Source organism: Acidovorax sp. (genome assembly GCF_022763525.1).
Taxonomy (GTDB): Bacteria; Pseudomonadota; Gammaproteobacteria; order Burkholderiales; family Burkholderiaceae_C; genus Acidovorax.
On sequence record NZ_JALEGG010000195.1, the window covers coordinates 1 to 40,574 of the forward strand.

The 40,574-nt window shown below is 64.3% G+C and carries 28 protein-coding genes, 1 tRNA gene and 1 pseudogene; 24 read left to right on the plus strand and 6 right to left on the minus strand.

Annotated features, from left to right (window positions below; translation table 11 throughout):
• Together MRY84_RS15225 and MRY84_RS15230 are read left to right on the plus strand one after the other, a co-directional pair.
• A partial coding sequence (locus MRY84_RS15225) for a tRNA threonylcarbamoyladenosine dehydratase (RefSeq protein ID WP_291506551.1) occupies nucleotides 1–695 on the plus strand: 695 nt, incomplete at its 5' end.
• 40 nt (nucleotides 696–735) lie between these two features.
• Nucleotides 736–811, plus strand: a tRNA-Lys gene (locus tag MRY84_RS15230).
• 48 nt (nucleotides 812–859) lie between these two features.
• Here MRY84_RS15230 and MRY84_RS15235 read toward each other — a convergent pair.
• Nucleotides 860–1,924: an AI-2E family transporter gene (locus tag MRY84_RS15235; RefSeq protein ID WP_291506552.1), complete on the minus strand. Its 1,065-nt coding sequence runs from the start codon at nucleotides 1,922–1,924 to the stop codon at nucleotides 860–862.
• Nucleotides 1,925–2,341: 417 nt separating this feature from the next.
• Here MRY84_RS15235 and MRY84_RS15240 point away from each other — a divergent pair, with 417 nt between their 5' ends.
• From MRY84_RS15240 to MRY84_RS15260, 5 genes are all read left to right on the plus strand, one after another.
• Complete coding sequence (locus MRY84_RS15240) at nucleotides 2,342–5,221, plus strand: 2-oxoglutarate dehydrogenase E1 component (RefSeq protein WP_291506553.1); 2,880 nt, start codon at nucleotides 2,342–2,344, stop codon at nucleotides 5,219–5,221.
• A gap of 51 nt (nucleotides 5,222–5,272) precedes the next feature.
• Nucleotides 5,273–6,538, plus strand: coding sequence for a 2-oxoglutarate dehydrogenase complex dihydrolipoyllysine-residue succinyltransferase (gene odhB, locus MRY84_RS15245; RefSeq protein ID WP_291506554.1), 1,266 nt, complete (start codon nucleotides 5,273–5,275; stop codon nucleotides 6,536–6,538).
• A gap of 90 nt (nucleotides 6,539–6,628) precedes the next feature.
• On the plus strand, nucleotides 6,629–8,056 hold the full coding sequence (gene lpdA, locus MRY84_RS15250; RefSeq protein ID WP_291506555.1) for a dihydrolipoyl dehydrogenase: 1,428 nt from the start codon (nucleotides 6,629–6,631) through the stop codon (nucleotides 8,054–8,056).
• A gap of 86 nt (nucleotides 8,057–8,142) precedes the next feature.
• Complete coding sequence (gene zapE, locus MRY84_RS15255) at nucleotides 8,143–9,240, plus strand: cell division protein ZapE (protein ID WP_291506556.1); 1,098 nt, start codon at nucleotides 8,143–8,145, stop codon at nucleotides 9,238–9,240.
• Nucleotides 9,237–9,947 carry a hypothetical protein gene (locus tag MRY84_RS15260; RefSeq protein ID WP_291506557.1) on the plus strand — a complete coding sequence of 237 codons (711 nt, stop codon included), beginning with the start codon at nucleotides 9,237–9,239 and terminating at the stop codon, nucleotides 9,945–9,947. The genes zapE and MRY84_RS15260 overlap by 4 nt, the downstream gene beginning before the upstream one ends.
• Nucleotides 9,948–10,082: 135 nt before the next feature.
• On the opposite strand, the gene MRY84_RS15265 is transcribed toward MRY84_RS15260, so the two are convergent.
• A complete protein-coding gene (locus MRY84_RS15265; RefSeq protein ID WP_291506558.1) occupies nucleotides 10,083–10,889 on the minus strand; it encodes a protein phosphatase 2C domain-containing protein in 807 nt (268 codons plus the stop codon).
• Nucleotides 10,890–10,976: 87 nt separating this feature from the next.
• On the opposite strand from MRY84_RS15265, the gene MRY84_RS15270 reads away from it, so the two are divergent.
• Nucleotides 10,977–11,198 (plus strand): YdcH family protein, encoded by a 222-nt coding sequence (locus MRY84_RS15270; protein ID WP_291506559.1) that lies wholly within the window; start codon nucleotides 10,977–10,979, stop codon nucleotides 11,196–11,198.
• Nucleotides 11,198–13,246, plus strand: coding sequence for an ATP-dependent DNA helicase (locus tag MRY84_RS15275; protein WP_291506560.1), 2,049 nt, complete (start codon nucleotides 11,198–11,200; stop codon nucleotides 13,244–13,246). The genes MRY84_RS15270 and MRY84_RS15275 overlap by 1 nt, the downstream gene beginning before the upstream one ends.
• Here MRY84_RS15275 and MRY84_RS15280 read toward each other — a convergent pair.
• Entirely contained in the window at nucleotides 13,209–14,006 is a 798-nt protein-coding gene (locus MRY84_RS15280; protein ID WP_291506561.1) for an outer membrane protein assembly factor BamD, read from the minus strand. The genes MRY84_RS15275 and MRY84_RS15280 overlap by 38 nt on opposite strands.
• 253 nt (nucleotides 14,007–14,259) lie before the next feature.
• Here MRY84_RS15280 and dnaE point away from each other — a divergent pair, with 253 nt between their 5' ends.
• The 7 genes from dnaE to MRY84_RS15315 all read left to right on the plus strand — a co-directional run bounded on the left by dnaE (nucleotide 14,260) and on the right by MRY84_RS15315 (nucleotide 27,287).
• Nucleotides 14,260–17,796: a DNA polymerase III subunit alpha gene (gene dnaE, locus MRY84_RS15285; protein ID WP_291506562.1), complete on the plus strand. Its 3,537-nt coding sequence runs from the start codon at nucleotides 14,260–14,262 to the stop codon at nucleotides 17,794–17,796.
• Nucleotides 17,797–17,904: 108 nt separating this feature from the next.
• Entirely contained in the window at nucleotides 17,905–18,273 is a 369-nt protein-coding gene (clpS, locus tag MRY84_RS15290; RefSeq protein ID WP_291506563.1) for an ATP-dependent Clp protease adapter ClpS, read from the plus strand.
• 57 nt (nucleotides 18,274–18,330) lie between these two features.
• The gene (gene clpA, locus MRY84_RS15295) at nucleotides 18,331–20,679 is read left to right on the plus strand and encodes an ATP-dependent Clp protease ATP-binding subunit ClpA (RefSeq protein WP_291506564.1); all 2,349 of its coding nucleotides are present in this window, start codon (nucleotides 18,331–18,333) and stop codon (nucleotides 20,677–20,679) included.
• Between the two features lie 441 nt (nucleotides 20,680–21,120).
• Nucleotides 21,121–22,428: a dicarboxylate/amino acid:cation symporter gene (locus tag MRY84_RS15300; RefSeq protein WP_291506565.1), complete on the plus strand. Its 1,308-nt coding sequence runs from the start codon at nucleotides 21,121–21,123 to the stop codon at nucleotides 22,426–22,428.
• 142 nt (nucleotides 22,429–22,570) lie between these two features.
• Nucleotides 22,571–24,529 carry an ATP-binding protein gene (locus tag MRY84_RS15305; protein ID WP_291506566.1) on the plus strand — a complete coding sequence of 653 codons (1,959 nt, stop codon included), beginning with the start codon at nucleotides 22,571–22,573 and terminating at the stop codon, nucleotides 24,527–24,529.
• Complete coding sequence (locus MRY84_RS15310) at nucleotides 24,526–25,872, plus strand: sigma-54 dependent transcriptional regulator (protein WP_291506567.1); 1,347 nt, start codon at nucleotides 24,526–24,528, stop codon at nucleotides 25,870–25,872. Before MRY84_RS15305 ends, MRY84_RS15310 begins: the two co-directional genes overlap by 4 nt.
• Nucleotides 25,873–26,147: 275 nt before the next feature.
• Nucleotides 26,148–27,287 carry a hypothetical protein gene (locus MRY84_RS15315; RefSeq protein ID WP_291506568.1) on the plus strand — a complete coding sequence of 380 codons (1,140 nt, stop codon included), beginning with the start codon at nucleotides 26,148–26,150 and terminating at the stop codon, nucleotides 27,285–27,287.
• Nucleotides 27,288–27,327: 40 nt separating this feature from the next.
• Here the strand turns inward: MRY84_RS15315 and MRY84_RS15320 are convergent, their stop codons facing one another.
• Nucleotides 27,328–28,704 carry a lytic murein transglycosylase gene (locus MRY84_RS15320; protein ID WP_291506569.1) on the minus strand — a complete coding sequence of 459 codons (1,377 nt, stop codon included), beginning with the start codon at nucleotides 28,702–28,704 and terminating at the stop codon, nucleotides 27,328–27,330.
• Between the two features lie 247 nt (nucleotides 28,705–28,951).
• On the opposite strand from MRY84_RS15320, the gene sbcB reads away from it, so the two are divergent.
• From sbcB to MRY84_RS15335, 3 genes are all read left to right on the plus strand, one after another.
• Complete coding sequence (gene sbcB, locus MRY84_RS15325) at nucleotides 28,952–30,394, plus strand: exodeoxyribonuclease I (protein ID WP_291506578.1); 1,443 nt, start codon at nucleotides 28,952–28,954, stop codon at nucleotides 30,392–30,394.
• Nucleotides 30,395–30,617: 223 nt separating this feature from the next.
• Nucleotides 30,618–31,865, plus strand: coding sequence for a cystathionine gamma-synthase family protein (locus MRY84_RS15330; RefSeq protein ID WP_291506570.1), 1,248 nt, complete (start codon nucleotides 30,618–30,620; stop codon nucleotides 31,863–31,865).
• Nucleotides 31,866–31,893: 28 nt separating this feature from the next.
• Nucleotides 31,894–33,231 (plus strand): protein kinase, encoded by a 1,338-nt coding sequence (locus MRY84_RS15335; protein ID WP_291506571.1) that lies wholly within the window; start codon nucleotides 31,894–31,896, stop codon nucleotides 33,229–33,231.
• A 57-nt stretch (nucleotides 33,232–33,288) separates the two neighbouring features.
• On the opposite strand, the gene MRY84_RS15340 is transcribed toward MRY84_RS15335, so the two are convergent.
• Nucleotides 33,289–35,571 (minus strand): EAL domain-containing protein, encoded by a 2,283-nt coding sequence (locus MRY84_RS15340; protein ID WP_291506572.1) that lies wholly within the window; start codon nucleotides 35,569–35,571, stop codon nucleotides 33,289–33,291.
• Between the two features lie 242 nt (nucleotides 35,572–35,813).
• Nucleotides 35,814–37,043 carry a spore maturation protein gene (locus MRY84_RS15345; RefSeq protein ID WP_291506573.1) on the minus strand — a complete coding sequence of 410 codons (1,230 nt, stop codon included), beginning with the start codon at nucleotides 37,041–37,043 and terminating at the stop codon, nucleotides 35,814–35,816.
• 221 nt (nucleotides 37,044–37,264) lie between these two features.
• Between MRY84_RS15345 and MRY84_RS15350 the strand changes: the two genes are divergently transcribed.
• The 5 genes and pseudogenes from MRY84_RS15350 to MRY84_RS15370 form a co-directional block, all read left to right on the plus strand.
• Complete coding sequence (locus MRY84_RS15350; protein ID WP_291506574.1) at nucleotides 37,265–37,978, plus strand: YebC/PmpR family DNA-binding transcriptional regulator; 714 nt, start codon at nucleotides 37,265–37,267, stop codon at nucleotides 37,976–37,978.
• A 72-nt stretch (nucleotides 37,979–38,050) separates the two neighbouring features.
• Nucleotides 38,051–38,347: a DnaJ domain-containing protein gene (locus MRY84_RS15355; RefSeq protein ID WP_291506575.1), complete on the plus strand. Its 297-nt coding sequence runs from the start codon at nucleotides 38,051–38,053 to the stop codon at nucleotides 38,345–38,347.
• The gene (locus MRY84_RS15360) at nucleotides 38,344–38,922 is read left to right on the plus strand and encodes a hypothetical protein (RefSeq protein ID WP_291506576.1); all 579 of its coding nucleotides are present in this window, start codon (nucleotides 38,344–38,346) and stop codon (nucleotides 38,920–38,922) included. The genes MRY84_RS15355 and MRY84_RS15360 overlap by 4 nt, the downstream gene beginning before the upstream one ends.
• A gap of 128 nt (nucleotides 38,923–39,050) precedes the next feature.
• Nucleotides 39,051–39,824, plus strand: coding sequence for a hypothetical protein (locus MRY84_RS15365; protein WP_291506577.1), 774 nt, complete (start codon nucleotides 39,051–39,053; stop codon nucleotides 39,822–39,824).
• 234 nt (nucleotides 39,825–40,058) lie between these two features.
• A pseudogene (locus MRY84_RS15370) lies at nucleotides 40,059–40,478 on the plus strand (hypothetical protein); the annotation flags it as partial.
• Nucleotides 40,479–40,574 lie beyond the last annotated feature (96 nt).

Sequence of the window (40,574 nt, forward strand, 5' to 3'; positions counted from 1 at the left end):
TGGCCGTGATTGGCATCGGAGGGGTCGGGTCCTGGGCCGCTGAGGCTCTTGCGCGAAGTGGCGTGTCCCAGTTGACACTGATCGACCTGGATCACGTGGCGGAGTCCAACATCAACCGCCAAATTCATGCGCTCACAGACACTGTGGGGCAGGCAAAAGTCCTGGCCATGCGGGATCGCATCGCGCAGATTCATCCCGGGTGCAAGGTCCACTGCATTGAGGAGTTTGTGGAGCCCGGGAACTGGCCTCAACTCCTGAGCATGCCCGTTGATGCGGTGATCGATGCGTGCGACCAAATGCGGGCCAAGGTGGCTGTGGCAGCTTGGGCGCTCTCGGCCAAAGTCCTGCACATTGCGGTGGGTGCTGCTGGTGGAAAAAAACACGCGCACAAGGTCGACGTGGACGATCTCTCGCAAACGACCCACGATCCTCTGCTGGCCCAGTTGCGCTATCAGATGCGCAAACACCACGGTGCACCGCGCGAAGGCAAGCGGATTGGCGTAGCCTGCGTTTTCAGCAGAGAGGCTGTGGCACCACCCGACGCTTCCTGCAATATCGCGGGCGATGGCTCACTCAACTGCCATGGCTATGGGTCTGTCGTTTCGGTGACTGCAACGTTCGGTCAATGCGCCGCCGGCTGGGTGCTCGACAAACTTGCAACCGATTCCAGGTTCGGTCCAAAAAAGACGCTATAATTCAAGGCTTTGCAGCAATCGGTAGATTGATGCATCGGTTGGGACGTTAGCTCAGTTGGTAGAGCAGCGGACTTTTAATCCGTTGGTCACAAGTTCGAATCTTGTACGTCCTACCATCCATTCAAGGCCCTGTAGCAATACAGGGCCTTTTTCTTTGTCCGGATTCAGGGCGGGGATGAGTGGTTGTCCACGCTTGGTGCAAACAGGTCCCAGGTCGCAATGAACAGCGCAGCGATCACCGGGCCGATGACGAAGCCGGTCAAGCCGAACAATGCCATGCCACCCAGGGTCGAGATCAGGACGACGTAGTCCGGCATTTTTGTGTCCTTGCCGACCAGGATAGGGCGCAGAACATTGTCAACGAGGCCGATGACGAAGACGCCATAGGCAATGAGGATCACGCCCTGCCACACACCGCCTGTAGCAATGAAATAGATGGCCACGGGCAGCCAGATAAGCCCTGCGCCCACGGCAGGGAGCAATGACAGGAAAGCCATCAGCACGCCCCATAGCACCGGCCCCTGAATGCCGAGGATCCAGAAGATCAGCCCGCCCAAGGCGCCCTGTGAGGCGGCCACCACGATGTTGCCTTTGACCGTGGCGCGGATGACCGTCGTGAACTTGTCAACGAGTTGACGCTTGTGGGCGTCATCCAGCGGCGTCGCTTGCCCGATGCGCAGGGCCAAGCGGTTTCCGTCGCGCAGCAGGAAGAAAAGCAGGTACAGCATGATGCCGAAGCTGACCACGAACTCCAGGGTGTTCTGCCCAATGCTCAGGGCTTGGGCGGCCACGAACTGGCTGGCCTGCACGGCAACGGACGAAAATTTTTCCTGCAGTTCGGCGACGGAGGTCAAGTTCAGGCGCTCCAGCAGATTCACAGCCCAGGCGGGCAGGGCGGCAATGACTTGTTGCAGGTAAAGGCCGAAGTTGAGTTGTCCGGAGCGCACGCGTTCGTACACCACTGTGGCTTCCTGGATCAGAGAGATCGTGATGGCCGTCATGGGCAAGATCACGATCACCAGACACAGGCCCAGAGTGCTCAGCGCTGCCAGGTTGGTACGCCGCGGCATGCGCCGCAGCAGCTTGCGATGCAGGGGGGCAAACAGGATGGCCAGGATCACGCCCCAAAAGACTGCTCCATGGAATTGCCAGAGGATGGCGCCGAAGGCGATGGTGACCAGGATCAGCAGGAGAAGGAAGGCTTTGGACTGGAGGTGGGCGGGTGTCATGTTGTGCGTAGCGATGGGATACCCGCAATGTAAGGGATGGCCTGCCTAACTCCCTGCAGTCAGTGCTCAAGGTCGGTGATGGCGTGCCTGGGCGGTTCGCTGTGTCAATTTGCTTGTCGGTAGCCGGCCGTTGGTTGCCAAAAGGCGTCTTGCGGCCTACTCTGATCGCACTATCTTCCTCGCGAAGGGATGCAAGCATCCCCTCGGCGTGGCGTGTGCCGTGCTACGGCTGTCGGGTACTTTTGTGAACCCGAAAGAACTGCCAAGTTGGGTGGGCGGCGGATCAGTGGCACAATGGCGCCCGCAACCCAGGCCCTTCCCCAGCCACAGTCGCATCCGCCAACCGGTTCAGCCGTGTCGCGGAAGGTTTTCTCAACCAGCTAATGCTTTCTCAAGGAAAGCGGAGGTCAGCGGAATATGAGCGATACGACATCCGTCTATCAAGCCTACCAAGGCAACACCTACCTCTTCGGCGGCAATGCGCCCTATGTCGAAGAGATGTACGAAAACTACCTTGCCAACCCGGGTAGCGTGCCAGACAACTGGCGCGAGTACTTTGACGCACTTCAAAATGTGCCTGCGGTGGATGGCAGCAATGCCAAGGACGTTCCCCACCTGCCCGTCATCAATGCCTTTGCCGAGCGCGCCAAGCAGGGCGGCACCAAGGTTGTCGTGGCCACCGGCGCAGATTCTGAACTGGGCCGCAAGCGCACCGCCGTTCAGCAACTGATCGCCGCTTACCGCAATGTAGGCCAGCGCTGGGCCGACCTGGACCCGCTCAAGCGCACAGAGCGCCCCGCAATCCCCGAGCTCGAGCCTTCCTTCTACGGCTTCAGCGATGCCGACCAGGAAGTGGTGTTCAACACCAGCAACACCTTCTTCGGCAAAGAGTCCATGACGCTGCGCGAGCTGATCAACGCCCTGCGCGAAACGTACTGCGGCTCCATCGGCGCCGAGTACATGTACGCCACCGAGCAGAACCAGAAGCGCTGGTGGCAGGAAAAGCTCGAAACCATTCGCAGCAAGCCCAATTTCGGCGCTGAAAAGAAGAAGCACATCCTGGACCGCCTCACGGCCGCTGAAGGCCTGGAGCGATTCCTGCACACCAAATACGTCGGCCAGAAGCGTTTCTCCCTCGAAGGGGGCGAGAGCTTCATTGCCGCCATGGACGAGCTGATCCAGTCCGCCGGCGCCAAAGGCGTGCAGGAAATCGTGATCGGCATGGCCCACCGCGGCCGCTTGAACGTGCTGGTGAACTCCCTGGGCAAAATGCCCAAGGACCTGTTTGCCGAGTTCGACCACACGGCCCCTGAAGACCTGCCCTCGGGCGACGTGAAGTACCACCAGGGCTTCAGCTCCGACGTGACGACCCCCGGCGGCCCGGTCCACCTGTCGCTGGCGTTCAACCCGTCCCACCTGGAAATCGTGAACCCCGTGGTCGAGGGCTCGGTGCGCGCCCGCATGGACCGCCGTGCCGACCCCCACGGCAAGCAAGTGCTGCCCGTGCTGGTGCACGGCGACGCTGCCTTTGCCGGCCAGGGCGTGAACCAGGAAACCCTGGCGCTGGCCCAGACGCGTGGCTACTCCACCGGCGGCACGGTGCACATCATCATCAACAACCAGATCGGCTTCACCACGTCCGATCCGCGCGATGCGCGCTCGACGCTGTATTGCACCGACATCGTCAAGATGGTCGAGTCGCCCGTGCTGCACGTGAACGGGGATGATCCCGAAGCCGTGGTCCTGGCCACCCAGCTGGCCCTGGAATTCCGCATGGAGTTCAAAAAGGACGTCGTGGTCGACATCATCTGCTTCCGCAAGCTGGGCCACAACGAGCAGGACACGCCTGCCCTGACCCAGCCGCTGATGTACAAGAAGATCGGTGCTCACCCCGGCACGCGCAAGCTGTACGCTGACAAGCTGGCCACGCAAGGCCTGGGCGAGACGCTGGGCGACGACATGGTTAAGGCCTATCGCGCCGCCATGGACGCTGGCAAGCACACGGTGGACCCTGTGCTGACCAACTTCAAGAGCAAATACGCCGTGGACTGGAGCCCGTTCCTGGGCAAGAAGTGGACGGACGCTGGCGACACGGCGATCCCTCTGGCCGAGTGGAAACGCCTGGCCGAGAAGATCACGACGATCCCCGAAAGCGTGACGCCGCACCAACTGGTCAAGAAGGTGTACGACGACCGCGCTGCCATGGGCCGTGGCGAGATTCCGGTGGACTGGGGCATGGGCGAGCACATGGCGTTCGCGTCGCTGGTGGCCAGCGGCTATCCCGTGCGCCTGTCGGGTGAAGACTGCGGCCGTGGCACGTTCACGCACCGCCACGCCGTCATCCACGACCAGAAGCGCGAAAAGTGGGATACCGGCACCTACGTGCCGCTGCAGAACGTGGCCGACAACCAGGCTCCGTTTGTGGTGATCGACTCCATCCTGTCGGAAGAGGCCGTGCTCGGCTTCGAATACGGCTATGCGTCGAACGATCCCAATACCCTGGTGATCTGGGAAGCTCAGTTCGGCGACTTCGCCAACGGCGCCCAGGTGGTGATCGACCAGTTCATCGCCTCTGGCGAAGTGAAGTGGGGCCGTGTGAACGGCATCACGCTGATGCTGCCCCACGGCTACGAAGGCCAGGGCCCTGAGCACAGCTCGGCCCGCCTGGAGCGCTTCATGCAGCTGGCGGCCGACACCAACATGCAGATCGTGCAGCCGACCACGGCCAGCCAGATCTTCCATGTGCTGCGCCGCCAGATGGTGCGCGACCTGCGCAAGCCGCTGATCATCATGACGCCGAAGTCGCTGCTGCGGAACAAGGACGCCACCTCGCCACTGTCCGAGTTCACCAAGGGCAGCTTCCAGACGGTGATCCCCGAGCAGGACGAGGCCATCGTGAAAAAGGCCGCCAAGGTCAAGCGCGTGATCGCCTGCTCTGGCAAGGTGTACTACGACCTCGTGAAGAAGCGCACAGAGCGTGAAGACGACGACGTGGCAATCATTCGCGTGGAGCAGCTCTACCCGTTCCCGCACAAGGCTTTTGCGGCCGAACTCAAGAAGTTCCCCAATGCCACCGACATCGTGTGGTGCCAGGATGAGCCGCAAAACCAGGGCGCCTGGTTCTTCATCCAGCACAACATCCACGAGAACATGCTCGAAGGGCAGAAGCTGGGCTATGCCGGCCGTGCCGCCTCTGCGTCGCCTGCCGTGGGTTATGCCCATCTGCACCAGGAGCAGCAAAAGGCGCTGGTGGATGCTGCATTCGCCAAGCTCAAGGGTTTTGTCCTGACCAAGTAAGGCCAGCTACCCGAACGAACACAGAACAGAACCCTACTGAAAGAATTCAAAATGGCTATCGTAGAAGTCAAAGTCCCCCAGCTGTCCGAATCCGTGGCCGAAGCCACCATGCTGACCTGGAAGAAGAAGGCCGGTGAAGCCGTGGCCGTGGACGAGATCCTGATCGAAATCGAGACCGACAAGGTCGTGCTGGAAGTGCCCGCGCCCGCCGCTGGCGTGCTGTCCGAAATCGTGCAAGGCGACGGCGCCACCGTGGTGGCGGACCAGCTCATCGCCAAGATCGACACCGAAGGCAAGGCCGGTGCAGCCGCTCCCGCTGCAGCACCTGCTGCTGCACCCGCCACGGCGCCTGCTGCCGCTGCGGCTCCTGCCGCTGCCGGCGGTTCCAAGGGCGATGTGGCCATGCCTGCCGCCGCCAAGCTCCTGGCTGAGAACAACCTGTCCGCATCGGCCGTGGCCGGCACGGGCAAGGACGGCCGGGTGACCAAGGGCGACGTGCTGTCCGCCGTGGCCGGTGGCGCCAAGCCTTCTGCGGCTCCGAGCGTGATCCCCACCGGCGTGCCGACCAAGGCGCTGCCCCAGGTGGCAGCACCGGCTGGCAAGGAAGACCTGAGCGGTCGCCCCGAGCAGCGCGTGCCGATGAGCCGCCTGCGCGCGCGCGTGGCAGAGCGTCTGCTGCAGTCGCAAGCCACCAACGCCATCCTGACCACGTTCAACGAAGTGAACATGGCGCCGGTGATGGACCTGCGCAAGAAGTTCCAGGACAGCTTCACCAAGGAACATGGCACCAAGCTGGGCTTCATGTCCTTCTTTGTGAAGGCTGCCGTGCACGCTCTCAAGAAGTACCCTGTGCTGAACGCTTCGGTGGATGGCAACGACATCGTCTACCACGGCTACTTCGACATCGGTATCGCCGTGGGTTCGCCCCGCGGCCTGGTGGTGCCCATCCTGCGCAATGCAGACCAGATGAGCTTCGCCGACATCGAGAAGAAGATTGCCGAGTTCGGCAAGAAGGCTGCCGAAGGCAAGCTGGGCATTGAAGAAATGACCGGCGGCACGTTCTCGATCTCGAACGGCGGCACGTTCGGCTCCATGCTGTCCACCCCCATCATCAACCCGCCCCAGTCGGCCATCCTGGGCGTGCACGCCACCAAGGACCGTGCCGTGGTGGAGAACGGCCAGATCGTGATCCGCCCGATGAACTACCTGGCCATGTCCTACGACCACCGCATCATCGACGGCCGCGAAGCCGTGCTGGGCCTGGTGGCGATGAAGGACGCGCTGGAAGATCCGTCGCGCCTGCTGTTCGACATCTGATCCCCTGACTGCATCGACCCACCCGCGTGGCCCGGCCTCTGGTCCTGCCCGCCGGTGGGTCTTTCTCCAACAGACTGAACGAGATTTCCCATGAGCAAACAATTTGATGTGATCGTCATCGGTGGCGGCCCCGGCGGCTACATCGCCGCCATCCGCGCAGCCCAGCTGGGCTTCAATGTGGCCTGTATCGACGAGTGGAAGAACGAGAAGGGTGGCCCCGCTCCTGGAGGCACCTGCACGAACGTGGGCTGCATTCCTTCCAAGGCCCTGCTGCAGTCGTCCGAGCATTTCGAGCACGCCAACAAGCACTTCGCCGACCACGGCATCACCGCCAGCGACGTCAAGATCGACGTGGCCAAGATGATCGCCCGCAAGGACACGGTCGTGAAGCAGAACAACGACGGCATCCTTTACCTGTTCAAGAAGAACAAGGTCAGTTTCTTCCACGGCCGCGGTTCTTTCGTGAAGGCCGCTGAAGGCGCGTACGAGATCAAGGTGACCGGCGCCGCCGAAGAAACGCTTTCGGCCAAGCAGATCATCATCGCCACGGGTTCCAACGCCCGTGCGCTGCCTGGCGTGCCCTTCGACGAAGAGAATGTCCTCTCCAATGACGGCGCTCTGCGCGTGGGCGCGGTGCCCAAGAAGCTCGGCCTGATCGGCTCGGGCGTGATCGGCCTGGAAATGGGTTCCGTTTGGCGCCGCCTGGGTGCGGACGTCACCATCCTTGAAGGTCTGCCCACGTTCCTGGGTGCGGTGGACGAGCAGATCGCCAAGGAAGCCAAGAAGGCCTTCGACAAGCAGGGCCTGAAGATCGAGCTGGGCGTGAAGGTCGGCGAGATCAAGACCGGCAAGAAGGGCGTTTCCATCGCCTACACCAATGCCAAGGGCGAAGCCCAGTCGCTGGACGTGGACAAGCTCATCGTCTCCATCGGCCGCGTGCCCAACACCATCGGCCTGAACACTGAAGCCGTGGGCCTGCAGCTCGACGAGCGCGGCGCCATCGTGGTGGACGGCGATTGCAAGACCAACCTGCCTGGCGTGTGGGCCGTTGGCGATGTGGTGCGCGGCCCGATGCTGGCGCACAAGGCCGAGGAAGAGGGCGTTGCCGTGGCCGAGCGCATTGCCGGCCAGCACGGTCACGTGAACTTCAACACCATCCCCTGGGTGATCTACACCAGCCCCGAGATCGCCTGGGTGGGTCGCACCGAGCAGCAACTCAAGGCCGATGGCGTCAAATACAAGGCCGGCAGCTTCCCGTTCCTGGCCAACGGCCGCGCGCGCGCGCTGGGCGACACCACCGGCATGGTCAAGATGCTGGCCGATGCCGAGACCGACGAGATCCTGGGCGTGCACATCGTGGGCCCCATGGCCAGCGAGCTGATCTCCGAAGCCGTGGTGGCCATGGAGTTCAAGGCCAGCAGCGAAGACATCGCGCGCATCTGCCACGCGCACCCCAGCTTGAGCGAAGCCACCAAGGAAGCCGCCCTGGCCGTGGACAAGCGTACGCTGAACTTCTGATAACTTTTGAATAAAAATGGGCTTCAGCGCTTGATGGTCAAGCGCTGATAGCTATTTAATTCATAGCATCAGATGGGCGTCCTTCAGTGACTGTCAAACAGGCTTACCTGGCCGAACTGGCCGCCAAAGGCTTTCAAAGCGATCCCGCCCAACTGCGCGCGGTCGACGCCCTGCAGCGTTGTGCCGATGACTGGGCTGCCTACAAGGCCCAGCGCTCCAACGCGATCAAGAAGCTGATCAACCGGCCAGACGTTCCCCGCGGCGTGTACATGTACGGCGGCGTGGGGCGCGGCAAGAGCTTCCTCATGGAGTGCTTCTTCAACGCCGTGCCCCTGAAGCGCAAGGTGCGGCTGCACTTCCATGAGTTCATGCGCGAGGTGCACCGCGAGCTGGCGTCATTGCAGGGCACGGTGAACCCGCTGGACGTGCTTGGCGCGCGCATTGCCAAGCGCTACAAGCTCATCTGCTTTGATGAGTTCCATGTCGCCGACATCACCGACGCCATGATCCTGCACCGCTTGCTGGCGGCGCTGTTCGACAACGGTGTGGGTTTCGTGACGACTTCGAACTTCAAGCCGGACGAACTGTACCCCGATGGGCTGCACCGCGATCGCATTCTGCCCGCGATTGCACTGCTCAACGAAAAGCTGGAAGTGGTGAACGTGGACAACGGCACGGACTACCGCCGCCGCACGCTGGAGCATGTCAAGCTCTACCACACGCCGCTCGGCCCTGAGGCCGATGCGGAGATGGCCGAGGCCTTTGATCAGTTGGCGGAGGTGCACGACGAAGACCCGGTGCTGCACATTGAGGCGCGCGAAATTCGTGCCCGCCGAAAGGCCGGCGGCGTGGTTTGGTTCGATTTCAAGACGCTGTGCGGCGGTCCGCGCTCGCAGAACGACTACCTTGAAATCGCCACGCAGTTCCACACCGTGCTGCTGTCGGATGTGCCGTACCTGCCCGTGAGCATGGCTTCGCCGGCCCGGCGTTTTACCTGGTTGGTGGATGTATTGTATGACCGCAGGGTCAAGCTGATTCTCTCGGCCGCCGTGCCGCCTGAGCAACTCTACACCGAAGGGCCGCTGGCGCACGAGTTCCCGCGCACAATTTCGCGGCTCAATGAAATGCAGTCCCAGGAGTTCCTGGCACTGGAGCGTCGCACCGTCGACACGGGACTGACATGACCCCCAAGCCCTTCATCGTCCGCGCAGCGGCAGCCCTCTGTACGTGGCTCGTGGCCGCGCCTGCTTTTTCGCAGGCGGCCCCCTCCAGCAAGGAGCCGCACGAGCCGCCAGCCGCCACTGCGGCTGCCGCCGCTGCGCAGCAGCGTACGGCGGAGCATGAACGCATCCGGCGCGAGCGTGAGGCTCTTCGGGTCCAGCGGCAGCAGGACGAGTCGGCTTGTTACCAGCGCTTCGCTGTGGAAGACTGCTTGCGCCGCGTTCGCGCAGGGGTGCGTGATGCCGAGGCGCGGTTGCGGATGCAGGAGATCGAACTCAACGACGCTGAGCGCAAGGAAAAAGCGGCAGAGCGGCTGAAGATCATCGAAGAGAGGCAGCGGGCGGCCCCTGCACCGCTGCCAGCCTCCAGTGACGCTGCAGTCTTGCGCAGCAACCCACGGTCGACAAAGGGCGACATGGGGACGCAGCGAGAGCGGGACGCGGCCCAGCGTGCGCAAGAGCAGCGCAGCCGTGTCCAAAAGCAAACCCAGGAGCAGGCTGCGCACACGACCGAGAATGCGCGGCGTGCGGCCGAGGCGCGCGAGCGGCATGCTCGCACGCTCCAGGCGGCCCAGGAACGCAGGGCGCGTGTAGAGAAGTCTCGGGCGGAAGCGCAAGCGCAGGGCCGGGTGCCCGCCGCACCTCTGCCTTCAGCCTCCGCTACGCGCTGAGTAGCTTGACTTGGTGGGGGGCGCAGCCAGCGCCTTGCCTGCCGTGGGTGCCTCGTAGGCGAGTTGCAGTGGGGTAGGGCGAGGCTCCGCGCTTCCCGTTTCCGGGGCGGATTCATTCGTCCCCTGCTTGCAAGTTCAGGGCCGTCCGGCGTCCTGCCCAATGAGGCTTGCGACCTTTTTTTCTTCGATCAGCGCTTCCATCTTGACGATGACCAGCGACAAGTTATCGCCGCCGCCGCGGGCCCGGGAGCGCGCCTTCTCGATCAGGAATTCCGTAGCCTCCCGGGGGGAAAGGGCGTCCACCACCGACCCCAGTTCGGTGGGGGAGAAGTAATGCCACACGCCGTCGCTGCAGGCCATCAGCACGTCGCCGGGCTGTAGTTGCGGGATCACGTGCGTGGTGACGGGCGGATCGCTTTCGGTGCCCAGGCAACCCACCAGAATGTTGGAATGCGGATGGTTGTTGGCTTCCGCCTCGGTGAGCTCGCCGCGGTCCACCAGCGCTTGAACATACGAGTGGTCGCTGGTGCGGAACACCATCCGGGCACCGTGGAAATGGTAGATGCGCGAGTCGCCCGCGTGCACCCAATGGCAGTCGCCACGCGGATTGATGAGGAACGCCGCAATCGTGCTGTGGGGCTCCTGCTCGGCAGAGATGGCTGTCAAGCGGATCACGATGTGGGCCTCTTCGACCATGCTCTTGAGCATTGCGACCGGGTCGTCGGTGTCGGGGGAGTAGCGCTCGAACAGCTGGCGCGCAGTCATCATGACCTGATCAGAAGCTTTGCGTCCCCCGCTTCGCCCCCCCATGCCATCGGCAATGACGCCCAGCACGCACCCGTTGTGCCGGGGATGCGAGATCAAGGTCACCTGGTCTTGCTGGTACTCCCGGTCACCTTTGTGGATGCCGGTGGACGCGATGAGGCGAAAGGCTTTGGTCATGCTGGTGATTGTGGGGCGCACGCGCACGCGGCTGTCGCGCAATATGGGATGAACGCGTATTATCAGGCCGCCTGTGGCATTTTTGCCATGGCCGCCCCTGCCTTGACCACCCCCAGCCTTCACCATCCGCTCCGGCAACTTATCGCGCTGCGCATCGAGCATGCCGAGCTGGACGCGTTGATCGACCTGCGTGCGCCTGAAGGCGCGGCCCATGACCTTGCCTTGCGCCGACTGAAGAAGCGGCGCCTGGTCCTGCGCGATGCCATGGACCGGCTGGAGCGTGATCTGCAACCTCCCGAGTCCGCCTGATGTCGCTGGTGGAGAGCGTACAGGAGGTGTTCGCGCCGGGCGGGATGCTGGCCCGGGCGGATGCCCGTTTTGTGCCCCGTGAGGGCCAGACGCAAATGGCCATGGCCGTGGCGCAGACCATCGAAGCCGGTGGCGCCCTGGTGGTGGAGGCGGGGACCGGCGTTGGCAAGACCTTTGCCTATCTCGTACCGGCCCTCCTGAGCGGCGAGCGGGTGCTGCTGTCGACAGCCACCAAGGCGCTGCAGGACCAGTTGTTTTCACGGGATCTGCCGCTGCTGGCTGAGGTGCTCGGCCTGCCCGTGCGCATGGCGCTTCTCAAGGGCCGCGCAAGCTATCTTTGTCTGCACCGGATGGAGCTCGCGCGCCAGGACATTTCGGCCCGCGAGCCAGGTGTTGCCCGCGTGCTGTCCAAGGTCGAGGAGTGGTCGCGCCGCACACAAGCGGGCGATCTGGCCGAGCTGACGGGACTGGATGAACGCTCGCCCGTGCTGCCGCTGGTCACTTCCACCCGTGAAAACTGCCTCGGCTCTGCCTGCCCGAAATTCCGTGAATGCCATGTCCACCAGGCGCGGCGGGAAGCCCTGGCGGCGGACATTGTGGTCATCAACCACCATCTTTTTTTTGCCGATGTGGCGGTCCGCGAGTCCGGCATGGCCGAGCTTTTGCCGACCGTGCGGGTGGTGGTGTTCGACGAGGCGCACCAGATCAGCGAAACGGGCGTGCAGTTTCTGGGCCTGTCACTTTCCACGGGCCAACTGATGGACTTCGGCAAGGACATGCTGGCGGCTGGTCTGCAGCGGGCTAGGGGCATGGCGGATTGGGTGGGTCTGGCCAACAACGTGGACCTGGCTGCCCGCGACCTGCGCCTGGTGGTCGGCGAGTTGCGGGCGGGTACCAAGCTGCGCTGGACGGATGAAGCGCCCGAAGGTACCCAGCCCGAAGCGTGGCGGGCTGCTATTCGCCGCTTGGCGCTCGCCTGTGCACAGGGGCAGGCGGCACTCGACGCGGTCAGCGAAACGGCCCCCGAACTGGAGCGCCTGTACGAACGCGGGAGTGAGTTGCTGGCGCGCCTGGCCCATTTTGATGGGGCGGGGAGCCCGGACGCTGTGCGGTGGCTCGACGTGGGCTCGCAATTGCGCCTGGTTGAGTCCCCGCTCGACATCGCCGAGGCCATGCGCACCCGGCTGATGGCCGCGCCACCGCAAGCCGTGGGCGAAGACGGCTGGCCTCAGGCGCCTGCCGCAGGCCCGGGCAGATCCTGGATCTTCACCTCAGCCACCTTGGGCGATGATGAAAAACTGAGCTGGTTCACCGAGCGCGCCGGGTTGCAGGATGCAAAGATATTGCGGGTTGCCAGCCCTTTTGACTATGCGTCCCAGGCGGCCCTGTACGTGCCGCGGCACTTGCCGCCGCCGGTTGACCCTTCGCACAGTGGCGCTCTGGCCCAATGGATTTCCCAAGCCGCGGCGCAACTAGGGGGGCGTACCCTTGTCTTGACGACCACCCTCAAGGCCCTGCGAGGGATTGGCGATGCGCTGCACGCCCAGTTTGCGGCTTCGGGTGAGCTGGAAGTGCTTGTGCAGGGCGAGTGGCCCAAGCGCCGGCTGATGCAACGCTTTCGCGAAGGCAGTGCGCATGGTCAGCCAGGCTGCATCCTGGTGGCGTCGGCGACGTTCTGGGAGGGCTTCGACGTGCCGGGCGACGCCTTGCAATTGGTGATCATCGACAAGCTCCCTTTTCCGCCGCCTGGGGACCCGCTGGTAGAGGCGTACACGCAGCGCATTGAAAAGTCGGGTGGAAAAGCGTTCACTTCTTACGCATTGCCCGAGGCGGCCGTTGCGCTCAAGCAGGGGGCCGGGCGGCTGATACGGCGGGAATCCGATCAGGGGATCCTGGTGGTGGGAGACACCCGCCTGGTCACCATGGGCTATGGCAAGCGCTTGCTCGCGGCGTTACCGCCGATGCGGCGGCTGGAGTCACCACAGGAGTTTGATAGGGCTCTTCAGGCGCTTACCAGAACTTCCACCACGGATCTGCCTTGCCCTTGAAACCTTCGCGCAGGTAGGCGCTTTGGGGGTAGGAGGTATCCATGACGCGACGCGCATCGTCTCGCAGCTGGGTCATGCCGAGGGCGTCGTAGGACTGGATCAGGATGTACAGCGCCTCTTCCAGTGCAGGCACACCCTGGTAGTCGGCCAACGCCACCTGGGCGCGGCTGATGGCGGCGACATAGGCACCCCGCTGGAAGTAGTAGCGGGCCACGTGGACCTCGTACTGGGCCAGCGAGTTCACGATGTAGGTCATGCGCTGGCGCGCATCCTGTGCATAGCGGGACTCGGGGAACCGGGTCGCCAGTTCGCTGAAGGCCTCGAACGAATCCTTGGCGGCTTTCTGGTCGCGCTCGGACAAATCCTGGCGCGAGATGAACGAGAACAGGCCCAGGTTGTCGTTGAAGTTCACCAGGCCCTTCAGATAAAGCGCGTAGTCCAGTGCAGGGCTGGCGGGATGCAGCTTCATGAAACGGTCCAGGGTGGCGACGGCCTGTGCCTTTTCGCCGGCCTTGTAGTGCGCGTAAGCCTTGTCGATCTGCGCTTGCTGGGCCAGGGGGGTGCCGGCGGCGCGGCCTTCCAGCTTCTCCAGCAGGGGGACTGCCTTGTCGTACGCACCGCTGTTGATCTCGTCCTTCGCTTCTGAATGGATGCGGTTGGGGCTCCAATTCGCCGTTTTGTCTTCACTGGTGGTGGAGCAGCCCGCCAGCAGACCGGCAGCCAGCAAGGCAGTAACGAAGGGCAGGGGGGCACGCAGCATCGCAAGCAGCTTTCAGCAAAAGAGGAACAAAGGTGCGGGACATCGGCGGGTCCGAGGCGCCAGGCGCGCCGCCAGGTTCCGGGGCGCAAAGGGCATTGTACTGGCGGCGGTGATGCTCTTCGGAGCCCCTTTAGGGGCGTTGCGAACCCGGCGGAGGTGAGGCTGAGGCGTGCCGGCGGAGCCCCCTCTGCCCCCGCAGCGAAGTGATGGTCGGAGGCAGGGAGGGTGACCCAGGGTTTCTACAATGCCAGCCATGTTTGTTCACTTGCGCCTGCACACCGAATTTTCCGTCGTCGACGGTACCAATCGCATCGATGAGGTGGCCAAGGCGGCCGCCAAGGATGGACAGCCAGCGCTGGCCATCACCGATCTCAACAATCTTTTTGGGGCGATCAAGTTTTACAAGGAAGCGCGGGGCAAAGGGGTCAAGCCTGTCCTGGGGGCGGAGATATTCCTGGAAGGCGAGGGCGGCGCTGCGCCGTCTCGGATGATTCTGCTGGTGCAGAACCGTCAGGGCTACCTTCACCTGTCCGAGCTGCTGGCGCGGGCGTGGACGCGCAATGTGGTCAAGAACCTGGCCCTGTGCAAGTGGGAATGGTTGCAGGAGCTCTCCGATGGGCTGATCGCGCTGGCTGGAGCACAGGTGGGGCCGGTAGGGCAGGCCCTCCTGAAGGGCGACGAGGCGGGCGCCGCCGACGTGGCGCTGCGCTTGGCTGGGCTGTTTCCTCACCGGTTTTACATCGAGTTGCAACGCGCAGGACGCGTGGACGACGAGAGCCATGTGATTGCCGCCGCGCAGCTGGCCGCGCGCTTGAACCTGCCGGTGGTAGCCACCCATCCGGTGCAGTTTGCAACGCCGGATGACTACGAGGCGCACGAGGCGCGCATCTGCATCGCAGAGGGTGAGATCCTGGCCAATCCCCGCCGTGTGCGCAAGTTCACGCGGGACCAGTACTTCAAATCCTCTGCCGAGATGCAGGCACTGTTCGCCGATGTGCCTTCAGCCATCGAGAACACGCTGGAGATTGCGCAGCGCTGCAACCTCACCCTGGTGCTGGGCAAGCCCCAGTTGCCGGATTTCCCCACGCCCAACGGCATGCCCATTGACGAGTATTTCCGGTTTGCGTCGTTCGAGGGGCTGGAGGAGCGCCTGAAGCACCTCTTTCCTGACGAGGCCGAGCGGGAGAAGCAGCGTCCGCGTTACGTGGAGCGGCTGGAGTTCGAACTGGGCACCATCCTGAAGATGGGTTTCCCGGGGTACTTCCTGATCGTGGGCGACTTCATCCAGTGGGCCAAGAACAACGGCTGTCCGGTGGGGCCGGGCCGCGGCTCCGGCGCTGGATCGCTCGTGGCCTATGCACTCAAGATCACTGACCTGGACCCGTTGCAGTACAACCTGCTGTTCGAGCGATTCCTGAACCCCGAGCGGGTGTCGATGCCCGACTTCGACATCGACTTCTGCCAGAGCAACCGCGACCGCGTGATCGACTACGTGAAGGACAAGTACGGCAAGAACGCCGTAAGCCAGATCGCCACCTTCGGCACCATGGCAGCCAAGGCGGCCATCCGCGACGTGGGCCGCGTCATGGATATGAGCTACACCTTCTGCGACGGCATCTCCAAGCTGGTGCCGGGCAAGCCCGGCATGTCGTACACGCTGGCCTACCCGCCGGAGGTGAAGAAAGAGGGCGACAAGAACAACTATGCGCTGGAGCTGGAGCCTCTGCTGTACGAGCGGGTCCAGAAGGAAGAAGACGTCAAGACCATCATCGAGATGGCGCAAAAGCTCGAGGGCATGACGCGCAACATCGGCATGCACGCCGGGGGCGTGCTGATTGCGCCGGGCAAGCTCACCGATTTCTGCCCGCTGTACCAGCAGCCTGGCAGCGAATCGGCCGTGAGCCAGTACGACAAGGACGACGTGGAAGCCATCGGCCTGGTGAAGTTCGACTTTCTGGGCCTGGCCACGCTCACCATCCTGGAGATTGCGCGCGAGTTCATCATGAAGCGCCACAAGGGCCAGGAGAACTTTGCGTTCGAGAACATCCCCCTGGACGACGGTCCCACCTACCGCCTCTTCTCCGAAGGCAAGACCGAGGCCGTGTTCCAGTTTGAAAGCCGCGGCATGCAGGGCATGCTGAAAGAGGCGCGCCCGAGCCGTCTGGAAGACCTGATCGCCCTCAACGCGCTATACCGCCCGGGTCCCATGGACCTGATCCCCAGCTTCGTGAACCGCAAGCACGGCAAGGAGGAGGTGATCTACCCACACCCCTTGGTGGAGCCGGTGCTGGCGGAGACCTACGGGATCATGGTCTATCAGGAGCAGGTGATGCAGACCGCCCAGGTGCTGGGTGGCTACAGCCTGGGCGGCGCCGACATGCTGCGTCGGGCCATGGGCAAGAAGAAGGCCGAGGAAATGGCCGAGCACCGCGCCATCTTCCGCAAGGGGGCTGCCGAGAAGGGCATCAGCCAGGAAAAGGCCGACGAGGTGTTCGACCTGATGGAGAAGTTCGCGGGCTACGGCTTCAACAAGTCGCACGCGGCCGCGTACTCGCTGCTGGCCTACCACACGGGCTGGCTCAAGGTGCACTACACCGCCGAGTTCTACTGCGCGAACATGACGGTGGAAATGGACGACACCGACAAGCTCAAGGTGCTGTACGAAGACGCCGTCAAGCACTTCGGCATGACCTTCGAGCCGCCGGATGTCAACCGCGGCAACTACCGCTTCGAGCCGGTGACAGACAAGGTCATCCGCTATGGCCTGGGCGCCGTGAAGGGCACGGGCCAGCAGGCCATCGAGGCGCTGGTGGCGGCTCGCGAGGGGAGGGGCGAAGGCCCCCAGGGCTCCACCAAAGGGCCGTTCAAGAGTCTTTTTGACTTTTGCGTGCGTGTGGACAAGGCACGCATGAACAAGCGCACCGTCGAGGCCTTGATCAAGGCCGGGGCGTTTGACTCAATCCACCTCAATCGCGCCGCCCTCGTGGCTTCCATCGACCGGGCGTTCGATTTCGCTGCCGCCACCTTGGCCAACGTGAACCAGGGGGGGTTGTTCGACATGATGGGCGACGACGCCCATGGGTCGAGCACCCAGGAGCCCGATCTGGTGGACGCTGTGCCCTGGGGGATCAAGGAGCGGCTGACCCAGGAGAAAACTGCCATCGGGTTTTACTTGTCGGGCCATCTGTTCGATGAAGTGGCGTCCGAGGTGCGCCGTTTTGTGCGCACGCCCATCGACGAGCTTCTCGACAGCCGCGAGCCGCAAGTGCTCGCTGGCATCATCAGCGATTTTCGGGTCATCAATGGCCAGCGCGGCAAGTTGGGGCTGTTCCGGCTGGATGACAAATCGGGCGTCATTGAAGCCTCGGCTGACGAGGCTCTCCTCAATACCTATCGCAACCAGCTCAAGGAAGACGAGTTCGTGGTGATGATGGGGCGGCTGCAACTGGACCATTTCAGCGGCGGCCTGCGCGTCAAGGTTCAGCAGATATGGGACCTTGCCGGTGCTCGATGCCGGTTCGGCAAGTATCTGCATGTCACTGTCGCGGACAAGGGGCCGGACGTGCACCGCCTGGTCAAGGAGTTTCCTGCGCGCCGGGAAGAGGTCCCGGAAGGGGAACTGGTGCATGGCCTGCGGGTGCGCATGGGCGTGCGCTGCACGGCGCCGGATGCCGCGGCGGTTGCGGAGTTGCAACTGGGCGAGAGCGCCCGGTTCTACCCCACCGATGCCGCTTTGGCCGCGTGGATGGCGCAGGCTGGCAGTGGCTCGGCCACGGTGGTTTATGAATGAACCGCTCCGCCCAAAGCGCAGCGCAGTGCGTCGCTTGGGCGATAGCTTGAAAATTACCAGATCAACACCAGATTTCTCAGGCGGCAGCGGCCCGCGGGGATCGCTAGAATGATTTTCATGGCAACAAAACCACCTTCACCCCCCACCGCGCCGCCGGTGACCCGGCCTGCGCGGGATGATGGCGGTTCGGTCGTGCTCGAAAGGCGCACGCAAAAAACCAAGCCGCCGCAGATGTACCAGGTGGTCATGCTCAATGATGACTACACCCCCATGGAGTTTGTCATCGTGGTGCTGCAGGAATTTTTCAGCAAGGACCGCGAACAAGCCACCCAGATCATGTTGAAGATCCATCTCGATGGCAAAGGCGTCTGCGGGGTGTATTCCCGCGACGTGGCGGCCACCAAGGTGGAACAAGTGCTTGACGCCGCCCACAAGGCGGGCCACCCACTGCAATGTGTCAGTGAACCTGTTGAATAACAGGTCTTTGATCCCGATCTAAAGTTATCTTTTCCACGCAAGCACAAAGGAGTTCACATGATTGCCCAGGAACTGGAAGTCAGCTTGCACATGGCCTTTGTTGAGGCCCGTCAGCAGCGCCACGAGTTCATCACCGTGGAGCATCTGTTGCTTGCATTGCTCGATAACCCCAGCGCAGCGGAGGTGCTGCGCGCTTGTTCGGCCAACATCGATGATTTGCGCTCGTCGCTGGCCAATTTCATCAAGGACAACACGCCCCAGGTGGCGGGCACCGACGAGGTGGACACGCAGCCTACGCTGGGTTTCCAGCGCGTGATCCAGCGTGCCATCATGCACGTGCAGTCCACCGGCAACGGCAAGAAGGAAGTCACGGGTGCCAATGTGCTGGTGGCCATCTTTGGCGAAAAGGACTCGCATGCCGTGTACTACCTGCACCAGCAGGGCGTGACCCGCCTGGACGTGGTCAACTTCATCGCCCACGGGATCAAGAAGGGCGAGCCGCCCGAGCCCGCCAAGGCGGACAACCAAGCCGAAGGCGAAGAAGGCGGTGGCGGCGAGCGCAACGAAAAGGCCTCGCCCCTGGAACAGTTCACCCAGAACCTGAACCAGGCCGCCAAGGACGGCAAGATCGACCCGCTGATCGGCCGCAATTACGAGGTGGAGCGCACGATCCAGATTCTGTGCCGCCGCCGCAAGAACAACCCGCTCCTGGTGGGTGAAGCTGGCGTGGGCAAGACGGCGATTGCCGAGGGCCTGGCCTGGCGCATCACGCAGAACGACGTGCCTGAGATCCTGGCAGAGGCCACGGTGTACTCGCTGGACATGGGAGCGCTGCTGGCGGGCACCAAGTACCGCGGTGACTTCGAGCAGCGCCTCAAGGGCGTGCTCAAGTCCCTCAAGGACAAGCCCAATGCCATCCTGTTCATCGATGAGATCCACACCCTGATCGGTGCGGGGGCGGCGTCGGGTGGCACGCTGGATGCCTCTAATCTGCTCAAGCCGGCACTGTCCAGTGGTCAGCTCAAGTGCATTGGCGCGACCACCTTCACGGAATATCGCGGCATCTTCGAAAAGGACGCCGCGCTGTCCCGCCGCTTCCAGAAGGTCGATGTGGTCGAGCCGACCGTGGCCGAAACGGTGGACATCCTCAAGGGCCTGAAGTCGCGTTTCGAGGAGCACCACAGCGTGAAGTACGCGGCAGCTGCCCTGCAGGCTGCGGCCGAGTTGAGCGCCAAGTACATCAATGACCGTCACCTCCCCGACAAGGCGATCGACGTCATCGACGAAGCCGGTGCTGCTCAACGCATCCTGGTGCCCAGCAAGCGCAAGAAGACCATCGGCAAGGCCGAGATCGAGGAGATCGTGGCCAAGATCGCGCGCATTCCGCCCGCGAACGTGTCCAATGACGACCGCAGCAAGCTTCAGACACTAGAGCGCGACCTCAAGAGCGTGGTGTTTGGCCAGGACAAGGCACTCGAAGTGCTGGCCTCCGCCGTGAAGATGGCGCGCTCGGGCCTGGGCAAGGGCGACAAGCCGATTGGCTCCTTCCTGTTCAGTGGCCCCACGGGCGTGGGCAAGACCGAGGCAGCCAAGCAATTGGCCTTCATCCTGGGTATCGAGCTGATCCGCTTCGACATGTCGGAGTACATGGAGCGCCATGCCGTGAGCCGCCTGATTGGTGCGCCTCCGGGCTACGTCGGGTTCGACCAGGGTGGCCTGCTGACCGAGGCCATCACCAAGAAGCCGCACGCCGTGTTGCTGCTGGATGAAATCGAAAAGGCGCACCCGGACATCTTCAACGTGCTGCTGCAGGTGATGGACCACGGCACGCTGACAGACAACAACGGGCGCAAGGCCGACTTCCGCAATGTCATCATCATCATGACGACGAATGCGGGCGCCGAGACCATGAACAAGGCCACGATCGGTTTCACCAATCCGCGGCAGGCGGGCGACGAGATGGGCGACATCAAGCGCCTGTTCACGCCCGAGTTCCGCAACCGGTTGGATGCCATCGTCAACTTCAAGGCGCTGGACGAGCAGATCATCCTGCGCGTGGTCGACAAGTTCCTGCTGCAGCTCGAAACGCAACTGGCCGAGAAGAAGGTCGAAGTCACCTTCACCGACACGCTGCGCAAGCATCTGGCCAAGAAGGGCTTCGATCCGCTGATGGGCGCACGCCCGATGCAGCGCCTGATCCAGGACACTATCCGCCGGGCACTGGCCGACGAGCTGTTGTTCGGCCGCCTGACGGAAGGCGGCCGCCTGACGGTGGACATCGAAGTCAAGACCGACGACAAAGGCGTGGAAACGCCCGAGGTGCTGCTGGACATCCAGCCGCTGCCGAAGAAGGATCGTTCGGCCAAGTCGGAACCAGCGGAGCCTGAAGAGGCAACTACCGATTGATCAGGTACACCTGCCTGAGCGTCTGAGCCGGCCCATGGGGCCGGCTTTTTTTTGCCCGCCTGTGGGCGGCCGCATTGTTCGGCCTGCCGGACGGGTGGTGCATTCGGTGGTCGAAAAACCGAACGGCGCGGTAGGGTGTGAGCGTCGGAGTTCCATAAAAATCAACCACTTACAGGGCAGGAGAGGCTGGCATGCCCTGTGCTGTGCAAAGCCCAGGCCGCGCCTGACAGGCACGGCTGATGGGGAGACAAGCCATGCCAGAAAACGCCACATTCCTTGCACCCGGCAGGCCGGATTGCCTATGCCCGGCGCATGCCAGGCCTCGCCCGCCTGCGCGGGGATATGGCGCGGTCCCGCCTGCCTGACCGTTCGGCGCAAGGGGCTGTCGCCAAAGATGGTCAGCCTTCTCGCGTTTTCATTCTTCAACTTCACACACATCGCATGAAACTCAATCGTCTGACCACCATGGTCATCCTGGCCATGGTCCTGGGTGTTCTGGTCGGGTACGCCTGCCACGCCGCGGCTCCCACGCCCGAAGCCGCCAAGGAGATCGCTGGCTACTTCGGTTTGCTCACGGACATCTTCCTGCGCATGATCAAGATGATCATCGCGCCCCTGGTGTTTGCGACGCTCGCCGCTGGCATGGCCAGCATGGGGGATTCGCGCACCGTGGGACGCATTGGCACGCGGGCGGTCGGCTGGTTCCTGGGCGCTTCGCTGGTGTCGCTGGCCCTGGGACTAGTGATCGCCAATCTCACGCAGCCGGGCAACGGGCTCGCCATTCCCCTGCCCGAGGCGGGCGCCTCGACCCAGCTCAAGACCGGTGCACTGAATCTGCGGGACTTCATCGCACAGGTCTTTCCGCGCAGCATCGTTGAATCGATGGCCAACAACGCCATCCTTCAGATCCTGGTGTTCTCGCTGTTCTTTGGATTGGCGCTGGGGCATTTGCACAATCAGGCGGCGCGCACGCTGGTGGCCACGCTCGATGAGGTGGTCCACGTGATGCTCAAGGTCACCGACTACGTGATGCGATTTGCTCCGGTGGGCGTGTTTGGTGCCGTGGCTGGCGCCATCACCACGCAGGGCCTGGGCATGCTCGGGGTGTTCGGCAAACTCATGCTGAGCTTCTACCTGGCGCTGGCGGCCTTGTGGTTGGTGCTGGTGGTGGCGGGTTATGCCGTGCTGGGGCGCGATGTGTTTCGCCTGCTCAAGCTGATTCGTACCCCGATGCTTATCGGCTTCTCGACGGCGAGCAGTGAATCGGTGTACCCCAAACTGGTGGAGCAGCTCGAAAAATTTGGCGTCAAGCCGAAGGTGACGGGGTTTGTGCTGCCGCTCGGATATTCGTTCAACCTGGACGGATCCATGATCTACACCACCTTTGCAGCGATTTTCATTGCGCAAGCCTACGGGATCGACATGCCGTTGTCTGCGCAGATCACCATGTTGCTGGTGCTCATGGTGTCGAGCAAAGGAATTGCGGGCGTGCCTCGCGCCTCGCTGGTGGTCGTGGCTGCCGTGCTTCCCATGTTCAAACTGCCGGAAGCCGGCGTGCTGCTGATTCTCGGTATCGACCACTTCCTGGACATGGGGCGGACGGTGACCAATGTGCTGGGCAACGCCATTGCCACGGCAGTGGTGGCCAAATGGGAAAACGCCATCGATCCGGTGCCAGAGGCGCTCGCCGAGCGTGAGGAAATGCTGCCCGCCGCGGGCGACGACGAGGTTTTGCCGCGCGTGGCGTAAGCCTTTCCATGCCGTCGCCAGGCCACAGAACGCCTGTTTTCGAACGTTGCAGGCGCGTGCGGCGGCCGTCGCGAGAAGGCGGCATGGCGATCAAGCCACGGCCCCGCGGTTGCCTACACGCGCTGCTAACATCGGCCGCCCCATGCCTTTGCCCAGATCTTTGCGCCGCTTCACCGTCCTGCTCCTCCTTGCTGGGGTCGGGCTGAGCGGGGCGCTGGCCTATGTGTGGGTCCAGCGCATGGAGCAGGCTCAGATCCAGGCCACAGGCTTGCACCGGCTGGAGCTGTACACCGCTAGCTTGCAGCGTGAGATCAGCAAGTACGCCTTTCTTCCGGGTACGCTGGAGCTCAGCCCCGAAGTGCTGGCTTTGCTCAGGGCTGCGCCGGGTGTCTCCGCCCCAACGACCCTCGCGGCCAGGCGAGCCAGTTCTTCCGGTTCATTGGATTCGCCACTGCGCAGCGCAGACGGCGTCAATGCCTACCTGGAGCAGCTCAACGAGCGCGCGGGCACGCTGTCCATCTACGTGATCGACTTGCAGGGGCGCGTGGTGGCCACCAGCAACTGGCGCCGCCCTGACAGCTTCATGGGCGAGGATCTCAGCTTTCGGCCCTACTTTCGCGATGCGCTGAGCAAAAACAGCGGGCGGTTCTTTGGCATTGGCACCACGCGCGGAGAGCCGGGGTATTACCTGGCCTCGGCATTGCTCGACGGCAACCGCACCGTAGGCGTCGCCGTCACCAAGGTGAGCCTGGACCAGCTGGAGCAATCCTGGTCCACCGTCGAAGCGCCGGTGATCGTGACCGATGAAAACGGCGTGGTGATCCTGGGTTCGGTACCCGACTGGAAATTCACCGTGCTGCGTCCGCTGGACGACAGCACTCGCAAAGCCTTTGACCAGACCCTGCAATACAACCGCCGCGCCCTCACCCCCTTGGGGATGACGGTCCTCAGCGACCTGGATCAGGGAGCGCGCGTGGTGCGTGTGGCGCGGGCGGGCACGGAGATGGCGTCGGTGTACCCGGTGACGGGCCGCTTCCTGGCCCAATCGCGAGCGCTGCCGGGAACGCCGTGGACGCTGACTGTTTTCTCGCACCTGGCCCGCGCGGATGAGGCTGCGCAGAGTGATGCCCTGGTCGTCACCATCGGTGCTGCATTTGTCGCGCTGCTCGGCTTCATGGTCAACCAGCGCCGCCGCCACGAACGCGACCGTTTGCGCGACCGACTGGCCGCACGCGAAGCGTTGCAGGCTGCACACGACGAGCTGGAGCGCAAGGTGCAGCAGCGCACGGCCGATTTGTCGCGTACCAACGAACGTCTCCAGTCTGAAGTACAGGAGCGGATCCGCGCCGAAGGCACGCTTCGCGCAGCCCAGAATGAGCTGGTGCAGGCCGGCAAGCTGGCGGTGATTGGGCAGCTTTCCACGGGCGTTGCGCACGAGCTGAACCAGCCGCTGACCGCGCTGCGCACCCTGTCGGGTAACAGCGTGCGATTTCTGGAGCGAGGTGATTTGCCCACGGTGCGTGTCAATCTGGAGCGCATTGCCCAGTTGGCCGACCGCATGGGCCGCATCACGGGCGAGCTTCGGGCCTTTGCCCGCAAATCGACGGGCGAGCCGCAAGCGGTGGGGTTGCGTGCCGCGCTGACCAACGCGCTGGCCCTGCTGGAGCCGCGCATCCTGCAAGTCGGGGCCCAATGGGTGCTCGACGTGGCCGAGCCAGAGCCCGTGGCCTGGTGCGATGGCAACCGCCTGGAGCAGGTCCTGGTCAACCTGATCAACAACGCGCTGGATGCGATGGCGGGCAGCAGCGCCATGCGCGTCGAGATTCGGTGCGACCAGTTGGACGGCCAAGTGCATGTGCAGGTGCGTGACCGAGGACCGGGCCTCACCGATGAAGCCCTGGCCCATCTGTTCGAGCCGTTTTTCACCACCAAGGGCTCGGGCGATGGCCTGGGCCTGGGGCTGGCCTTGTCGGCCGGAATCGTGCGTGAATCGGGCGGAACGCTCACCGGCGCCAACCACCCCGAGGGCGGTGCCGTGTTCCACTTGATCTTGCCCGCTGCAGTCCGCCAAGAATCGGAACCCGCCCTGGAACGCCCATGACCCACGACCTCAAGGTCCTTATCGTTGAAGACGATCCCGACATCGTTCTGGGCTGTGAACAGGCCCTGCAGCTGGAAGGCATTGCGACGGAAAGTGCCCCCAGCGCAGAGCTGGCGCGCCTGCGCCTGGGGCGCGACTTCCGGGGCGTGGTGGTGAGCGATATTCGCCTACCGAAAATGGACGGCATGGCCTTCTTGCAGGAACTCATGGGCCTGGACCCGGAGTTGCCCGTGGTGCTGATCACCGGCCATGGCGACATCTCGATGGCTGTACAGGCCATGAAGGATGGCGCGCACGATTTCATCCAGAAGCCCTTTGCCCCTGAGCAACTGGTCAGCGCAGTTCGCCGTGCGCTGGACAAGCGCCGGCTGGTGCTCGAGGTGCGCCGGCTGCGAAGCCAACTGGCGCACCGCGATGCGATCGAGCGCCTGGTGATGGGCCGCGCACCCAACATGCTTCGCTTGCGCGAGGTGTTGGCTGGCTTGGCGGCCAGCACGGTGGATGTGCTCATCCATGGCGAAACCGGCACGGGCAAAGAGCTGGCCGCGCGGTGCCTGCACGATGCCAGCCCGCGCGGCAAAGGCCATTTTGTGGCCATCAACTGCGGCGGCTTGCCCGACACCTTGTTTGACAGCGAGATGTTCGGCAATGAGGCCGGGGCCTTCACGGGAGCGGGCAAGCGCCGCATTGGCAAGATCGAGCATGCGAGCGGGGGCACGCTGTTCCTCGACGAAATCGAAAGCATGCCCATGGCCATGCAGATCAAGCTCTTGCGCGTGCTGCAAGAGCGGGTGCTGGAGCGACTGGGCTCCAACACACTCATTCCCATCGACTGCCGCGTGGTGGCTGCCACCAAGGTGGATTTGCTGGCGCTGTGCCGACAGGGCCGGTTCCGCGAAGACCTCTACTACCGCCTGAGCGTGGCCACCGTGGATCTGCCCCCGCTGCGCGACCGGCGTGAAGACGTACCGCTGTTGTTCGAGCATTTCGTCATGGACGCCGCCGCCCGGCACCAGCGTGCGGTGCCCGAGCTGTCGTCCGCCCAGACGCAGCGGCTGCTGGGCTACCACTGGCCCGGCAATGTGCGCGAGTTGCGCAACGTGGCTGAGCGCGTGGTGCTGGGCATTGCGGCAGGGGCTGCGCCGTTTGCCGACGGCGCGGGTGGTGCGGAAGCGGGGGCGCAGCCCCTCGCGCTGGCGGCCGCTGTCGAGGCGTTCGAGCGCAGCCTGATTGCCGAGTCCTTGCGCCAGCAAGGCGGCAACCTGTCCCGCACGGCCGAGGCGCTGCGCGTGGCCAAGACCACGCTGCACGACAAGATCCGCAAGTACGGGCTTGGAGGCTAAGGGCGGGGCCAACGGCCCGCGTGTCTCGCAGGCGGTGGGGACCTCTGTGCGCAACGAGCGGGAAGCGTGTGGCGCGCACTGGACGGGTGGCAACGCGCAGACTTCCGAGGGATTCTTTGTCCACCACGGCCCCGCGGTTGCGGGACGAAGCGCGGGAGACGACCATTGCCGAAACGGTCGCGCCGGACCCGCATCGCGCTTGTCACGTTTGCGTACATTTCAGCGGCAAGAGGCAGAATTCGCCGCTGCATACTGCGCAGATTTTGGTGCCGCACATGATCCATCCTCCGCCATCCCCCCTCGCAGACCGTTCTGACGATTCATTGCATGTGCAGCGTTGGGCCTCCACCAGCCGGCTCATGGCCGTTGCGGGCCTGGCTGCGGCGGTTGCCGCCTGCGGGGGCGGCGGTGGTGACGAGGCGGCGCCTCCCCCAGCGCCACCCCCGGTCTCGCCGGCACCGCTCCCGCCTGCACCGGCACCAGCGCCTGGGGCGCAGGTCTACGGTGACTTGCGCAACGCCACGCTGGGCGTGGGCGCGCCGCTCAATGGGGCCATACCGTTCCCTGCGGGCAACGCCTGGAACGCGGACATCAGCACCCTGCCTGTGGACCCGAATTCCGACAACCTCATCGCCAGCATTGGCCTGACCCGCGGCCTCTTTCCGGACTTTGGTGCGGGCTTGTGGGAGGGGGCGCCCATCGGCATCCCGTATGTGGTGGTCGCAGGCACCCAGCCGCGGGTGGCTGTGCAGTTCACTGACTACGGAGACGAGAGCGATCCGGGTCCGTACCCGATCCCGCCGAATGCGCCCATCGAAGGCGGCCCCGGCAGTGCAGGGGACCGGCACGTGATCGTGATCGACCGCGACAACAACCGTTTGTATGAAACCGGCAACAGCTATCCGCAGGCCGATGGCAGCTGGCGGGCGTCGGGCGGTGCGGTCTTTCACCTCAACAGCAATAACGTGCGTCCCACCGCGCAGCCGCGCTGGACCAGTGCCGACGCGGCGGGCCTGCCCATCTTCCCGGGCTTGGTCCGTTATGACGAGGCCTCGCAGGGGCCCGGCGGCATCCGGCACGCGCTGCGCTTTACCGTCAGCCAGACTCGACGCGCCTATGTGCCGCCAGCGACCCACTGGGCTTCCAGCAACACCAGCCCGAACCTGCCGCCCATGGGCATGCGGGTCCGGCTCAAGGCCAGTTACGTGATCCCGGCGGGTTTCTCGGCCGAAACACGGGCCATTCTCACGGCCCTCAAGACCCACGGGATGATGGTGGCCGACAACGGATCCAACTGGTACCTGAGCGGCGCGCCGGACGAGCGCTGGAACAACGATCGCCTCAAATCCGAGCTCCGGCAAGTGCTGGGCCGGGATTTCGAAGTCGTCCGCATGGACGGGTTGGTGACGCCGTAGGCCTGCGAGCGGCGTGGATCCGGGGCGGCCAGCATGCCCGCTACTGGGATGCCATCAGCCGCTCCAGCAGCTCCGCGGTGGGGTAGCCATCTGCCACCACTCCGATGCTACGCTGATAGCCCCGCAAGCCCGCGCGGGTGGCGGGACCCATCACGCCGTCCGGGGCGCCCGCGGAAAAACCCCGTCGATTGAGCGCTTCCTGCAGCGCTTGCAGCTGCGAGCGCGACAGGGGTGCAAGGTCGCGTGGCCACGCGGCAACCACCGGGCTGCCGCCGCCGATCTGCCGCGCCAGCAAGGCCACGCCCAGCGCGTAGTTGGCCGAATTGTTGTAGCGCAGGATGGTGCGGAAATTGGCGCCCACCAGGAACGCCGGCCCTCGTGCGCCGGCGGGCGTGATGATGGAAGCGCTGGCCAGTACGGGCAGCGCCTGCCCATCCATGCTGCGCACGCCCTCGGCTTCCCATTGGGTAGCGGCTTGGCGCACCGAGAGATCGGCACGGGCATGGTCGAAGGACGCGGGCAATTGCACCTCCACCCCCCATGGCTCGCCAGCCTGCCAGCCGGAGCGCGCCAGGAAATGCGCGGTGGATGCGGTCACGTCCGGGATGCTGCCCCAGATGTCGCGGTGGCCATCGCCGTCGGCATCCACGGCGTGGGCCAGAAAGACCGAGGGCAGGAACTGCGTGTGTCCCATGGCGCCCGCCCAGGAGCCGAGCATGCGGTCCGCTGCGATGTCGCCCTGGTCGACGATGCGCAGCGCCGCCAGCAGCTCGGATTGCGCCCAGGCGCGGCGCCGACCTTCGTAAGCCAGGGTGGCCAGGGCATCCACGGTGCGAAAGGTGCCGAAGTTGCTGCCGTAGTTGCTTTCCATCCCCCAGATGGCGGTGATCACCGTGGCGGGCACGCCGTAGCGGGTGGCTGCGGCTTCGAGCGCCGCCTGGTGTTCTGCCAGCTTGGCCCGGCCCTGGTCAATGCGCTGCGGCGAAACAGCGCTGTCGAGATAGGCCCAGGGCGTGCGGGTGAATTCGGGCTGGGCGCCGTCGAGCTCCACCACACGGGGCAGCCATTGGGCGCGGCCCAGCACGTTCTGCACCGTGTCCGCGCGGATGCCTGCCTGCAGCGCTTGTGCGGAAAATGCCGTCAGCCAGTTGGCAAAGCCCGCGGCATGGTCCTGCGCATCCGGAGAGGGGGAAGGAGTCGGCGCGGCAGGCGCCGGTCCTGCGGACACCGCGGAGGCAGTTGCGCTGGCGGCTGCAGGGAGTTGGGCAGCCGGTGCACGAGCCTTGGGCGGCTGCGAAGTGGCGCAGCCGCCGAGCGCCAGGGCCGCAGCCAGCACGCTCAACTGCCCGCCAAGGGCGCGAAGGCGTCGAGTGGCAGGCGAGTGTGGCGTGGTGGGATGGTCGAGGTTTCTGTGCATGTGTCCATTGTCCCGCGCGATGCCGGGGTGACCAGGGCGGCAGGTGTATCAGGCGGTGACCTTCGCTAAGAGCCACACAGCAGGGCCGCAGGCTGCAACCAGGATTACTATATTTTTGATAGCTGCTCGCGCTTTGTTTGTAAGCGCTGGGTGCCAAAAATGCACCAAATACCGGTTACAGTCGCCGGGAGCGGCCCCGGAGCCCGTCCGCCCGCCCGACCGCCTGTCTTTGTTTGCACCCATGACCATGGCCCCCCACACCTTTCTCTGGCACGACTACGAAACCTTTGGCGCCAACACCCGTCGCGACCGGCCCGCGCAGTTCGCGGCCATTCGCACCGACTCCGAGCTCAACGAGATCGGCGAGCCGCTGATGTTCTATTGCCAGCCGGCCAATGACTACCTGCCGGATCCGGTGTCCTGCCTCATCACGGGCATCACGCCCCAGCTGTGCCTGGAAAAGGGCGTGCCCGAACATGCATTCGCTGCCCGCATTGAGGCCGAATTCGCACAGCCCGGCACCATTGGGGTGGGCTACAACACCATCCGTTTTGACGACGAGATCACGCGCTTCATGTTCTGGCGCAACCTGATCGACCCGTATGCCCGAGAGTGGCAGAACCAGTGCGGCCGCTGGGATTTGCTGGATGTGGTTCGCATGACCTATGCGTTGCGGCCCGGCGGCATCCAGTGGCCCAAAAAGGAAGACGGGACGCCCAGTTTCAAGCTGGAGCATTTGTCCAAGGCGAACGGCCTGCTGCACGAAGCCGCGCACGATGCGCTCTCGGACGTGCGCGCCACCATTGCGCTGGCGCGCCTCATCCGCCAGCACAACACCAAGCTGTTCGACTTTGCGCTCTCGCTGCACAAGAAGGATCGCGTAGCCGCCGAATTGCGCTTGCCCGCCACGGCCGCCACGGCGCGGCCCTTTCTGCATGTTTCGGGCATGTTCCCGGTGGAGCGGGGATGCCTGGCCGTCATGTGGCCGCTGGCCAGCCACCCCACCAACAAGAACGAACTCATCGCGTGGGACCTTTCGCAAGACCCCGCGCCCCTGGCGACGATGGGGGTTGACGAAATCCGCTTGCGGATGTTCAGCAAGGCCGACGCGCTGCCCGAGGGCACCACGCGCTTGCCGATCAAGACGATTCACCTCAACAAGTCACCCATGGTGGTGGGCAATGTGAATACGCTCACCCCTGTGCTCGCGCAGCGCTGGGGCATCGACCTGGCCCAGGCGGCGCTACATGCCGAGACGGCGCGGTTGCTACCCGACATGAGCGGCATCTGGCCTGCCGTGTTCGCGCGCCCGCAAGAGCCCGCGCCCGACGTGGACCAGGACCTGTATGGCGGTTTTGTCGGCAACAACGATCGCCGCCGCCTGAATGAATTGCGCACCTTGAGCGCTGAGAAACTGGCCCAGGCGCGGGCCAGCTTTGATGACCCGCGCCTGGAAGAGCTGCTTTGGCGTTACCGGGCACGCAACTTCCCGGCATCGCTGTCGGCCGATGAGACCGAACGCTGGGAGGCGCACCGCGTGGCGTGCCTCTTCGAAGGGCAGGGGGGCGCACGCACGGTCGAGCAGCTGTTTACCGAAATCGACGAAATGTCCGAAACGGCCGACGATCGAGCGCAGGAGATTCTGGGCGCCCTGTACGATTACGCGGAGCACATCGCACCTGAACGGTGATTCCCCCTGGGGCGCAAGGCGCCCGGCGTTGCCGTCGGAGCCGGCAACTCTTCGGAGCCGTCCAAGCCTGCACTCGCAGGCTCGGAGCCGCGGCACCTTAGCCCCTAGGGGAACGCACCCTGTGGCCTGGCGGAGTCAGTTCCACGGGTGCACTGATGTTGGTGCGTGCCCGTTTTTATCGCCGTGCCATGCAAGCACCCCGGAAGAGCAGCCGAAGAATCATATGACGACACCGCAGAGCAACCATTTCACTACCGAGATCCTGCATGCCGACCGCCTGGGCGGCGCGGAGCATGGGGCCATCCACAAGGCCATCCACACCTCGGTGCAGTACGGCTATGACAAGGTCGAGGACCTGATCGCCGTGTTCCAGGGCACGAGCAAGGGCGGCTTCAACTACGCGCGCCAGGGCACGCCGACCACCGCCGCGCTGGAAGCCAAGATCACGCTCATGGAAAAGGGGCAGGGCACCATCGCGTTTGCCACCGGCATGGCGGGCATTTGCGCCATTTTCCTCACGCTGCTCAAGGCGGGTGACCACTTGGTGGCCAGCCAGTTTGTGTTTGGCAACACCAACAGCGTGTTCGGCACGCTGGCGGATCTGGGGATCGAGGTCACCCTGGTGGACGTGACCGATGCCGCCAACGTAGCCGCCGCACTGCGCCCCAACACCCGCATGGTGTTCGTGGAGACCATTGCCAACCCCGGCACGCAGATTCCGGACCTGGGAGGCATCGGCGCGGTGTGCCGGCAGCACGGCGTGCTTTACGTGGTGGACAACACGGTGGCATCGCCCTACCTGTTTCGTGCGGGAACCGTGGGCGCGGGGCTGGTGCTCAACTCGCTGACCAAGAGCATTGGAGGGCAGGGGGCCGCGCTGGGGGGCGCGGTGACGGACACCGGCCTGTATGACTGGAGCGGCTATCCGAACATCTTTGCGGCCTACCGCAAGGGCGACCCCAAGGGCTGGGGGCTGCAGCAGCTGCGCAAGAAGGGCCTGCGCGACATGGGCGGCACGCTCTCGTCCCATGCCGCACATCAGCTGGCGCTGGGGGCCGAGACCCTGTCGCTGCGCATGGACCGTACCAGCGCCACCGCACTCGCGCTGGCGCAGTTTCTGGAGAAGCATCCGGCGGTCTCGCGCGTGCTCTACCCGATGCTGCCCTCGCACCCGCAGCATGCCTTTGCCCAACGGCACCTCAAGGCCGGCTCATGGCTGCTGTCGTTCGAGATGCGCAACCCAGACCAATGCCTGCCTGTGTGCAATCGATTGCAGCTTCCCATCAAGGCCACGGGGCTGGCCGACACGCGCACGCTCATCATCCCTGTGGCGCACACGATCTTCTGGGAAGCCGGTGCCGAGGTGCGAGCTGCCATGGGCATTGCCGACGGCATGATCCGTGTTTCGGTGGGCCTGGAAGAGCCCGACGATCTGCTGGCCGACTTTGAGCAGGCCCTCGCTGGCGCCTGACCTGCGAAAGACCTGCGAGGAGCCCGCCATGGCCACTGGAACCTCGGCACCCCCTGCCAGCATCGGCAAGTACCGCATCGAGCGGGAGCTGGGCCGGGGCGCCAGCGGCATCGTGTACCTGGGCCTGGACGGGTTCCGGGGACGCAAGGTGGCCATCAAGCAGACGCACGCGCATTTGCTCAAAGAGCCGGCCCAGGCAGAGCGCTATCGCAAGCTGCTGCGCAACGAGGCTGCATTGTCGGGCCGTCTGCGGCACCCCCACATCGTGCGCCTGCTCGACGCCGACGAGGATGCCCTGCCTCCGTACCTCGTGCTCGAGTATGTGGATGGCCAGCCGCTGTCGGCTTTCGCCGCACCGGACACGCTGCTGCCCGTGCCGCAGGTGCTGGACATCGCCTTCAAGTGCTGCAATGCGCTGGACTACGCGTGCCGCGAAGGGCTGGTGCACCGCGACATCAAACCCGCCAACCTCATGCTGGCGAAAGACGGCAACATCAAGCTGACGGATTTTGGCGCGGCGTTATCGCTGCGCAGCGATGCCACGCAGCTGTCGGGGCTGGTGGGGTCGCCCTCGTACATGTCGCCCGAACAGGTGCGCGAGCACGACCTCACTCACCATAGCGACATGTTCTCACTGGCGGTGGTCGTTTATGAGCTGCTCACCGGCCGCCGCCCCTTTGACGGCGATACCGATTTCGCCACGCTCTACAAGATCAGCAACGAGGTGCCCACACCGCCCAGCCTGCTGCGTGCATCGCTGCCGCCGCATGTGGACGAAGTGCTGCTGCGCGCCCTGGCCAAGCAGCCGGCAGACCGCTTCGCCACCTGGGACGACTTTGCACAGGCCCTCCTGGCGGCCCACCGGGAGCTGCCCCGCCAGCGTTCGCAAGACACCGAGGCCGAACGTTTTGCGCGTCTGCGCGCACTGCCTTTTTTTGCCGACTTTCATGATGTTGCGCTGTGGGAGCTGATGCGCCTGGGCAACTGGCGCCGCCTGCCGCAGGGCACGGTCCTGATGCGAGAGAACACACCCGGCGATTCGTTCTGCATCCTCATCGAAGGCCAGGTGGCGGTCAGCCGCCAGGGCTGGAACCTCAGCACGCTGGGTCCGGGCGTCACCTTGGGCGAGATGACTTACCTGCGTCCTGACAACCGCATCCGCACCGCCAGCGCCGTGGCCGAAACCGAGGTGCTGGTCCTCAAGGTGCGCAACCCCGCGCTGCGCGAAGCCTCGGAAGACCTTCAATCACGGTTTGACAAGGCCTTCATCAAGCTGCTGGTGGGGCGGCTGATTGCCACCAACGAACAGCTGGCCGAGTGGGAGCTGGTGGCGGCGCCTGCATTGCCCTCTACGCCGCCTGGTTGAACACTCCCCGGCCTGGCCTCGCGGGCCTGCCGGCGGCGCGTGCGTGAGGAAGCGTTTTCATTGCACCACGGATTCCTGCAGCAACTCGTCCAGTGGCGCGGGGCGGGCCAGCGCGTAGCCCTGGGCAAAGTGCACGCCCAGCCCGGTCAGCAGGTCCACGACGGCCTGGCTTTCAGCAAACTCCGCCACGGTCTTCTTGCCCATCAGGCAGCCGATTTCGTGGATGGACCTCACCATGGCGAAGCTCACGGGGTCGTCGGCCATGTTTTTCACAAACTGCCCGTCGATCTTCAGCATGTCCACCGCCAGCTCGCGCAGGTATGCATACGACGACAGTCCGCTGCCGAAGTCGTCCAGCGCGAACCGGCAGCCCCGAGCGCGCATGGCCTGGAAGAAGCGGTTGGCCGCGGCCAGGTCGCCCATGGCGGCGGTTTCGGTGATCTCGAAGCACAGGCGGTCGCAGCGCACCGGGGCCTGGTCCATGGCCTGCAGCACCTGGCTCAAAAAAGTGGCGTCGCCCACGGACTGTCCCGAGAGGTTGATGCAGCACAGCTCCACGCGCTCCTGGTGTTCGGCCATCCAGGCCAGGGCCTTCTTGATGACCCAGCGGTCCACCCGGGCGGCCAGTTGGTAGCGTTCCACGGCGGACATGAATTCACCGGGCGAAACCAGGCGGCCGTCGGGCGTGCGCATGCGCAGCAGGACTTCGCAATGCAGGCCGTGGGCCGTACCGGCCGGCGGCGCGCCCAGCCGGGCGATGGGCTGGCCAAACAGCTCGAACCGGTCGTGCTGCAACGCATCCTCGATGCGGCTGACCCATTCCATGACGCCGTAGCGCTGTGCCAGGGCGGGGTCGTTCTCGGCATAGACATGAATGCGGTTGCGGCCCCCATCCTTGGCCACGTAACAGGCACTGTCGGCCGCCTGTAGCAGGGCGCCCACACTCTCGGTGGCTGCGTCCAGCACCACGGCACCGATGCTGACGCTCACGCTGAACACGTGGTCGCGCCACGCAAAGCGGAATGCGGCCAGTTCCTGCTGCATGCGCTCCGCCACCTGCAATGCCTGCTGAAGATCCTGTTGCCAAAGCAGGATGCCGAACTCGTCGCCGCCCAGGCGGCACAGCAGGTCCTGGGGCTGCAGGTGGGCGAGGAACAGGCGCGCCACCTGTCTCAGCAGTTCGTCGCCTGCGGCGTGGCCGCAGGTGTCATTGATCACCTTGAAATTGTCGAGATCGAGATAGCACACGCAATGGCGGGCCGTGTTGGCGTCGCGCGTGGCAGTGAAAGCCTGGGCCAGGAGGTTCTCGAATGCTCGGCGGTTGCCCAGGCTGGTGAGCGTGTCATGCAGGGCCTGGAACTCCATTTCACGGCTCAGCCGGCTGGCTTCGGTCACATCGCGAAACACCAGCACCACTCCGTCAGCATCGCCACCGGGCCGCAGCAGGGGCGAAGCCGACAGGTCCATGAGCAGCGGAGTGCCCGCCAGTGGCGTGGACCGGAGCTTCGAATGAAACTGGGTGCTGCCTTGCGCCAATGCGCGGCCAACGAGGTCGGGGACGGTGTCCGTCCCGGGCTCGGCGCCCAGGCCCAGCACATCCTGGTGCTGGCGTCCGCAGGCAGCAGCCAGCGACCAACCCGTCAGCACCTGCGCGGCGGGATTGAGGTACTGCACCAGCCCCGCGGCATCGGTGGTGACCACGGCATCGCTGATCGACTGCAGGGTCACCTGCAGGTGCTCTTTCTGCTGCACCAGCGCTTCTTCGGCCTCGCGCCGCGCGGTCATGAAGCGCACCCGGTCCAGTGCAACGGCCAAGTGCCCTGCGGTGGCTTGCATCAGCGCAATCTGCCAAAGCTTGGGCGGCCGCACGCCTTCCTCATCGCCGTAGGTGCCCATGCCCAGGGCGCCCAGGCGCTGGTCGGCCATGACGAGCGGCACGTTGACGATGGTGCGGTTGTGCAATGCCGCCACCACGGCCTTGTTGGTGCGGGGGTCGGTGCGCGCGTCTTCCACCACCACGACATGGGTGGCCTGCAGGATTTCTTCGAGCAGCGCGTCTCCCTTCACCGGGATTTTCATGGTCTGCAGCTGGCGGCTCACGGCGCTCTCCTCGCCGCTGGTGGTGTGGGTGAGGAAGTCCAGCATGCCCGAGGCTTCGTCGAACAGTGCCAGCCAGACATGGCGATAGTCGAAAACGCTCTCCCCCATGGGTTTGACGGCCTCCAGCACGTCGGGCAAGGTCCAGGCGCGCTCCAGCCGTTTGCACAGCTGGAGCAGGGCCTCGGCGTGCTCGCGCTCTTCGGCGTCGTGGGACACGGTGGGGTGAGGGGCCAATGTCATGGAGTGGGTGGGGAAACTCTTCCCAGGGGGCTACCGGCGCACCGCTGGCGGGCCTACGGGCACAGCATAGGTAGGACCTCTATGGTCCGCATGATGGAAAGCCCCAATGGGTGCGCACGGGAATGGGGGAGTCGCCCCTCAAGTGAAGAGAAACGGACAAGCGGAAAAAGACAACCGAATGCTATATAAATGATAGCTTGTGGCGCTGAATGGCAGCGCGGTAGGGGCAGATTTGATCATTTCTACCCAAAGAACCGATAGCACACGGCAATGGCTGCCACCACCCCCGCCAGTTCAGCCAGCAAGGCGCAACCCACCGCGTGCCGTGCACGCTGGATGCCCACGGCTCCGAAATACACGGCCAGCACGTAGAACGTGGTCTCGGTGCTGCCCTGGATGGTGGCGGCGGCCAGGGCGGCAAAGCTGTCGACGCCCTGCGTCTGCATGGTTTCGATCAGCATGGCGCGCGCCGCACTGCCGGAAAACGGCTTGACCAGTGCGGTGGGCAGGGCATCTACAAAGCGGGCATCAGCCCCCAGGGTGGTTACGCACCAACGGATGCCATCGAGCGCATAGCCTAAAGCGCCTGAGGCGCGGAACACGCCCACCGCGCACAGCATGGCCACCAGGTAGGGCAGCAGGCCCTTGGCCACGTCAAAGCCCTCGCGGGCGCCGTCGATGAAGGCTTCGTACACCGGCACCTTGCGCCATGCGCCGATGCCCACGAACAACACGACCAGCGCGAACAGCGTGAGGTTGCCCAGCAGGGACGACAGTGAGGCCAGGGCCGCCGCGCTGAGCGTGGTGAGCAGCGCCATGAAACCGGCCAGCGCCAGGGCCGCCGGCATCAGATAGGCCAGTACGACGGGGCTCCACAACGGCAGGCGCTGCGCCACCGCAACGCTCAGCAGACCCACCAGCGTGGATGCCGACGTGGCCAGCAGGATGGGCAGGAAGACCAGCGTCGGGTCGGGCGCACCCTGCTGCAGGCGGTACATGAAAATGGTCACCGGCAGCAGCGTGAGCGAGGAAGCGTTGAGCACCAGAAACAGGATTTGCGCGTTGGTGGCGGTGCCGGGCTGTGGGTTCAGTTCTTGCAGCGATGTCATGGCCTTCAGGCCCATGGGTGTGGCCGCGTTGTCCAGCCCCAGCGCATTCGCGGCAAAGTTCATCGTGATCAGGCCCAGCGATGGGTGACCGCGCGGCACCTCGGGCATGAGTTTGGCAAACAGCGGCGCCAGCCAGCGCGCCAGGGCGTCCACAATGCCTGCCTTTTCGGCGATGCGCAAAAAACCCAGCCACAGCGTGAGCGTGCCAAACAGCAGCACCATCACCTCGACCGAGAGCTTGGCCATCTGGAACAGCGCCTGCACCATGGCCGAGAAGATGTCGGCGTTGCCACCCACCAGCCACTGGGCCATGGCGGCGACTGCCGCCGTGACGAAAAAACCGAGCCACAGGGTGTTGAGCATGGGATCTAGGCGCTGGGGTAGGCGAGGGCGAGGATGATGCCGAGGTTACACGCTGGTCGCCGAAGGAGGGGATGAGTTACCGCCGTTTGGCGCCGCGACGATGGCGCCAGGGTTGTTCGCAGGGGGGTGATTGCAGGTCAGCGGGTAGACTACAGGGTTTTGCCGCGCGGGGCGACCTGCAGCAAAACCCCCTCTCAATTCCCACATCAAAAGGTAACTCCATGGGCGCGCAGTGGAAAGCAAAAGGCAAGGCACAGGTGGCCGATGCCAAGGGCAAGCTGTTTGGCAAGCTGGTCAAGGAAATCACCGTGGCCGCGCGCGGCGGTGCCGACCCGGCCACCAATGCCCGCCTGCGCCTGGTGGTGGAGCAGGCCCGCAAGGCCTCCATGCCCAAGGACACCCTGGAGCGCGCCATCAAGAAGGGCTCGGGCACGGGCGCCGACGCCGTGAACTACGAGCGCGTGATCTACGAAGGCTTTGCGCCGCACCAGGTGGCGGTGATGGTCGAATGCCTGACCGACAACGTGAACCGCACGGCCCCCGAGATGCGGGTGCTGTTCCGCAAGGGCCAGCTGGGCACTTCGGGCTCGGTGGCGTGGGACTTCAACCACGTGGGCATGATCGAAGCCGAGCCGGCCACGCCGGGTGCCGACCCGGAGCTGGCCGCCATCGAAGCCGGCGCGCAGGACTTCGAGGCGGGCGACGAGGAAGGCACCACCACCTTCTGGACCGACCCCACCGACCTGGACCTCGTCAGCCGTGCCCTGCCGGTCCACGGCTTTACGGTGCTGTCGGCCAAGCTGGGTTACAAGCCCAAGAACCCGGTCAACCCCGCCAATCTCACGGCCGAGCAGCTCGAAGAGGTGGAGAACTTCCTCGCCGCCATCGATTCCAACGACGACGTCCAGAACGTGTTTGTGAGCCTGGGTGGCTGACACCAAGACCAAGCGCTGCCGCAGTGCCTGTCAGGTGGGGTGTGGCCCTGCCACCCGTTCCATCGTTCATCCATGACCGCCGCCATCGACCACTACACCGCCCTCGGCCTGACTGCCAACGCATCGCTGGCCGATATCAAGAAGGCCTTCCGCCAGAAGGCATCGTTCTACCACCCGGACCGCAACGACGCTCCCGACGCAGCGCGGCGCTTCCAGGCCGTGCAAAAGGCGTACGAAGTGCTGTCCGATGAGAGCGCCCGCCAGGCCTACGACGACAACCGGCGCCGCAACCTGCTCGACGACCCGCTGCAGACGGCGAACGAGATCTGGCAAGCCTATTCCAAGAGCATTCTTTCTTCCTCCTTGTGAAACTCTCTCCTTACTTTTACGACCTCCGCGCGGCCTATCGCGCCGAGCTGGATGACTTGGTCAGCGACTCCGAGGGCAACGATGTCCTGCGCAAACGCCTGGCCGAGAAACGCAACGAAATCGCCTTCCTGGCACAGATGATCGAACTGGCGCCCGAGATGGTGGCCGTGGTGTTTCACCAGGGCTTTCGCTTCGTTCAGCCAGCAGCGCTGGAACACCTGGTGGGCCTGCCGGTGGACGAGTTGCCCGACTGGCATGCCCTGGGCTCGTCCGTAGCCTTGGAACCCTGGGCAGTCAGCCTGGCGCAGACTGTGCTGCGGGAGCCGCAAGGCCCGCGATTCATGGCCGTGGCCGCGGGCCTGGAATACCTCCACCTGCATGCGCGCATGGCGTCGGCAGCCGCTGCCGATCTTGGCGATGGCGATGGGGCGCAGGAAGACGAGGACGCAGCCGAACATGAAGACGACTTCAGCGCGCTGAGTGCCGACGACGCGGTGGAGCCCCAGAACAGCCGCACCCGCGAGGAGGCCAGTGCCAATTGGCTGGCGGATGTGGGTTTCGACAGGAAAGACTGAAGCGTGGCGGAGGGACGACCCTTGCGCGGCGGCCCACTGGCCGCGTGCGCGCCAGGAATCATCGGCCTGTATGCGAACAACCATTGCGCAAACGCCAAACAGCCGCCCACAAGGCATAAGGAACACGCATGAGCAACGACAGCAGCAGCAACACCCACCTGGCCCTCATCACCAAGACCACCAGCCTTATCGCGGCCGGTGACATCGTGGGGGCTGAGTCCGCGCTGGCCGAGCTGGCGGACACCGATGGCGACAAGGCTTTGATGGTGGTGCTGGACCAGCTCGCACCCAAGGACATCCTGGCCGTGATGCGCGAGTACGACGATTCCAAGGCGTCGGTGGTGAACATGCTGGTCACCCCCGAGCAGTTTGCACGCGCGATGGTGCTGGAAAAGCAGTACAAGGACCTTACCCACACGCATCTGCGCAACATGGTGAACGCCGTCGTGTTCCGCGAAGATGCCGACCCGGTGGAGTTTCTGACCGCCATTGGTGACCTCGAAGGCGGCGCCGAGGCCCTGGCGAACTATTTTGCCGAGAAGTGGAGCCGCATCGAGGCATTTGCCCGCACGGGCACGTTCGACGCCACAGAGGACTACGGTCCCACGCTGACGGACGACGAACTGCTCGCCTCGGGCTACGTGCAGCCGCGCATCGACCTCGACGAGGTCGCCGACCGTGACTGGATGCAAATGGCCTGGCTGCTGCGCTACGAGTGCCGTGACCTCTTCATCGAAACCTTGCTGGTGCTGCGCGCCAAGGCCCGCGCGTTCGACCTGGGGCTGGAAGAGACCGATGAATCGCCCGCGGAGGAAGACGACGGCAAGTTCGAGACCAGCGAGACCGACCGCGGCAAGGCCACTCCGGCGGCCCGCAACTCGGATGAAGAATCGGCTATTTAGAGAACCTCACCCTGAGGCGCTGCGCGCCTTGGTGCCGCCACCAGAGGCTGTGGCTCTTCGGGCACGTCCAAGCCTGCGCAGGCAGGCTTGGAGACGGGGCCCTCAGCCCCTTCTCTCGGGTTCGCCAGGAAGGGGGACACCACCCTCGCTGCAGGGCAGCCCTTGCCCCGGGGCCTCGCTTGGGCCGCGCCAGTTTCGCGACGCCGCGATGACGCGCAGCGTGATGGAAAGCCAATGACATTGCCTGATACACCCAACACCGATATTCCTGCTGAAACCAACGCCCTGCAGCTTCACGACGCCCGCCCGTTCTTCGAGAAGGCGTTGGCCTACGGCGTTCAACAGGGGTTGATCGGCGCCGACAAGCTTGCGGCCATCAACACGGATGCCCCCAAGGGCATGGTGCAGATTGCCCGCTACTTTGGTACGGAGTTTCTGCGGCCCGAGCTGGAGAAGGCGCGCGACCGCATGGTCAACCTCATCAGCCTCTACCTGCTGGAGTCCACCGGCGGTGACCTGCACCAGGCGGCCGTTTCGCTGCGCGACCATTCGTTCTTGTCGCGCTCCAAAGGCGGCTCGGACAATCTCAAGCGCCTGATTGCCATGCCAGAAAGCAGCAACATAGGCATGGCGGGCTACGCCGACGCCGAGACTAAAGCCACTATGGCCGATCTTGATTTTTTGATTTTAGTTTTCATATGGTTTTTATTTAAAAATGAAGAATTCATGCACTGATTTTTTTGACGACCA

What these genes read in the sequence shown, in the direction of transcription:
- MRY84_RS15235 (WP_291506552.1), bottom strand. Translation starts at nt 1,924, where the DNA reads ATGACACCCGCCCACCTCCAGTCCAAAGCCTTCCTTCTCCTGCTGATC.
- MRY84_RS15240 (WP_291506553.1), top strand. Translation starts at nt 2,342, where the DNA reads ATGAGCGATACGACATCCGTCTATCAAGCCTACCAAGGCAACACCTAC.
- odhB (WP_291506554.1), top strand. Translation starts at nt 5,273, where the DNA reads ATGGCTATCGTAGAAGTCAAAGTCCCCCAGCTGTCCGAATCCGTGGCC.
- lpdA (WP_291506555.1), top strand. Translation starts at nt 6,629, where the DNA reads ATGAGCAAACAATTTGATGTGATCGTCATCGGTGGCGGCCCCGGCGGC.
- MRY84_RS15260 (WP_291506557.1), top strand. Translation starts at nt 9,237, where the DNA reads ATGACCCCCAAGCCCTTCATCGTCCGCGCAGCGGCAGCCCTCTGTACG.
- MRY84_RS15265 (WP_291506558.1), bottom strand. Translation starts at nt 10,889, where the DNA reads ATGACCAAAGCCTTTCGCCTCATCGCGTCCACCGGCATCCACAAAGGT.
- MRY84_RS15270 (WP_291506559.1), top strand. Translation starts at nt 10,977, where the DNA reads ATGGCCGCCCCTGCCTTGACCACCCCCAGCCTTCACCATCCGCTCCGG.
- MRY84_RS15275 (WP_291506560.1), top strand. Translation starts at nt 11,198, where the DNA reads ATGTCGCTGGTGGAGAGCGTACAGGAGGTGTTCGCGCCGGGCGGGATG.
- MRY84_RS15280 (WP_291506561.1), bottom strand. Translation starts at nt 14,006, where the DNA reads ATGCTGCGTGCCCCCCTGCCCTTCGTTACTGCCTTGCTGGCTGCCGGT.
- dnaE (WP_291506562.1), top strand. Translation starts at nt 14,260, where the DNA reads ATGTTTGTTCACTTGCGCCTGCACACCGAATTTTCCGTCGTCGACGGT.
- clpS (WP_291506563.1), top strand. Translation starts at nt 17,905, where the DNA reads ATGATTTTCATGGCAACAAAACCACCTTCACCCCCCACCGCGCCGCCG.
- clpA (WP_291506564.1), top strand. Translation starts at nt 18,331, where the DNA reads ATGATTGCCCAGGAACTGGAAGTCAGCTTGCACATGGCCTTTGTTGAG.
- MRY84_RS15300 (WP_291506565.1), top strand. Translation starts at nt 21,121, where the DNA reads ATGAAACTCAATCGTCTGACCACCATGGTCATCCTGGCCATGGTCCTG.
- MRY84_RS15305 (WP_291506566.1), top strand. Translation starts at nt 22,571, where the DNA reads ATGCCTTTGCCCAGATCTTTGCGCCGCTTCACCGTCCTGCTCCTCCTT.
- MRY84_RS15310 (WP_291506567.1), top strand. Translation starts at nt 24,526, where the DNA reads ATGACCCACGACCTCAAGGTCCTTATCGTTGAAGACGATCCCGACATC.
- MRY84_RS15315 (WP_291506568.1), top strand. Translation starts at nt 26,148, where the DNA reads ATGATCCATCCTCCGCCATCCCCCCTCGCAGACCGTTCTGACGATTCA.
- MRY84_RS15320 (WP_291506569.1), bottom strand. Translation starts at nt 28,704, where the DNA reads ATGCACAGAAACCTCGACCATCCCACCACGCCACACTCGCCTGCCACT.
- sbcB (WP_291506578.1), top strand. Translation starts at nt 28,952, where the DNA reads ATGGCCCCCCACACCTTTCTCTGGCACGACTACGAAACCTTTGGCGCC.
- MRY84_RS15330 (WP_291506570.1), top strand. Translation starts at nt 30,618, where the DNA reads ATGACGACACCGCAGAGCAACCATTTCACTACCGAGATCCTGCATGCC.
- MRY84_RS15335 (WP_291506571.1), top strand. Translation starts at nt 31,894, where the DNA reads ATGGCCACTGGAACCTCGGCACCCCCTGCCAGCATCGGCAAGTACCGC.
- MRY84_RS15340 (WP_291506572.1), bottom strand. Translation starts at nt 35,571, where the DNA reads ATGACATTGGCCCCTCACCCCACCGTGTCCCACGACGCCGAAGAGCGC.
- MRY84_RS15345 (WP_291506573.1), bottom strand. Translation starts at nt 37,043, where the DNA reads ATGCTCAACACCCTGTGGCTCGGTTTTTTCGTCACGGCGGCAGTCGCC.
- MRY84_RS15350 (WP_291506574.1), top strand. Translation starts at nt 37,265, where the DNA reads ATGGGCGCGCAGTGGAAAGCAAAAGGCAAGGCACAGGTGGCCGATGCC.
- MRY84_RS15355 (WP_291506575.1), top strand. Translation starts at nt 38,051, where the DNA reads ATGACCGCCGCCATCGACCACTACACCGCCCTCGGCCTGACTGCCAAC.
- MRY84_RS15365 (WP_291506577.1), top strand. Translation starts at nt 39,051, where the DNA reads ATGAGCAACGACAGCAGCAGCAACACCCACCTGGCCCTCATCACCAAG.